Below are 57671 nucleotides of genomic sequence, written 5' to 3' on the forward strand. Positions count from 1 at the left end.
AAATGGCCACGCGAACATTGGAGATGCACATCGCAAGCATGCACCACGCATTGGGCCGAACAAGAAACAGGAGGATTGAAAGAAAGGATGAACAGAGTCAGCCGAATTCGTTGTTTGCATCGGAACGCTGGCTAAGCTCCGGCATGCCGACGTTCCACAGGGAGCACATCATGCAGATCATGAATAATATTTTGAGGAAAGAACATTAAAATGTTCATCGATACACGACGGGTGGAAGAGGGAGCTGTTGTCGACACAACGGTGTGCATCATAGGCGGCGGCGTGGCAGGTATCACGCTGGCGCTGGAGCTGGACCGGCAGGGAATCGATGCCTGCCTGCTTGAAAGCGGCGGATTTTCGCCGGATGACGATACACGCGACCTGTATCGCGGCGAAGATGTCGGCGCCTGGAAATACAATTTTGCGGATGGCAGCCGCAGCCGCTTCCTCGGGGGAAGCAGCAACTGCTGGGGCGGTTGGTGCCGTCCGCTCGATCCCTGGGATTTCGAAAAACGTGACTGGGTGCCGCACAGCGGCTGGCCTTTCGGCCTCGACGAACTGATGCCGTATTACGAGCGCACTCATTCGCTGCTCAAACTGGGCCCGACCAATTTCGAACCTGCATTCTGGGAAGGCGCGATCGGCCGCCAGGATGTGCGCCGTATTCCCCTGGTGACGAACAAGATCCGGGACACGATTTCCCAGTTCAGCCCGCCCGCGCGTTTCGGCAAGCTGTATCGCGACGATCTCAAGCGTTCGCAGCATGTGCGGGTCTTCCTGTATGCGAATGTCATCAACATCGATACCGACAAGGCTGCACGCACGGTGTCGCAAGTGCAGGTTGCCACGCTCACCGGCCGCAGCATGCAGGTACGGGCGAAAACCTTCGTGCTGGCCACCGGCGGCATTGAAAATGCGCGCCTGCTGCTCGCCTCCAACAAGGTGCAGGCGAGCGGCCTGGGCAATGGCAATGATCTGGTCGGCCGCTTCTTCATGGACCATCCACGCCTGTTGACGGGCAATATCCGGTTCAGGAAGGAATGGGCACGCAACAAGCTGTTCGATGTGAAGTACCACTACATGAATTCCGCGGTCGCCGCGCATGGCACCTGCATCGCGGCCCAGTTCGCCCTGACGCCGGAAGTACTGGAACAGGAACGGCTGCTGAATGCCCGCGTGTGGTTTTCCTCGGTCTTCCCGGGTGAAGGCAGCGCCGGCGCGCAAGCACTGTTCCGCTGCAAGCAGGCGCTGCTGCAGAAGGAGCAGGCCGACTGGAAGCTCAGCAAGGATCTGCTGACGATGGTGGCGCATCCGATCGATACGCTTGGCTATGGCTATACCCGCCTGTTCCAGCCGCGCTGGCTGATCCAGGGGGTGAAGTTCCAGCTGATCGTCGAGCCGGATCCCGATCCGAACAGCCGTGTCACCCTTTCCCCGACGCAGAAGGACAGGCTCGGCATGAACCGCGTGCGGGTCGACTGGCGGCTGGGCGAGCAGGTCAAGCGCACCTTCGACCGTACCCTGGCTTTGCTTGCGGACGACATGCAACGCAGCGGCGTGGCGGATGTCACGCTCGATCCTCCGGTCGAAGGGCGCAACTGGCCGTCCGACCTCGAGGGTACCTGGCACCATATGGGAACGACGCGCATGCATGATTCGCCCAAGCATGGCGTGGTCGACCGCAACTGCCTGGTGCATGGCATGACCAACCTGTATGTGGCAGGCAGTTCAGTGTTCCCGACCGCCGGCGCGAATTTCCCGACGATCACGCTCGCGGCGCTCACCTTCAGGCTGTCCGAGCATATCGTCAAGGAATTGAGGAGTGCATCCGCAAATTTTTCGGTAAAGGTCGCGTAAGGGATTGAGGCGCGTTCATGCACGGCTGCTTCTCACATGTCGGGCCTGCGTGGGCGCGTCCCGTCTCGGGTTCATTCGTGAGACAGGCATCACGTGATACTCTGATGCTTCACATGAGCGGCCAATTTCCCACTCAGGGCAGGTAAAATCGCGAATCTGGACCGACTCCCGGCCTTGCCTGCCGCCCGAAATTCCCCATAGAAACATTGACATGAGTACACTCAAAACCATACTTGTCACCGGCGCGTCCGGCTATATCGGTTCGCACACCTGCGTCGAACTGCTGGATGCAGGATACGCGGTTGTCGCGCTGGACAATCTATGCAACAGCTCGCCCGAGGCTCTGAAGCGGGTGGAAAAGATCACCGGCAAGGTCATTCCGTTTTATGAAGCGGATGTGCGCGACAGCATTGCGCTGGATGCCTTGCTGCGCACCCATCGCATCGATGCATGCATCCATTTTGCGGGCCTGAAGGCGGTGGGTGAGTCGGTCGAGAAGCCGCTGGCCTATTTCGAAAACAATGTATCCGGCACCATCAACCTTTTGCAGGCCCTGGGCAATGCCGGCGTGAAGCGCTTCCTGTTCAGTTCGTCGGCGACTGTGTACGGGGACCCGGAATCGGTGCCGATCCGCGAGACGGCGCGGCTATCGGTCACCAACCCCTATGGGCGTTCCAAGCTGATGGTGGAGCAGATCCTGCAGGACCTGGCCAAGTCGGATCCGTCCTGGGCGATCGCCTCGCTGCGCTATTTCAATCCGGTCGGCGCGCATGCGAGCGGCCTGATCGGAGAAGACCCGCGCGGCATTCCGAACAATCTGATGCCTTTCGTGAGTCAGGTGGCGGTGGGACGCCGCGAACGTCTGTCGGTATTCGGCAATGATTATCCGACGCCGGACGGCACCGGTGTGCGCGACTATATCCATGTGGTCGATCTTGCGCAGGGCCATTTGGCGGCGCTCGATGAACTCTTCCGCTCGGGTCGCAGCTTTACGGTCAATCTCGGTACGGGCAAGGGCTACAGCGTGCTCGAGATCGTGCGTGCATTCGAAGCGGCCAGCGGCCGTTCCGTGCCATACAAGATCGTCGCACGCCGGCCCGGCGACATCGCCGTGTGCTATGCCGATCCTTCCGAGGCGAAGCGACTGCTCGACTGGCATGCGAAAAAGGGCCTGGCTGAAATGTGCGCCGACCACTGGCGCTGGCAGAGCATGAATCCGCATGGGTTTGAAACGCCGGCGGAGGCGGTACCTGCCTGAGCGTTGCCGCATCGGATAGAGAGGCATTCAAGAAAAAGAGGCCGGCATGTTTCCATGCCGGCCTCTTTTTTCATGCTTGCGACATTGCCGGGCACACGCCGGGCAATGTCGCATCATGCACTGGTGCGCTGCTTACTTGAACTGCCAGACGCGCACGTACTTGACGTCGAAGGAGTTGCTCTTGCCTTGCGGAGTGCTGTCATCCGGCTGACCGCTGGCGCTGCCGAACAGGACGTCGAGCATCACGTACATGCGACCCGGCATGGTGACGTTGGCCGAATACACTTCCTTGCCGTCGAAGTAGAAGGTCTGCTTGTTCGGCTCCCACTTCAGCGCGTACTTGTGATAGGTGGCCGAGAGGTCGCCCAGACCCGTCACCATCTTCGTGCCGCCCAGGTCTCCCGGATTGCCGATCCAGATGGTTGGCGCATACGCGGTCGGATGGAAGTTGGCATCGGACCAGTAGCTGGCGGGGCCGCCGCCGGAGTAGGCTTCCATGATGTCGATCTCGGGGCGGAAGTTGCCTGCAGCATCGTGGTTGTACAGCCAGAATGCGGGCCAGGCGCCTTTACCAACCGGCAGCTTGGCTTCGATCTCATAGTAGCCGTAGGTCTGGTAGAACTTGCCGTCGGTATCGATCACGCGGTTGAAGAATTTGCCGCTGGCATCTTTCTGCGGCCAGATCTTGAGCGAGCCGTTTTCGACGGCGTAGTTCTTGGTCGGATTGCTCGGCTGATCCCAGGTGGTGTCGTTCCACTTCTTGGTATCGAAGCCGTTTTCGAATTCATCCGAGAAAGTCAGCACATAATCATTCGCGTTCTGACCGTAGGGGCCGGTTGCGGTCGTGCCTGTGGCCGGAGACGAGCCGGTGTTGGAAGACGGCGCAGAACCAGAAGGCGCAGGGGAAGTCGGCGAAGAAGTCGAATCCGGTGTCGAGCCAGACGATGAACCGGCGTTCGAGGACGAATCAGACGTCGAAGGAGAAGCCGAATCGCTGGCAGGAGTCGAGGATCCCGACGAGGTATCCGGATTCGACATGACCGATTGTGAAGCAGTTTGGGAAGCCCCATCCGTTGCCGTTGAAGTTGTGCCGCTGCCGCCGCCACCGCCACAGGCGGTCATGATGAACGCGGCGCAAGCGCACGCGATTGCCGATTGGTAAAGACGTTTATTGCTCAAGATGACGCTCCCTAAATTGATTCAAATTGCAATAGTTCTTGCAAGCAAGAGACACGTCAGAGCTTGCGCACAGGAAATTGGTTCCTGCGTGAAACATTTACTTACTTATTCCGTGTTTAACCAATGGCGACTTTCTGATAGCCACAAGGCAAGAAATAAGGGGTTTTCGATGGCAATCGATCAACCAGGGAGGGCAAAGGAGGACGCCGGAGCGTTTGGAAATGGCAGATGCGACAACAGGCGCGCGATGCATCAGCCGCGCATGTTTATAAAGAGGAGTGCGGAGCGGCCTCGTCCTTCAGGCCATGAATGCAAGGGCAGGGGAGAGCTGCGGGTGCCATGCACAGCGGACCGTAAGTTCCGCTATGCGTGGAATTCCGCGTTGTGAATCAGGAAAGAAAGTATCTGGCAAATGCCGCGACGCCAATCCCCACGAGGATACCGGCGGCAATCTCGATGCGGGTATGGCCCATGCGCTCGCGCAGCACGGTATGCGATACATCCTTTGCCGCGAGACGATTGATGGCGGATGCGTGGTTTCCTACTGCGCGGCGCAGGCTGTTGGCATCGAGCATGACGATGAAGGCAAGCGTGACAGCAATGCCGAAGGCAGGCTGCGCAATGCCGTTCTTCATCGCGATCAGCGCTGCAGTGCTGCTCACGATCGCGCTGTGATTGCTCGGCAGTCCGCCATAGCCGATCTGGCCAAAAGCGAGCTGACCTGCACGAATGCTGTTGATGAAGAACTTCAGCGTGCCGGCGACGAGCCATGCGAGGAAAGGGGTAAGCGCGTACGACCAATCCACGTGTTATCCCCCGACTGGCCACAGCGCCCAGATGCATGCGCCGATCCACAGTGCGACGGTGACGAGCAGCTGCCAGTCGGCCAGCAATGCATCTGTCGGCGACTCTCCGCCATCCAGCTCATCGACCACATACCAATAGCGAAACAGGCCGAAGAGAACGAGAGGGATGGTCACGACCATCTGCGGTTTCGCCGACATGACGTACAGGCTGTAGAAGAACAATGCGCCAGTCGCTGACATGTGGGCATAGCGGTCGATGAGCGTCACCGAATATTTTCCCAGCACTTCGCGGCCCTGCGTGCCGTTTCCCGCCAATTCCTGGCGGCGCTTGACGGCAGCGAGGTAAAGCGCAAGGCACAGTGTCGTGACTGCCATCCAGCCGGACAGCGGAACCGACAATGCCACCGCGCCCGCATACACCCGCAGCACGAAGCCGATGGCGATGGTGAAGATGTCGACCACCGGAACGTTTTTCAGCGCAAAGGTATAGACCAGGTTCAGTACGAGGTAGCCGACGATGACCGTGACGACTTTCGGAGCCGCGACCCAGCCCCAGGCAATGATCCCGTAGAGGACGGCAAGCAGTGTCATCGCCATCGGAATGGTGACGGCACCCGATGCAAGCGGGCGGGTCTTCGACTTCTTCGGATGACGCCGGTCGCGTTCGATATCGCGCATGTCGTTGACGATGTAGGTCGCGGATGAGGCGACACAGAAAAGCAGCGTGGCGAACAGTGCGGCGCTGATCCAGGAGGGCTCCAGGAATTCTCCGGTAAAAACAAGAGGCGCCAGGACGAAGCCGTTTTTCACCCATTGTTTGGGACGCATCAAGGTGACCAGACCTCGTAACTGACCCAGGAGCGTATGCTGGACTAAGGTGTTGTGCATATAATTCGTTACTCCGCCGTAACTGAAGAACTTCATGAAACTTGCAATCACTTATGCCTTGCTCGCCGCGATCGCAACGATCACCAATCTCGGAAGTCAGGACCTCACACTGCATCTCTATGCGGGCGTCTATTCGGTGCAGCTTTCCGTTCTTGTCGGCACAGGCGTAGGACTTGTCGTCAAGTACATGCTCGACAAGGTTTATATCTTCCGCTTCCAGGCACGTAATGCCATTGAGGACGGCCAAACATTCGTGCTTTACACATTGACCGGAGTAATCACCACAGCAATTTTCTGGGGCTTCGAATTCTGGTTCGATGCGCTCTTTCAATCAAAGGAATGGCGCTATGTCGGCGGTGCAATCGGTCTTGCGATTGGCTATGTCGCCAAGTATCAGCTGGATAAAAAGTTCGTCTTCGGCAATCGCGTAGCAAGATGCTGATCCATGGATGGGGGCGTCACCCTGTAGTTGACGCGGAAATACGGGCGCCGCTTACACCTACGTCGGCCACGTCGGTATTGAGTGAATGCAAGGACGTGCCGCTTATTGCGCGCGGCATGGGGAGAAGCTATGGCGACAGTTCGCTTGCATCGCATGTCATCAGCACTGCCTACCTGAATCTGCTGCTGGACTTCGACAGGGAAAGCGGCATCGTCAGATGCGGCGCAGGCGTGACGCTGGCGGAACTGCTCGATGCCTTCGTGCCTCAGGGATGGTTCCTTCCAGTGACGCCGGGCACGAAGTTCGTCTCAGTCGGTGGTGCGATCGCCAGCGATGTGCATGGAAAGAATCATCATTTGGACGGCTGCTTCAGCGAGTTTGTGGAGCGTTTCAGCCTGCTCCTGGCAAGCGGCGAAATCGTCACCTGTTCCCGCAGCGAACACAGCGACCTGTTCCATGCGACTTGCGGCGGAATGGGACTGACCGGCATCATCCTGGAAGCGAGCCTACGGCTGAAGCCGATCAGGAGCGCAATGATCGATCAGACGACTTTCAAGGCGCAAAACCTCGCAGAAGCGATCGAATTGTTCGAGAAACATCACGACGCCGAATATTCGGTGGCGTGGATCGATTGCCTGGCGACAGGGAATGCGCTCGGCCGTTCCCTCGTCATGCTGGGCAGGCACTCCGGGAGTGGCAACTTGTCTGCGCGCAGCAAGCGCCCCATGTCGGTGCCGGTCGACATGCCCGCGCCCTTGCTGAACCGCTTTTCCATCGGTGCCTTCAACGCGCTGTATTTCCATCGCATCAGGCGCTCGCCGCTCGCGCAGCAGGTGCATTACGAGCCATATTTCTACCCGCTGGATGGCATCCATCACTGGAACCGCATGTACGGCAAGCGCGGATTCACGCAATACCAGTTTGCATTGCCAAAGGCTGCCGGCATGGAGGGCATGGCGACCATTTTGAAAAGAATTGCGGCTTCCGGACGCGGATCGTTCTTGGCCGTGCTCAAGGCCTTCGGAAAGGAAAATGCTAACCTGCTCTCCTTTCCCATCGAAGGGTATACGCTCGCGCTCGATTTCAAGCTGGAAGAGGCATTGTTTCCGCTGCTTGAAGAACTCGATGCGATAGTGCTTGACCACGGCGGACGGCTGTATCTGACCAAGGATGTTCGCATGAGCGAGGCGACTTTCAAGCGCAGTTATCCGCGCTGGGAGGCATTCCAGGAAACGCGGATACGCTATGGCGCGCAGGGGAGATTCGCTTCGCGCCAGTCACAACGATTGGGGATGGATTAGATGGAAAGAATATTGATCGTCGGCGCCACGTCGGCCATCGCCGAGGCGACCGCACGGCGCTTTGCGCAGCAGGGAGCGAAACTCTACCTGCTCGCGCGCAACCGCGAGCGGATGGAAGGCCTCGCGCGTGACCTCAGGATACGCGGCGCTTCCCAGGTGTCATTCGCCGTCTTCGACGCGAACGACTTCGATTCGCACCAAGCGCTGCTGCAGCGTGCCATCGACGACATGGGCGGGCTCGACCTGGTATTGATTGCGCACGGCACTCTGGGAGACCAGAAGGCATGCGAGAAAAGCTTCCCGCTGACGCTGCGGGAACTCAATACCAATGCCATCAGCGTGATCTCGCTGCTTACCCACCTGGCGAATGATCTCGAGGCGCAAAGGCACGGGACGATTGCAGTGATCAGCTCGGTCGCGGGTGACCGGGGACGGCAATCGAATTACGTCTACGGTACGGCCAAGGGCGCAGTTTCGATTTTCCTGCAGGGCTTGCGCAACCGCTTGCACAAGAAGGGCGTGCACGTGCTCACGATCAAGCCCGGTTTCGTCGATACGCCAATGACTGCGGCATTCCGCAAGGGCCCGCTGTGGGCCAGTGCCGACAGGATCGCGGAAGGCATTGTGCGCTCGGTGCAGAGAAAGAGGGACGAGGTTTACCTGCCGGGCTGGTGGGCAGCGATCATGATGGTCATCAGGAACATACCGGAACGGATTTTCAGGACGCTGTCGCTGTAGGCTGGCGGGCAGGGCAAGGCTGCAGGCCGCGTCAGAAGTCGTCGTTAAAACTATTCAAAGGGATGGAACCGTAATGCTGCGTGGCTTGAAATACATTGCGATCACCTACTTCCTGGCGGCCTTCGCATTCACGATCTACGCGGTCGGCCATTATCCGACGGTACATCTGGCGGACCTGGTGTTCGACGATGCCTACTATTACCTTGGCGTCGCCTGGAATATCGCCCAGGGCCATGGCTCCACCTTCGGCAACCTGGTGCAGACCAATGGCTATCAGCCGCTCTGGCTGCTGATCCTCGCCGCGGTGCTCGCCGTTTTCTCGCTGTCCAAGGTCTGGGCGCTCGCCGTCGTTCCGCTGCTGACGCTTCTGATCAAGATCGTCGCAGTGGCGCGCATCGATGTGCGGAAGAGCGCGGAAGGTGCGGCGTTCTTCATCGCCCTGGTCGCCATCCTGCTGCTTTGCCAGAACACCTTCATGCACGGCCTGGAGACGATCCTGCTGCTGCTGTTCCTGCCCTTGATCAGCCAGCTCAAGCCGTATCCCGAGCAATTTTCCCCCGCAACCTGCGTCAAGTACGCCGCCATCTTCCTGGTCCTGTTTCTTGCGCGGCTCGATGCGCTGGCACTGGCGGGCGCATTCGCCCTGCTCGTTGTCATCAGCAGACGCAAGCATGTGGTTTCCAATCTTGCATTGACGCTTGGATTGACCCTGGCGGGTGTGCTGGTCTATTTCGCGGTCAACTACACGCTGTTAGGAACGATCGTGCCGGTAAGCGGGCAGGCGAAAGCAATCGGAAACAGGGTAGGGGAGAACCTGCCGGTTTTACTGAACTATCTGCTTGCGGGCCGGATCGCGATTGCCGCCATCATTCTTGTTTTCATCCTGAAAGCCGGCGTCAGGAAAAATGCAATTGGTCCGCTTCCGTTTTCCGGTGAATTGAAACTCATTGCTTTGGGAACGGTGGCGATTGCCAGCTACTACGCCTTGTTTTCCGGCTGGCCGGTCTGGGGCTGGTATTACTGGCCGGTGGCGCTGGTGACGCTCTATGCGCTGACCCAGGTCGGCTATCTGAGCATGGTGCTGTACAAGCAATCCATGAGCAGCTGGACGTCGAAGCTGCTGTCAGTGGTGGGCTGGGGCTTCATCGGCTATGTTCTCCTGCTTGGCGTCAGGACGGAAATGGCGCATGACGCCAATCCGTTCTACAGCATGTTGAAGAAAACAAGCGATCAGAGTTTCAACGCGATGAATGTCAGGCTGATTGACGACTTCTTTTCGAAGATGCCTGATGGTGTGGTCGCGATGGGAGACCGAGCCGGCGGGCTGGGGTACTGGCTGCCGGAGCGTTTCAAATTCTTCCATACCGAAGGCCTGGTTGCGAACAAGGAATACATCGATGCGCGTAAGGCGGGAACCGGCCTGCAATTCCTGAAAGGGATGGGAATCAAATACTTTGTGGTCGAGCGCGAGAGATTGCTCGAGGCAAGGGATAAAGACGGCACCGTGGTGCACGGGATTGTCGAGCCGGTGCAGGGATTGTCGGTGCATTCCGGGCAGCTCCTGATCTGCCTCCCGGAGAGTTCGATCCTGTACAGCCAGGATTACGGACAGCAGATCCGCCGCGTGTACGACTTCACCAAGCTTGTGGAATGTCCGAACGAGATTCGCAACGAAGCCGACCGCCTGTCGCAGGCTTACGGCGAGCTCAGGAAATACAGCCTTCCCTCGGAATACGGCGAAAACTGGACGCTGATGAAATACATCAAGTCGAATCCTTTCTGACTCGCTGCGTCCATCAGCCTCGGCTGAATAGCAAAGAGCCCGTCATGATGAATGACGGGCTCTTTGCTTTCAGGCTGCGCTGAAGGCGCAAGCCTGTGCTTCAGGCATGAGGATTACTTGAACTGCCAGACGCGCACGTACTTGACGTCATAGGAGTTGTCCTTGCCTTGCGGAGTGCTGTCATCCGGCTGGCCGCTGGCGCTGCCGAACAGGATGTCGAGCATCACGTACATGCGTCGCGGCATGGAAACGTTGGCCGAATACACTTCCTGGCCGTCGAAGTAGAAGGTCTGCTTGTTCGGCTCCCACTTCACTGCATACTTGTGATAGCCGGCCGAGAGGTCGCCCAGGCCCGTCACCATCTTCGTGCCGCCCGACTCGCCCGGATTGCCGATCCAGATGGTCGGGGCATAAGCGGTCGGATGGAAGTTCGCATCGGACCAGCCGCTGTCGGGGCCGCCACCGGAATAGGCTTCCATGATGTCGATCTCGGGGCGGTAGTTACCTGCCTCATCGTGGTTGTACAGCCAGAACGCGGGCCACGCGCCTTTGCCCACCGGCAGCTTGGCTTCGACCTCGAAGTAGCCATAGGTCTGGTAGAACTTGCCGTCGGTATCGATCACGCGGTTGAAGAATTTGCCGCTGGCATCTTTCTGCGGCCAGATCTTAAGCGAACCGTTTTCGACAGCGTAGTTCTTGGTCGGATTGCTCGCCTGGTCCCAGGTAGCGTCGTTCCACTTGTTGGTATCGAAGCCGTTTTCGAATTCGTCCGAGAAGGTGAGGACATAGTCATTCGCATTCTGACCATAGGGGCCTACGGCTTCTGTTTCTGCTGCCGATCCAGTACCAGCAGCAGGAGTAGAAGTCGGAGAGGTGGCGTTTGAACCTGCTCCAACGATTTCAGATTGCGAAGTACCAGGATAGTTGGTCTCAGCAGCTACTGCATTAGTACCGCCGCCGCCGCCGCCGCACGCAGCGAGGATCATTGCGGTACAGGCACCAGCCAGCGAGGTTGTTAAAAACTTTTTTCGGATAGTGGAAGTAACCAAAACAATTTCCTTTCAAATCAATTTTCGGTAATGCTGCAAAGCAAGCGTTACGTAGAGCTTGCTGTCGAGAAATTGGTTCCAGGAAATCGCTGAATTTTTCCGAAAAGAAAAATTTATGACAAGAAAATGATGGGATTCATTGTTCCGCTGACAAAGAATCCGAAAAAAAGCCGGGAAAACGTTTAAAAATAAATGCTGTCAGGAAATAAAAGAGGCTGGAGAAAAGGACAGGAGGTTTGCTGAATCAAATCCGCTTTTGCCCTTTCCCGCGTCGGGATGGCATGGATTTGCAATGCAGGAATGGCAGGCGCGGCAAGGTGGGGGTGGTACTGCAAGGAAAACCGCGCCAGGAAAAGGGATTGGCGCGGCAGCCGGACTATTTCAATTTTTGTCCGTTGTGGTCTTCGTACCGCTCGGGGAATCTGTGGGCTTGCTTGAATTTCCACGCCCGAACGTACTTGATTTCAAATGCATTGTTCTTGCCTGTCGGGGTAGTGTGGTCCGGCTCTCCGCTGGCACTGCCAAACAGGAGGTCAAGGAGGATGTACATACGATGTGACATCCTGACATTGACGGAATACACTTCCTTTCCATCGAAATAAAACGTCTGCCGATGTGGCTCCCATTTCAGCGCGTACTTGTGAAAACCCGCTGAAAGATCACCCAGATCCTGCAGCATCTTTTCCCCGCCTTTCACTTCCGGCATGCCGGTCCAGATCGTGACCGCATACGCGGTCGGCCGCAGCCGCGCATCGGACCAGCCGCTGGCAGGCCCTCCCCCGGAATAGGCTTCCATGATGTCGATTTCCGGCCTGAAGGAGCCCTTTTCATCATCATGGTTGTACAGCCAGAAAGCGGGCCAGCAGCCTTTGCCATAGGGGAGCCTGGCTTCGATTTCGAAGTAGCCGTAGGTCTGGTAGAACTTGCCATCGGTATCGATGACGCGGTCGAAGAACCTGCCATTGGCATCGCGCTGCGGCCAGATCTTGAGCGAACCATGTTCCACTGCATAGTTCTTCGTCGGGCTGCTTGGCTTGTCCCAGGTAGTGTCATTCCATACCCTGGTATTAAAGCCATGCTCGAATTCGTCGGAGAATGTCAATTCATACTCTTCCGGATTCTGCCCATATGGCGCCACGCTTGCCTGCTTGCGGCTGCGGGATGCAGGCTTCTTGCCGGAATCCGCTTCCTTGTCAGATGAGTGCCGGCCCGAGGACCTTGCCTTGTCGCCGGCGCTCTTCCGGTATGCCGGGAGGTCGGCGCGGATGGCCTCGTCCTTCGTGACTGCGAAACAGGAAACGACGGGCAGGAGAAGCGCTGCGGCATACAGCATCCGCAGCAGCGCGGGTCCCGGGTTGCGGCAAGCGCTACGTCTGTTCAAATCGGCATTCCTTTCAGGCGATCGATGGATGTCACCGCAGAATATAGAGCTTTGTCCAGGTGCCGGATTGATGTCTGATAACGAGAATGCATCGATCGCCTGCAGGATCGTCTGTCAGCGTTCCGGGGCACGAACCGCACGGTGCCACCAGCCACGGATCAGAAGCTCGGGTTTTTTCCTCCCGTAAGCCAGCCCGTCAGGGCATATCGAAGATTGCGCAGATCATCGAGGAGTTTCAGGATGCGCGCCGATATCCGACTGTCGCTGTGGTGCAGCCAGACCTTTGTCGCTCGCACATAACCATTCAGCGCCGTCTTCAATGCGAAGTCGCCGTTCAACAGGAACTGCAGGCGCGAGCGGTACACCGCGACGCAGTCGAGATGACGCAGGGACGCCCCGAGCGCGAACTTGTATTCGTAGCGCCCCCAGAGGAAATGGAATTCCTTGCCGCCGCGCGCGATGCATTCGCGGATCGTCATGTAGCAGCATAGGATGCCGACCCAGTAATCGTTGTAGGCAAGGTCATGGGCAAGCACATCGAGAAAGTAATTCTCGCCCGTGCAATAGCTGATCGCACCCGCGCAGATCTTGTCATTGATGCTCATGATCCCGACCAGGCCGCAGGACCGCGCACGCTTGACGATGCGCCGGGTTTCCTCTTCGTTGAGCGCCGACACCTTGTTCTTGGATGCCATTCTTTCCCGATTGAGGCCGACAATTTCCCGGACCTGGCTCTCGCTGACTGCCTCTCTCTCGTACACTTCATAGCGCAGCGAGGGAAAGCTGCGCATGAGCTTGTCCGAGTAACGCTTGATATTGCGGCGCGTATTCTTTCCCAGGCGGGCAAGATACTCATCCGCCGTCGGGGGTAATTTCATGGCGATATCTTCGGAATAATTGAAGCGCTGGTGGGGGTAGACAATGCGGTCGATATCCGTTTCGATCGCCTTGAAGGTAATCACATTGACATCCCTGAACCGGGTGAAGACGTGGTCGGCAAAGGCGCGGATCCGCGCACTGTCGATCCTGATCACTTCATTCAGGACGTTGATTTTTCCCTGCCTGCGCAGGAACAGGAAGATGGCATCGTATTCCCCGTCCTTGCGGGCGACATAGGTACAAACCTGCTTCAGTTCATCGTCGGGTAATTCGAGGTTGCGGTAGGAAGAAAAGAAGTTCCCGTAAAGACGTTCCATTTCCGAGGTGGCAAAGGAGGGAACTTCGTTTTCATAGAATGTCGCATCAATACGAGTTTTCTGATCCATTGATCTGTATAAGTCCGGCGGTGCTGTTCAAGATGGTTTCGATAGTTCCCTCCCTGAAGTGCAGGCATCGGACGCCTTGTGTTTTTATGTCCAATTTGCCCGCCTGTTTCAATGCAATATGTTTTGTGCGGCGGGTCTTGCTAATGAAACCATGTTGCCTTGACTCGTCTGTTGAGAAAACTCAGCGCCGATATTTCTAGTACAGGGATTGTCGAGATAAGCGCTTGCATTGGCCCTTGATGGCGAGGCACCAATGAAGGGAAGCAGATGGTCCTTGTACCTGCCGCTTCCTGCCGAAGTCAACAAGGACGGCATTGTGTATTCGCAAAACAGCCCCACACCGGTTTAACTACACTGTCAGCCCGGGTTGCCCGGTTTTCGATTTGCATGCAGTCAATAGTAGTTGTGCGCCTGTTTGCCAGGCTACTCGCTTGACTGCTGGAATTCGATAGATGGATCCGATGCCTTCCGTACCACCGACTGTCATTTGCCGCATCGCGCACCGCTTCAATCAGTAAGTGAGACCAGCTAATGCTCAGAATCGCTCTCGTCACGAACGAACCGCCGCCGTATCGAATACCCGTTTTCCAGAGATTAGGGCGCATGCCCGGGGTTGTTTTTCAAGTGATCTTCTGCGCCAGGCGGGAGCCGAACAGGAAGTGGGATCTTCCGCCCATGGAGTTCAATCACACGTTCCTGAAGGAGCGGATCACCACCGTAAAGGATGGGCATTACATTCACAACAATCCGGATGTGGTACCCGCCCTGATGCGTTTTGCCCCGGACGTGGTGGTCACCGATGGCTTCAATCCCACGCATCTGTATGCCTTCGCCCATGCTTGGCTGAAGGGCTTGCCGCATGTGCCGATGACGGACGGGACCGATCTGTCGGAGCGTGCCCTGAGTCGCGTGCACAAGACGATCCGCCGCTTCGTATACGCGCGCTCCAGTGCTTTCGTTTCCGCCAGCGTCGGCGGCGAACGTCTGTTCAGGAGCTATGGCATCGACGCGGAGCGATGCTTCAAGTCCTATCTCTGCATCGACAACGACACCTACTTCCGTACACCGGAGCCGGTGGAGAAGAAGTACGACCTGATCTTCTGCAGCAGGATCGTGCCGGAGAAAAGTCCGGTCTTTGCGCTGCATGTGGCGCAGAAGCTCGCGAAGAAACTGGGCAGGCAAGTCAGGATGCTGTTTGTCGGTTCAGGCAGCGCGGAAGCGACGGTCAGATCAGAAGCCTTGCTTCAGCCGGAGCTCGTGAGGGCGGATTTTCACGGCTTCGCCACGCAGAAGGAATTGCCCGGGCTATACCGCTCGGCGCGCTTGTTTCTTTTCCCCACACTGGCCGACGTCTGGGGAATTGTCGCCAATGAAGCCTGCGCCGCGGGTTTGCCGGTGATTGTTTCCCCGCATGCCGGTGTGGCGGGGGAACTGATCCTCGACGGCCAGAACGGTTTCATATGCGAACTCGATGAAGAGCTGTGGGCGGAACGTGCCGCGGCGCTGCTGACAAAACAGGATATGTGGCGGGAATTCTCCCGGCGCAGTCAGGCACTGGTGCAGGAATATACCTTCGACAATGCGGCGTCCGGCCTGCTTTCCGCATGCCGCTTTGCACTGACGGCCGGCGAGCCCGGCAAGGTAAAGATGCCCGTATGAGGGCAGGATAATGAGGGCGAAGATCACTGCAACCGGCTTGCGGAAATGGTGTCCGAAACCAAAAGAGTCGCTGGTGGGAAAGGCGGCGCAGTTGACGCTGCGTTGAGGCGAGACAAGGACAATGAAATCATCCAGGGCATCTAATAGATGCATGGAAAATCGAACGGAGTTTAGGATGGGCGTTGTATTTACGTGTTCCTTCGACGATGGCCACCCGTCGGACATGAAAACGGCTGATCTGCTGCAGAAGCACGGCCTGAAAGGAACCTTCTTTTTGCCGGTGACAAATTGGGAAGATGGCGAAGTCATGGCCCGGCCGCAAATCCTGGAGCTCGCACGTCATTTCGAGATCGGGTCCCATACCTACGGGCATTGCTATCTGAGCGGCGCCAGTGCCGCCGAGGCCCGCTATCAGATCAGCGAGGGCAAGAAGCATCTTGAGGATGTTCTGGGAAAGCGGATCGCCGGATTCTGCTATCCGGGCGGAAAATACCGGCAACGGGATATCGAACTGGTAAAGACTGCCGGCTTCACCTATGCGCGCACCACGATGAACCTGCGCTTCGACGCAGGCGACAAGCCATTCGAAATGCCGACCACCATCCAGTTCTATCCGCATCACAGGAGTGTCTATTTCCGCAACTTCGCACGCCTGGGAGAGTGGGCAAAGCGGCAGGATGGCCTTTTGCTTGCCCTGAAGTATCCGCACTGGATGGACCGGTTATACGCGCTTTTCGATTACGCCTGCGAGCATCGGGTGGCATTCCACTTGTGGGGACACTCCAAGCAATTCGAACAACTCAATGCCTGGCGCCAGCTGGACGATTTCCTTGCCTATGTGGCGTCGAACGTGGCGGTGCAGGACCGCCTGAGCAATGAACAAATGGCTGCCCGCTATTTCAAGGCGAAGGAGGCGGGCGAGGTAGCTGTTGGTGAAAAGCTGCTGGCCAAGAGCCTGGAGAACTGATTCGAGCTCGTACGCTCGAGTTTGGATCTTTCGAACTGGATATCTAAAGCGGTCGACAGCAGCGGGATTGACAATCTTCGACCGGAATGGCCTTGCCGCGGGCAATGTAACTTTGCCCGCGGCTTCACACTTTCTATTCCCGCTTATTTCGAAAGAGTCTTGTAGACCTGAGCAGCGTACTGGCCTTTCTCCACATACACTGCTTGTGACGGATGAGTGCCGTCCGGGCACATGTCCCGGATGTTGCGCGAGCCGTCAAGCAGGAACTGGTTCAGCCGGGAGAATTGATCGATCACCGAAAGTGCGGGGCTCGACTCCGCGGCAACTTCCTTCATGGCAGCGACATAATTCTGAAGCCCATCGCGGTCGACCGGGTTGGGAGTTTCGAAGATGACGCGCTTGCCCTTGGTTTTTGCAATGCTGGCCAGGGTGCGCAGGCAGTTCTTGTATGTCGGTATGTCTTCGCCCACCTCTGATCCAAAGTCATTGATGCCGTGGTTGAGAATGACCACGGTGGCTTGGGATGCGCTCATTTTCGCATCCCAGCCGCCATCGGCATTCAGGAGCTGGCACGCTGTCTGGCCGCTCACGCCGAGATTCCTGACTTGCTGATTCGAAGGCAATGCCTGGGCAAAGGCATCTGGCGCAGGCGTGGCGACGCGGTTGCCAGTGAAGCTTTCATATCCCCATATGGTGGAGTCGCCATAGTATTCGATGACTTGCGGTGCATCGACGAGTTTGGTCGGCTGGGGATTCGACGTGGTGCCGCCGGATGAGTTGGTCGACGTATTGGAATCCGATGATCCGCCTCCACCTCCGCATGCCGCAAGGATGACGGTCAATGCGAGAAGTGAGGGAAAAGTAAATTGCTTCAATCATGCCTCCGAGGGGAAAATAGTAATCATGTTCCTCCTCCCTGATTCCGCAGCACACTGATGAGAGGCCGTCTTGTGCGGCCCTGGATGTCGATCTTTGAGGGAATGCGCTTGCGGGATGCCTGCAATGATGCCGTGGTTCGGTCTCATGCAAATTGTCCTAAATTAAGGGAGAGATCGGTCCGCATCCGGCATTTGCAACAATCCGTTACGGGGAAATTCGGACACGGCCAATCGTGTCATTTCGACTGGACCATCGCCTTGAAAACGGCGGCGGCATACCTGCCTTTCATCACGTAGATCGCATCGGTGGGATGAAGCCCGTCCGGACAGATGGTGTAGGGACTCTGGCCACGGAGATAATTGCTCAGATAACGGTACTGGTCGATGACCGGAATTTTTTCCGCGCGCGCGACATCCGTCATCGCGCTGACATAGCTGGCAAGGTCGCCATCGGCGCCGATCGGGTTGGGGGTTTCGAAGATGACCTTCTTGCCGCTGGCTTTCGCAATCCGCGCCAGCTTGCGCAGGCAGGACTGGTAACCGTCCAGGCTCTCCTTCCACAAGTCGTTGATGCCGTGGTTGATGATGACGAAGCTGGCATCGGAGGATGCCATCTGTTGTTCCCACGCTGGATGCTTTCCGTCGGTCCCTTCGAGCAGCTGGCATGCCGTGGTCCCGCTGACGCCCTGGTTCCTCACTTCGTATTTCGACGCCAGCGCGTCAGCAAATGCCGTGGGCGCAGGCACCGCAACCTGCGTGCCCAGCCCCGAGGCATAGCCCCATACCGTGGAATCGCCGTAGTACTCGATGACAGGCGAAGCGGTCTTGCGCAGCGGAGTGGCTGCAGGCTTGTCGGCAGGGAAGGCGGGTGCCGTCACCGCGCTGGCCAGAATCACGGGCAGAAGCAGTCGTCGCAGCATGTTCTCGGCTTCTTTGGGTGAATCAGTCGGCCGTCTTGTTTGCACCGGAAAGCAATCCTCTCCGCGAGGAAAACCGGGTGCCGGAGGCCAGCCGATTGAATCTGGCTCGCAGCGGATCTTCGATGAACTTGAAGGTCCAGCCGGAGATCACCACGAGGACTGCCACATACGCGACGAGAACAGCTGCGCTTGGGAGAAAGTCATGCACGCGCTTGGCGATGTTTTCGAAGAACAGTACCAGCGGCATGTGCAGCAGGTAGATCGAGTAGGAGCGTTCGCCGAGGATCTGGAAGGGCTTGCGCTTGAGAATGGCGGCAAGCCAGCCCTGATCGGTACAGACCGAAAGGATCAGCAGGGCGAAGCAGAGCGGGAAGACAAATGCAAGCCATGGGAACGGATCCACCAGGGACAAGAGCGCGAACAGGGCAAGGCATCCGGCGATCTGCAGCATGCTGGAATTGAAACGGTTGCGCTGCGCGATCTGGTAGACGATGGCGCCCAGGAAGAATGAATAGATGCAGCGCAGAAAGCCAAAATCGGAGGTGAGGGACAGGCATCCCTTCTGCTGAAGGCATGCGTGGATGGTAGTGGAAGCCCATACGCTAATCCCGAAACCGATGAGGCTGAACACCGCAAAGGCCACAATCCGTGCTTTTCCATTCAGCATCAGGCAAAGCCCGGCAAACAGGAAATAGGTATAGAACTCGGTGCTGATGCTCCAGCTTGGCGTGTTCAGGATCAGCCTGTCGAACACACCCATGCCATGGACCAGCGTGATGGTGCCAAGAATCTCGGTCGCGGTCGGAATGGCAAACTCCCGTGCGGCCGGGTTGTTGAGGACGCTGGCGTAGCCGTGCGCATAGGCCAGTTGCTTCAGCAGCACGATCACGTTTTCCGCGAGTACGAATACCAGCGTCGAAAAGATCAGCAGCGGATAGAGCCGGCCGATGCGGCGGATCAGGAAGACCCGGAAGTCATGCGTGGACTTCATCGTCGAGCCGTAGGCAGCACACATCACGAAGCCGCTCAGCACAAAGAACAGGTCGACGAAGAGATAGCCGTTGCGGATCAGCGAAATGTGCTCCGCGCCGACAGCCAGGTGGAATAGAGCAACAATCAGTGCAGCAATGCCGCGGCCGCCTTCCAGGGACTTGATCATGTTTTCCAGAGAATTTTGTTATCCAAGCTTCCAAAGCCATACGTTTGCAGTATGCCTGCCTGACCTTCGGCGCCGTTGACACAAGTCAGCGTGGCCTCATCTCCGCTTCAGCCACGCGCTTTCAGGCCTCGCTCGCCGAAGATCTGTTCAGCATGGCCATGATGAACTGACGCATGATGCCGACGACGAACAGGCTGTTGGTCACTAGGTAGCGCTTGAACAGGCGGCGCGGCTCCGAGCCGAGGCGGTACAACCACTCGAGGCCATTGCGCTGCCACCAGAGGGGCGCGCGCTTGATCACGCCCGAGTGATAGTCGAAGGCGGCACCTACGCCTATCATGACTGCCTGGATTCTTCCGCGATGCTCAGCCATCCATTTCTCCTGCTTGGGGCAGCCGAGGCCGACGAACACCACGTTGGCGCCGGAGCGGTTGATCATGTCGACGACTTCCTCGTCTTCCTGAATGGTGAGCGGCCGGAAGGGGGGCGAGTATCTGCCGCCGATACGCAGTTTCGGGAACTGCCGCATGAGATTGGCGCGCAGCAGTTCCAGCGTCGACTCGGTGCTGCCGTAGAAGAAGACGGTCTGGCCGAGTTGCTCGGCCTGCGCCAGGTATTTCAGCATCAGGTCGGGGCCGTTGATGCGTTCCTGGGCAGGATGCCCGAGGCGGCGTAGCGCCCAGGCGATGGGCGCGCCATCCGGCGTCGCCAGGTCGGCATTGTTGACCACGATCTTGAATTCAAGGTCGCGCGTGGTGGTGACCACCGAATGAACATTGCAGATGCAGATGTAGCGCGACTCGCGGGCGGCGCCCCAGTTCACAATCCGAGTGAGTACGTCATCCCAGGTCAGCGCGTCGATGAATGCTTCGAGTATCGGCTTGCCCGTGCGCTGTACGCTGGCAGGTTCGTATGGCTGCAATTGCGTCATCATAGATATCCATCAATATTTCATAGTTGCGCTCCGGCGTGTAGCGCGCCTCGTATTCGGCGCGCGCCGCCTGACCCATTCTTGCCATTGCCTCCGGATGCGACGCTGCCCACGCGATTTTTGCCGCGAGGTCGCTTGCGTCGCCCGGGTGAAACAGCAAGCCTGTCACCCCGTCCTGCACGATATCGGCCAGCGCGCCGAGACGGCTGGCAATCACGGGCAGGCCCGCGGAAAATGCTTCGACGATGGTTCGGGGCGAGTTTTCGTAACAAATGCTGGGCAACACCAGAAATTGCGCGGAACTCATCCGCCGCATGATGTCGTCAAGCGGTCTGAACCCGAGATAGCGTGAGCCGAATGCTTCCCGCGCAAGCAGTTCCAGCGGGCCACTGCCGATGACTTCGATCGGGACATCATTCGCGAGCTGCACGGCGCGCGCCAGCACATCCAGTCCCTTTTCCACGGAAAGGCGTCCGACATACATCCCGCCGCGCCGGCTGTTCCATGTAGGAACGATAGCGGAGGCCACGAAATTCGGTTTGATGCGAAACAGATGCGCGGGCAATCCGCCTTCGATGTATTTGTCGCGGGCAAAAGTGTTGAGCGCAATGTAGCGCGTCACCTTTTCACGGTAGGTGCCGATCAGGCGGTGTGTGGCGAGCATGCCGGTAAGCACCGCTGATTGCGCTGCGGAGTCCCGATAGCATTTGCGCGTCACGGCACGCCACGGCAGCTTGCCGACGCAGTCTTCGCAGATTTTTCCTTCGCGCAGAAAGATCGCCTGCGGGCAGAGAAGGCGGAAATTGTGCAGCGTTTGCACGACCGGCAATTCCATCCTCGACGCCGTCCAGTACAGGGATGGCGATATGAGCGGAAAGGTGTTGTGCACATGAATGACGTCGGGCTGAAACCGTTCGCATGCCTCGCCAACCTCGCGGGCGCTGTGCACCGACCAGATCGCCGAGGCGGCCGCTGCCGCCTTCGGCATATTGTTCAGGGCATCATTGTGCTGCCGATAGATTTCGACCTGGTGGCCATGGCTGCGCAACAAATCTGCCTCGGCATCGACCACGGTGTCTTCGCCGCCGCGATGCTGGTAAGCGTTGTGGGCAATCAGAATCTTCATAATAGGTATAGGCCGGATTGGTTTTCAGGGCTGGGCGGCGGGCTTATCCGGCCTTCCTTTGATCCCGGGGCGCGAGTTTTCCCGGATGCGTTGCTTCGACAGCGTAACGGCAGGCGTCCACGATTCCGGCGGCCGCGTGCTGAAAGGTATATCTGCTCGCGAGCTCCCGGCTGCGCTCGGCGAAGCGCCGGTAGACGGCAGGCTGGGTCAGCAGCAGTTCCACCCGCTCGGCCCACATGGGCACATCCAGTTGGCACACAAAACCGTTCTGGTTGTCGATTACCAGTTCCCCTGCGACACCCGCGTGGGGAGACACAATGACGGGCAGCCCTGCGGCGCATGCTTCGTTAGCCACCACGCCCCATACGTCGCGCAGGGTCGGAAACAGGAAAATGCGTGCCGATGCGTATAGGGCCGGCAATTCATGCTGCGCGGCGTGGCCGCTGAAGCTCACATCGACCAGATCAGGCAGCAGTGCAGCTTCAGTTTGCACGTCGGCTTCCTGCCTGCCGCTGCCCACATACAGGATGCTGATTTTGCGTCCCAGCCTTCGGGCGACTTCCTGGGCAACCTTCAATGCAAAAATCGGATTCTTGTCCGGAACGATGCGACCGCAGAACACCAGGTCGAATTTCTTTTCTCCGGACTCGGTGATACGGGCATACAACTCGTTGTCGATGCAGAGACAGGACTGGAAGCAGCGCTCCGGTGAGATGCCGTAACTTTCATACAACCTTTGCCCGCCCATGCTTGCCGCGATGAATGCGGGCGAGCGGGAATACACCATCCTGCGTACCATCCTGTGCCAGCGGCTCAAACCTTGTTCCGATACATCGGTGCCATCCGTCATCGGCACATGGGGTATGCCTTTGCCGAGCCCATAGAAAAAGGCATACAGATAAGTCGGATTGAATCCGGTGGTGACCACCACGTCCGGGGCAAACCGGTTCAATGCCGGAATCACATCGACGTTGTTGTGGATGAAATTGTCTCCGCGTGCGACGAAACGCTCGCGCAGAAACACATGGTCGAACTGCAGCGGCGGCAATTCCCATTCCCGGTTCGGCTCGCGCGGGCTGCAGAAAATCACCTGCAACGCCATATCCGGCATCCTGGCTATGCATTCATAGACCGGGATGCGGAACGGAGGCGGATGGTTGGTGATAAGGGCGATCTTCAGCATGTTGGAGGGCCGGCCTGCATTCCGGGGAGTCTGTCTTGCGGACGCCAGATGGATTGGATTGTTCTTGTCATGCATGGATTGCTTGGCAGAGTATCCAGGAAGGTTTTTTAGCCGGCATTTGCTTCATGGTTGCCTGCGGCGCCACCCGAGCATGCCGTCAAGCCGTCCCAGCATGATGGCGCAACCCGTCATGAGGTCTGCGCCCAGCGCCCCTTTCAATAGCGGGCGCAGCACCGGCGCCACGAGCCCGCGCATGATCACCCATGCCGGCAGGCGATGTTTCGCATAGATCGCGCCGGTGCCGCGTGCGCGGTGGCGCAGGGCTTTGCGTGCCTGCGGGCTGGCCGGCAGTCTGGCGGGTGCGACCGCATGATGCACTTCCGCCAGAGGCTCGTAGGTGAAGAAGGCGCCTGAATGCAGGGCGCGCAATACCAGGTCGGTCTCCTCTCCTGCGCCGAACCACTGGCCGACGCCGAATCGCGCGTCGAAGCCGCCAATTCTGGTGAACAGCTTGCGCTGGCAGAACAGCGTGATGGAGCTGACGGGAATGTCGCGGAAGGCGCTCGATCTCTCCCATGACAGGTTGGAGGCGAGCAGCGGCTGCTCCTTCTGCTCGACCCAGCGCACGATGACACCTTCGGGATTGTCGTTGCGGCTGAAACGCGCGACGACACGCTCCAGCAATTCCGGGTGGTACCAGCAGTCGTCATCCGGAAAACCGATCCATTCACCTTTCGCGATATCGATGCCCGCATTGCGCGCGGCAGCCAGGTTGGGTGGATGGTGCTTGATATGCCGGATGGCGATGCCGAGATACTTTGCCCGCTCGATATGGCCCGCGAGGCAATCATCCATGTTCTGGTCGACCACGATGACTTCAAAGTTGCTGAAGGTCTGGGTGGCCAGCGAGTCGAACAGGCGGTCCAGCTGATCGGTACGTCCTACCGTAGCCAGCACGAGGGAAATGTCAGGCATTCTCATGCGCAGCCTCCGGTATGGATGAACGATTTGGCGTGTGATGCGCCGGCATAATGTTCTCTGAAACGGATCGATGCGATGGAGATATATGGCATGAACTAGTGTTTTTCCAAAAGGCGAAGACGGATAGGTTTTGGCAAAAAACTCAACAGGAAGATTTTCAGCCAGAACCTGGGCGTCTGGATACTGAATCGGTCAAACAATAGTGAAACAGTGTGCCGGCTTCCGTTCCTGCGCAGGAAGGCCGAGGCAAGGTTGAGCTGATGGGTGCCAAGCACTTGCGATACACCCCTGCGGTGTTGCAGTGGAATACGGTTGTCGTCAAAGCGCTTTTTCAGTCTGCTGACAAACGGCGGCAGCTCATTTCCGCTGTCGCTCTTGCTCAGGCTGGGGAAGCTGCCTGTCCGATAGGCCGCCAGCGGCTGCATGCTGTACGCGACCGGGTATAGCTCCGCAATGCGGAACCAGACATCCTGGTCTTCTCCCAGGTTTTCCTTCTCGGGGAAGAAGATGCCGTGGTCAAAGAAAATACTTCGTGGCACAACCACCGAAGAGGTGAAAAAGAAATTTCCCTTGGCCCAGGCTTCAAAGAAGCGCGTAATGCGCTGCTGCGGCTGGCTGGATTTGAGTGCGCGCACCGGCGCCAGCTCGGTGTGCCCCTCTTCATCGAACAGGACATAGCGGGTGGCGAACATGCCGCAGTCCGGATAGGCCCGGATCAGGGCGGCGATCTCCTGTATATATCCGGGCATCCAGTAGTCGTCTGCATCGAGGAAGGCAATGTAATCGCCGGTAGCTTCCCGGATGCCGTGGTTCCTGGCTGCCGACACGCCCTGGTTTCTTTGCCTGATGAGCCTGATACGCGGATCATCGACAGCCGCAACCAGTTGCGGCCCTTCATCGGTGGAGCCGTCATCCACGACGATGAGTTCATGCACCAACGCATTGCCGGACAATACCGAAGCGATTGCCTGTTCCACATAGCGCGCCTTGTTATACAAGGGCATGACGACGGAGATGGCCGGAGATGAGCGCATGTTCATCATTTACCCCATCTGGAACTGGTGCTGGCTTTGCGGATAGGGCGCGAGCTTCGGCTTTGGACTGGCAATCAGTGCCAGCCGGAAGAGAAGGAGATGCGCCACGAATTCGCCCGTGAAGATGGTGGTCATGTCGAAAGGCGTTTCGGTAAATGAACGGACAAGGAGAATCGAAAACATCGCCAGCGACAGTCCGCCAGTTGCGCGGTTGGCGGCCGCGGCATGGCGCCATAGCATCACGAGATAGACCACCAGGCCGACAAACCCGACCGTGCCGGCTTCCGACAATGCCTGCAGGTACTGGCTGTGGGCGCTGACCGCCGCATCGTTGCCGATGGCACGCCTGAATTCCGTTCCCCAGACCGAGGAGCCATATCCGAACAGTGGGTTGTTCTTCCAGACTTCGAGAGCGATTTCCCAGATCTCGGTGCGCCCGGTCAGGGTCGTAAGCTGGCGTTCCTGGTCGATCTGCGCGAAATGCTGGTCGTAGCCGCTGAAGATGGCGATGGCGGCGACCACGGACAGTCCGGCAAGGCAAACAAACATCGGTGCGGCGAAGTCGCGCAGGGAATAGTAGGCACGCCTGCGACTTCGTCCACCGGTGGGTGCCTGGATGTACCTGTACCACCATAGCAGTCCGAATGCCACCAGGGCCGCTACCCATGCGGTCTTGGATTGCGCCAGCAGCAAGGTACCGATCCCCATTGCGTACGATGCAAGCTGCAGCCAGCGCCGACGGAAAGGGTTGCAGATGATGAGCAGCAGAAACACAATCGCGAGCGGACCCGTGCTGTTGGGGTGCACGCCCAGACCCCAGAACCTGATGTCCAGTCCCGGGAAATAGCCCGCATAATCCCGCTGTACCGAAACGCTGGGAAGGACTACCGCTGTCAGGCAACTTGCCGCAATGAAGAAGAGCAGGCCGCGCTTGGTTGCTTCCACTGAAAAATACGCGTACTGGTTGCGGCTGAAGTAGACAGCGGCAAACAGGAACATGGACGGCAGGAACCGTTCGTAAAACTCGGGATGGGTGCCGAAGATATTGTTGAGGATGACATTGCTGATGTAATACGCCAGGAACGCGAGGAACAGGCCGCGACCGTGCCTCGGCCGGTGCTCGTACCTTTGGGATACCGAAATGAAGCGCGCGAGGCAGATGCCGAAAATGAAGCCGGTAGTGAGCCGAAAGAACCAGGTAAGGAGCTGGGTATCGAACTGTGTTGCCACTGACTCGAAGTCGGCATTGCTGACGTTCCTGTTGGATAGAATCGGCCCGAGGCTGATCGCAAAGATGATGATCGGATAGACGAGAGCAAGCAGCCATTTGCGGGAATGGCGCTGCAGGCTGATGAACCATCCGATTCCCACCATGCAGCCCAGTCCGAGGACGGCAGCTCCGCCAAGGGATGCCAGCATCTGAAAAATTTCACCGCTGTTCATTCGAGATCCTTCTCAGCTGACTCGGTAAAGAAATTTTTGCAGCCACACGTCGGTAGGAGAAGGCAGGCGCATGGCGATCTTTTCGAAAAGCTCGGCGACATGCCGGTTGACGAGGCTCGGGAACATCCAGAGCGACAAGGCCATGCCGACCACGCCGGCTAGGACGTCGGCCAGCAGCCAGATGCCGGGAATGCCGGATAGTTCACGCGCCATGAAATCGACCAGCATGATGCCGCAGGAAGTGATCAGCGTCGTGATGATGCCGCCGGACATAGCCCGGTACAGCCTGCGCAGGCTGATGTCGAGCGCCCTGGAAGTGGCGGTCAATACTGCGATCGCGCGGGCCAGGTACATGGCAAACACCATCCACGCAACGGCTTCGAGCGAGAAGAAGGATGCGAAGGCCCCGGCAATGACAAAGCCGATGGCGACCGGAATCTGGATCCTGAATTCCTTGCTGGTCTGGCCGGAAACCCACAAAAGCGGCGTTGCCATTCCAAACAGGATGTAGACCGGCATGGCCAGGGAAACCGGGCGCAACAGTGCGGTAGCGCCGAGCCAGGCTTCGCCGTAAAGGGTTTGAAGTATGGTTTCCGCAGCGACGGCAATACCGGCAAAGACCGGGAACAGCAGCAGCGTCACCACGCCCATCATGGTCAGAAACGCCCGGCGCAGACGTTCGCGGTCATCCTGAACCCGTGCGCTTGCAGAAAACAGGGCGGACTGGATGACGGTGATGACGGTCCCGGCCGGACTCGACACCAGGTTGTAGGACAGGGAATACAAGCCCACCTCGGCGGCGGGGAAGGCGCGGCCGATGATGATCCGGTCGGCATTGCCGAGGAACCAGTTGACGGCGTTGGTCAGGAAGACGCGCGAGCCGTACACGATGAGATGGTTGTCGCCGCGCTGCCAAAGTACGAAGCCGATCGGATGCCGGGACTTCCAGTACAGGAGCGCCAGGGTGGTCAATTCGCTGCCGATGAATGCTGCGATCAGGGCCCATACCTGCTGGCCGGCCACGGCCAGCGGAATGCCGACGAATATGTAGCCGACGATATAACCCAGGACCGACGCCGCCTGTATCGACTTGAAGTCGAGCTCGCGCTTGAGCAGGTTGTGCGATGGCGAGGCGATGGCATTGATGAAGCAGATGGCGGAGGCAACCTGGATCACCGGCATGACCCGGGGCTGATTGAAGAAATTCGACAGGGGGCCGGCAAGCAGATAGACGACGGTGCCCACCGTCAGCCCCAGGAGGACCTGCCAGGTGAATACGAACTTGATGTCGTTGTCGCTGATCGTCTTCTTCTGGATCAGGCCGTAGGAAATGCCGATGTCCGAAAAGAACTTGCTGAAAGTCAGCACGATCATTGCGATGGCGAAAATGCCATACTCTTCCGGCCCGAGCAGCCGGGCAAGAACGATTTGTGTTGCGATCTGAAGCAGGGCTCGCAGAATCGAGCCGAAGCCGCCCCAGAATACGGCGGAAATTCCCTTGCTTGATATGTTCGCTTTGTTGTCCATGCGGAGACAGCTCTAAGAGGACGGCATCACGGCAGGCATTGCCATCCGGGTGAATCATTGGCCGGATGAAGCGCCGTCACAGTTTGCCGATGGGGCACCGGCCTTGGGTTCATGCAGTCGGGCGCTTCATGCCTTTCAGGTTGGCGCCTGCTCGTGGAGGAATTGCTTGTATGTTTCTGCGATTCCTTCTTCGAGAGCAACGCCAGGTTTCCAGCCCAGGGACAGCAGCTTGGAAGTATCCATCAGCTTGCGTGGCGTCCCATCTGGCTTGGTGGTATCGAACTCGATTTGCCCCTGGTAACCGACGACATTGCAAATGATTTCTGCAACCTCTCGTATTGTGATGTCTTCGCCAGTACCTACATTGATATGAGATAACATCGGCGTGGTGCAGGCAGCATATGCATCATGTTCCAGCTCCATGACATGCACGCACGCTTCCGCCATGTCATCGACGTACAGGAATTCCCGGCGCGGTGTGCCGGTTCCCCAGATCACCACCTTGTCCTTGCCCTGCATCTTTGCTTCATGGAAGCGACGGATCAGCGCGGGAATCACATGACTGTTTTCCGGGTGATAGTTGTCGCCCGGCCCATACAGGTTGGTCGGCATGACGCTGCGGTAATCGGTGCCGTACTGGCGGTTGTAGCTCTCGCACATCTTGATGCCTGCAATCTTGGCAATCGCGTACGGTTCATTGGTCGGCTCGAGCAGGCCGGTCAGCAGGCTTTCCTCTTTCATTGGCTGGGTCGCCAGCCTGGGATAGATGCAGGATGAGCCGAGGAACAGCAGGCGCTTGACGCCGGCACGCCAGGCTTCATGGATCACATTGCTCTGGACCATCAGGTTGTCGTAGATGAATTCTGCCGGATAGGTATTGTTGGCGTGGATGCCGCCTACACGCGCTGCGGCAAGATAGACTTCATCGACCTGCTCGGATTCGAAGAAGGCGCGCACCTGCGCCTGGTCGGTCAGATCCATCTCCGCATGGGTACGGGTGACGATGTTGCCGTAGTCCCGCCTGCGCAAGGCACGCACGATGGCGGAACCGACCAGGCCCCGATGGCCCGCAACATAGATGCGCTTGTTCAAATCGTTTTTCATATGCTGCCTCTATTTCTTGAATTTGGTTCGCGGCTGTCGTGCCTCCGAGTGTAGCCTTGACGCCGCGTCTGGTTTGACTTGCCGGAAGAACCAGGCATTCCTTTCCATCCTTGCGCTGCAAGGAATGTGCAACATCCTTTCATATGCTCATGTGCCGGGCTTGCTGCTGCCGGGTTTGCGCGATGCTCGCATACGCAAGGAATACCAGGAGGAAAGCAAGCCCACGCTGGCAATGGCGCCAAGCATGTTGAATTTCCAGTCATGGAAATTCGCATGGCGATAGGGAAGCATGCTTTGGATTCCTTCGTCGAGCGCACCCAGAGCCGCAATCGCACCGATGCTGCACAATGCCCGCATGCGCTGGCTGCCGCTAATGCCGAAAAAAAGCAGGACGCTCAGCAATCCGTAGGCGACGGTGTGTAGTACCTTGTCATACACCATGGCCGAGAGGGCATCTGCGTTGCCCGGAATCGATCCGATGGCCACCATCGAAATGAACATGACCAGTACAGCCAGCAGGCAACGTTTCGGAGTCGCCCATGCCGCGTCCGTCCGCTTGCGGCCTCGCAGTTCAGTAGGCATTCGTACCGGTCCATCCCTTGAAGGCGGTCCAGAGGATGATTCTCACATCCATCCATAAGGACCAGTGCTGGATGTAATGCAGATCGAACTGCACCCGCTTGGCCATCTTGTCCACCGTGTCGGTTTCGCCGCGGTAGCCATGGATCTGTGCCCAGCCGGTGATGCCCGGCTTCACGCGGTGCCGCACCATGTACATTTCCAGCAAATCCTTGTACATCTCGTTGTGTTGCAAGGCATGCGGCCGCGGCCCAACCACGGACATGTCGCCGAGCAGCACGTTGATGAATTGCGGCAGTTCGTCCAGACTGGTGCGGCGCAGGAAGGCGCCGATCGGCGTGACCCTCGGGTCATCCTTGGTGGCCTGCGTAACCACGCCGTGTTCCTGGTGCATCTTCATCGACCGGAACTTGTAGACATTGAATTTCCTTCCGTTCAGGCCAAGTCTCGGCTGCTTGAAGAACACCGGGCCCGGGGAGGATTGCTTGATCAGGATCGCGATCACGATGAACAGCGGCAGCAGCAGCACCAGCGCGACGCTTGCGAACACCTTGTCGAAGATATCCTTGACGATGCCGTTCACGCCACCCGACATCGGCTGGTTCAGGTCCACCGCGGGCAAGCCGAGGAAATCGCCTACCTTGTTGCTCAGCATCTGCAAGCCGAGGATGTCGGGTATCCAGCGGATGTCGACCAGGGCATTGCGCAGCAGGTACTGCAGCTCCTGCATCTTCGGCGATGCCACCAGCGGCAGGGTAATCCAGATTTCATGGATATGATTCTCGACCACGTAGTCATGGATCTTTTCCAGCGTGTCGATCCGGTCAATCGCGGGATTGGTGATCTTTGCCGCGTCCGCCGGATCGGCATGCACGGCCCGCACGTCGTAGCCGGCCCAGTCCATCTGCAATGCACGGCGATGCATTTCCTGGCCGGTGTTGCCGTAGCCGACGATGACCACGCGCTTGTGGTTGAAGCCCTTCTTGCGCAGAAAGCGCAGCACGAAATAGACCGCTGCCCTGAGCAACATCAGGAATGCCACGCCGCTTGCATACCAGTAGAACAGCCACAGGCGGGAAAGCGTTCCGACATGGTGGATCAGGAAGCTGAACAGCAGGCCGACCATCAGGACCACACCCCAGGAAGCGCACAGGCGCAGGAACATCTCCGGGATCGGCTTGGCCCGCCATGAGGTATAGACCTCGAGCGGGGGAAACAGGAAAAATGCAAGTGCACTGCAGAAATGAAGAAGGATGGTGTGGACGGGAGGCGCTTCGCTCAGGGGGACATGGAAATGCACCAGGCAAGCAAGGGCGCCGGATATTTCAAGTGCGAGCACGTCCATGAGGCGCATGGACAGTTCGAGCCGGGATGCGTTGTTGTTGATCAGATCTCGCATGGCTTTTTGTTCGTTTCGACGGTTGTTGCTGTTGCTGTCATTGCTGTGCGAATCGGTGTCCCTATCGGAAACCTTTCCGGGCTCCTGCCGCGGATGACGGCGGCTCTCTTCAGGAAATTTTCTATGCCGAATGAAGCCGTCCGAATGCCGCGCCCAGCAAGCGGTCTCTTTCCTCCCTGTTTATTATTCTGGTAACAGTATTCATCATTTCAAATTCAGGTTGAACGCTATGTGTGTGTTGATTGCGGGTGCTCAAAAGAAGCGATGGCCTGGTCCTGCCTCATTACGGATGCTGTTGTTTTTCACACGTAAGCGCGTTACGCGAAATTCCTGTGCATGAAAGGAGATGTGGTCGTCGCTTCATCCGAAAATGAAAATATATGCGCCTCCACCTATATGGATGCGGACAAATATCAAGCTTCGCTCATCTTCGCGGGCGCGCTGTAGCGACGGCATGCCCCGAGAGCCGGAAGCGGGCGCGATGACAAGATGGCGTACGGCATTTCACCGGGGGCCTTGATGCGCTATCATTCGCTCCATGAATGCAGAAGAATCCTCGCAACCCTCCCTTTTCGAACTCATCGGCGGCGCCACCAAATTACGCGAACTGGTTGACCGTTTTTATGACCTGATGGACCTCGAACCGGAATTTGCCGGCATCCGGGCCATGCATCCAACCACTCTGGATGGTTCACGCGACAAGCTTTACTGGTTCCTGACCGGCTGGACCGGCGGGCCGGACCTGTATATCGAGCGCTTCGGTCACCCCCGCCTGCGCGCCCGGCACCTGCCCTATGCAATCGCCACCAGCGAGCGCGACCAGTGGATGCGCTGCATGGCGCTCGCGATGGAAGACGTCGGCCTGCCGGAACCCTTGCAGGAGCGGCTGCTGTATGCCTTGTTCCAGACGGCGGACTGGATGCGCAATACCGCCGGATAACCCTGCCAGTTTGCTAACATATCGGCAAACCTTCGCTGAACCTCCATGGCCACAATCGAACTCGTCATCCTGGTGCTGCTCGCTGCCGTCATCGTGCTGCAGGCCGTTGCGCTTTTGCGCGTCCGCAATGCCGATTCAGGCATGCAAATGATGCAGCTGCAGCATGAATTGCAGCGCAGCCAGCAACAGGCGGGCGAACGCATCGAACGCGAACTGCGCGGCGAAATGCAGAACGGTGCCCAGGCCGCCCGCCAGGAACTCGGCAACAACTTCGCCCGCTTCCAGCAAACCCTGGCCACGCAGCTGGGCACGATGGTGTCCATGCAGAACAGCCAGATCGACTCTTTTGCGCAGCAACTTGCTAAGCTCAATGAAGCGAACGCGCAACAGCTGGAAGCGATGCGACAGGCCATCAGCGCGCAGGGGCGGGCCGGCCGGGAAGAGCAGTCGCTGGCGCTGAAGCGCTTCGCGGACACCTTGCAGCAGACCCTGTCTGCACTGACCGAGTCGAACGCGCAGCGCATGGCGGAAGTGCGCGCCACCCTGGAAGCGAAAATCCGCGACCTCCAGGCCGACAATGGCGCGCGGCTGGAAGAGATGCGCAGGACGGTCGACGAGAAGCTGCATGCGACGCTGGAACAGAGGCTGGGCGAATCCTTCAAGCTGGTATCCGACCGTCTGGAAAAGGTGCATCAGGGCCTGGGCGAGATGCAGCAGCTGGCGATCGGCGTGGGCGACCTCAAGCGGGTGCTGACCAATGTGAAGACACGCGGAACCTGGGGCGAAGTGCAACTGGCAATGCTGCTCGAGCAGATGCTGACGCCGGACCAGTACGGCAGGAATGTGGAAACCATCCCCGGCAGCGGAGAGCGTGTGGAATTCGCGATCAGGCTGCCGGGGCAGGAAGAGGGCCGGCCGCCGGTATGGATGCCGATCGATGCCAAGTTTCCGAAGGAGCAGTACGAACGCCTGGTGGATGCGGCCGAGCATGCGGATGCGGATGGCGTGGCTGTGGCCGGGCGCGAGCTCGAGCGCGCCGTGCGACAGGAAGCGCGGACCATCGCGGAAAAATATTTGTCGCCGCCCCTGACCACCGACTTCGCGATCTTGTTCCTGCCGACCGAAGGCCTGTATGCGGAAGTGGTGCGTCGGCCGGGGCTGGCAGATGAATTGCAGCGCCAGTGCCGTGTCACCATTGCCGGACCGTCCACGCTGTCGGCACTGCTCAACAGCCTGCAGATGGGCTTTCGCACGCTTGCGCTGGAAAAGCGCTCGTCGGAAGTGTGGCAGGTGCTCGGCGCGGTCAAGACCGAATTCGCCAAGTTCGGCGACGTGCTGGCGGCGACCCGGAACACGCTGGAACGTGCAGCGAAAAACATCGAGCAGGCGGAGACCCGCACGCGCCAGATGACGAGAAAGCTGAAATCGGTCGAGGCGCTTCCGGCCGAAGCCGCGAATCTGCTGCTTGGCGCGGAGCCCGCCGGGACCACGGATGAATGATGGGCAAGCAAATTGGCGGGCCCGACTTCCTGCCGCTTGCTGCAGGAAGTTTGTGGTAGCTTGGCTGCTTCGGCCTGGTAATCCCGGGTTTTGCCGAACCGATTTTTTCAAACAACCGCGCAGGCGGAATACTGACACGCTATGGAAATCGCGATACTGATTGGTCTCATCCTTCTGAATGGCGTGTTCGCCATGTCGGAAATTGCGCTGGTCACTGCGCGCAGAGTCCGCCTGCAAAAGCTGGTGGAAGAGGGACATGCCTCGGCACAGGCGGCGATCGAACTGGGCGAGAATCCGACGCAATTCCTTTCCACCGTACAAATCGGCATCACGTCCATCGGCATCCTGAACGGCATCGTCGGGGAGGCAACGCTTGCCAGTCCGCTCGCGGTCTGGCTGCAGCAGTCGGGCGTGCCGGAGCCGTATTCCGGTTACTTGGCGACCGGGTTGGTGGTGTTAAGCATCACCTACTTTTCCATCGTGCTTGGCGAACTGGTGCCCAAGCGGATCGGGCAAATCATCCCGGAACCCATCGCCCAACGGGTAGCGCGGCCGATGCTCTGGCTTGCGACCATTTCCAAGCCTTTCGTCAAGCTTCTGTCGGGCTCGACCTTGCTGGTGCTTAAGATTGCCGGGATCAAGGAGAAAAACCAGCCCAGCATTACCCAGGAAGAAATCAACATGATGCTGGCCGAGGGATCGAGCGTCGGCGTGATCGAGCAGCACGAGCACGAAATGGTGCGCAACGTGTTCCGGCTCGACGACCGCCAGATCGGTTCGCTCATGGTGCCGCGCGGCGAGATCGTCTATTTCGACGTCGAGGAACCGCTTGAGGAAAACCTGAAGCGTCTCGAGGCCAGTGAACATTCGCGTTTTCCCGTGGTACGTGGCGGCTGGGATCAGGTACTCGGCGTGGCGACGGCGCGCCAGCTGCTCACGCAGGCCCTGCGCGGCGAACGGCCGGCCTTGACCAATCATTTGCAGCCCGCCGTTTTCGTGCCCGAATCGCTGACCGGCATGGAGCTGCTGGAAAACTTCAAGGGCTCCGGCGTGCAGCTTGCCTTCATCGTGGACGAATATGGCGAAGTACAGGGGATCGTTACCTTGCAGGACGTGATGGAAGCGATTACCGGCGAGTTCAAGCCGCACCGGGCGGAAGATGCCTGGGCGGTGCAGCGCGAGGATGGCTCATGGCTGCTCGACGGGCTGATCCCGATTCCGGAACTGAAGGACAGGTTGGGTTTGAAGGATGTGCCGGAAGAGGAAAGAGGCCGCTACAACACCCTGAGCGGCATGCTGATGCTGCTGCTCGGTCGCCTGCCGCAGATCGCGGACCGGTGCGACTGGGAAAACTGGACATTCGAGATCGTCGACATGGACGGCAAGCGCATCGACAAGGTGTTGGCGACCGTCAATCCGACACCGGCAGATGGCCAGCCTCAGGCGATCGTCTGATTCCGGATTTTTTCAGGAGGAAGGCGGCTCTGAAGCCCAGCGCGGGCCGTACTTCTTCCTACACCAGCCCTTCGAACAGCAATACGTCGACCGGGTCGCCTGCGCTCACGCTGCCCTGCTCGTGGTGCAGCACTACCATGCAATTGGCTTCCGACATCGAGCGCAGAATGCCTGAACCCTGCGAGCCGGTGATGCGCACTTGCTGGTTGCCCTCGGCATCGCGCGACAGGATGCCTCGCTGGTATTCGGTGCGCCCCGGTTTCTTGCGGATTGCCGACTGCGACTTGACACGCATGAGCGGCAGCGGCTCGGCGTTCGCGCCCATCATGTGCATAAGGGCATCGCGCGCGAAGAAATAAAAGGTCACCATGACCGCGACCGGGTTGCCGGGCAAGCCGAAGAGATAGGCGCTCCTCGCGCCGGAAGAAATCCTGCCGAATGCCATCGGCCGCCCCGGCCGCATGCCGATCCGCCAGAATGCAACGTCGCCCAGCCTGGCCATCATTTGCCTCGTGTAATCCGCTTCGCCGACTGAGACACCGCCCGAGGTAATGACGGCGTCCGCGTTTTCGCAGGCTGAACGGAATGCCGCCTCCAGCGACGCCGGGTCGTCCTTGACCACGCCCATGTCGATGAGTTCGCAGCCGAGCCGGGTCAGCATGCCGTATATCGTGTAGCGGTTGCTGTCGTACACGCAGCCTTCGTCGAGCGGTTCGCCGATGGAGCGCAGTTCGTCACCGGTGGAAAAGAAGGCCACGCGCAGACGTCGTTGCACGGGAACTTCGGCAATGCCAAGCGAAGCCAGCAATCCGATGTCCGCCGGCCGCAAAATTTTCCCCTTGCCAAGTGCGGGGTGGCCGGCGCGCAGGTCTTCGCCTTTCAGGCGCCTATTGTCACCGGTCTTCACGACATCCGCCGGAATCGTCACCGAAGTGTCGGAAGCCTGCTGGGTGAATTCCTGAGGCACGACGGTATCGCAGCCGGCCGGCATCACGGCGCCAGTCATGATGCGTACGCATTCGCCGTTGCCAACTTCGCCGCGGTAAGCCTGGCCGGCCAGCGCGGTTCCAACGATGCGCAGCGCCGTTTGCCCGCCAGCAAGTTCGGAGCCGCGCAAGGCATAGCCATCCATCGCGGAATTGTCATGTGCCGGGACATTGATCGGAGAGATCACATCGGCTGCCAGTACCCGGCCAAGGGCGGCGCGCACCGCAACCTTCTCGACCGCGTTGATGGGGGCGATGTATTCCCGGATGATGTGCTGGGCTTGCGCAACCGGGACGGCGTCGGGGTCGTAGTCCGACAGGCAGCTGACGACGTCGGAAAGCGTGGTGTAATTCATTGCGCTTCAAATTTCTGCAAGTCTTCAAGCGTATTGATGTTGCGGAAGGCATCCGCGTCCGCGAACTGCACTTCGGCCACGCGCAGCGAGGCGTACCAGGCATCGACCTTGCGACCGCCGCGTTGCAGGAAATCGGCGAGATGCGGAAGCAGCGCGGTTTTCAGCAGGCAGAACACCGGATGCGGCTGGCGCTCCTGTCCTTCGCCGGTCATTGCAACGGCGAGGTCGGCCTGCTGCACCTGCAAGGCAGTGTTCAGGCTGGCGACGAGGTCGGCCGGAAGAAAGGGCGAATCGCATGGTGCAGTCACGAGGAGAGGTGTATCGCAATGGACCAGGCCGGCATGCAGGCCGGCGAGCGGCCCGGCAAACCCGGTGATTTCATCCGGCCATACCGGTACACCGAACTGGCGATACGCTTCGAGGTTCTGGTTCGCATTGATCATCACCCGATCGACTTGGGGCGCCAGCCGCGCGAGCACATGTGCCGCCATCGGTTTGCCGCGAAAAGGCTGGAGGCCTTTGTCCACATGTCCCATGCGGGAGCCGCGGCCGCCGGCAAGAATCAGTCCCGTGATTGACATTCCGTCAGCCTCCGATATAGGACATCTCGATTTTCTGCAACTTCCGCAGTTCCGCGGTTTGGGCGGTTCTGGTCTCCGAATAGCGGTCGCTGCGCGCGCGCCAGAGATGGGCGACTGCAGTGGCAAGCTCTTCGTCGGAGCGACCGCTGCGCAGCAGTGCCCTCAGGTCGTGGCCACTCGTGGCAAACAGGCAGGTGTACAGTTTGCCTTCGGTGGACAGTCGAGCTCGGGTGCATTCGTGGCAAAAGGCCTGAGTTACGCTGGAAATGACGCCGATCTCGCCGCTGCCGTCGAGATAGCGCCAGCGCTCGGCGGTTTCACCGCTGTAGTTGGGCTCGGCCTCGGCCAGCGGCATCTCGGTGCTGATGCGGCGCACCACTTCGGCAGAAGGCACCACTTCATCCATTTTCCAGCCGTTGCTGGCGCCGACATCCATGTATTCGATGAAGCGCAGGATGAAGGGCGATCCCTTGAAATGGCGTGCCATTGGCACGATTTCGCGGTCATTCAAGCCGGCCTTGACCACCATGTTGATCTTGATTGGCCCCAGCCCGACCTTGTGCGCGACTTCTATGCCGTGCAACACCTGCGATACCGGGAAATCCACATCATTCATGCGGCGGAAGATGGCATCGTCGAGGGAATCGAGGGACACCGTCACGCGCTTCAGACCTGCGTCCTTGAGTGCCTGAGCCTTGCGGGCAAGGAGCGATCCGTTGGTGGTCAGGGTCAAATCCAGTTCCCTTCCATCCGGTGTCCTAAGCTCGCTCAGCATGGCGATCAGTTTCTCGATGTGCTTGCGCAGCAGGGGCTCGCCGCCGGTAAGCCGGATCTTCTGTACGCCGTGAGCAACGAAGATCTTTGCGATGCGGGTAATCTCTTCAAACGAGAGCAATGCCTCATGTGGCAGGAATGCATAATTCTTGTCGAAGACTTCCTTTGGCATGCAGTACACGCAACGGAAGTTGCAGCGGTCGGTCACCGAGATCCGCAAATCATGCAGCGGGCGCGCGAGCGCATCGGCAAGCAGGCCTGTCGGCTGTTCCAGCATGGAAGGAATCGCCGGCACGCTGTCGCGATGACGAAGATCGATAACGGGAATGAATTTCTCTGTCATTGCGGAATTTCGAAGCGATATGCTGCGGCAGAGAGGCGGTTGCAGTTAAGACAAATAAGATACCACGAGCCCCGTGAGTGCGCACAGGAAGTTCGGGTCAGTCGCCCCAAGTTTGAGGCGGGGCAGGGGGAGCAGGAAGCGACGGCAATTCGGGCTGCTGCCCAGCCACAGTCCCTGGGCGGAATGTGGTGATGAACGACATGCCATGCAAAGAATACCGCGAGGCTGACGACGAGCCCTTTTACCGGCGCGGAAATCGGAGTCAGCAGCGACGTCGGTCTGATTTTGCCGTGGATCGATTCCACTCGCGCGAATGGAATATCCATGGCGGCAAGCGCCAGGAAGGCGATTATGGCAACCCGGATCACCCATCCGCTTTCAGGCTCCGGGCCCGCTCCAATAAGCTTTCGGTAAGCGCGATCGCTGCCTTGATGCTACATAGAATGTCATTGACTGTCGGCAGATCGCAAGAGGCACCATAAACGCCCCTGGTTTAAACTGGACTGGAAGGATTTCGCCGGACTGATCGAAGCAGCATGTCTTTTCGCGACCGTGGCAGTCATATTCCTCCGATCATCTGCGCGCCTGGTGAATTGCGTTGCGTTCACATGGGTCCCAAGTGCAGACAACAAAAAAGGGGCACTAGCCCCTTTTTTGTATTCGCTGCGCTTTATCCCTTGGAGGGAAAAGCCTATGCCATCAGCGCCTTGTTTCCACCTGAATCAAAGGCTCGGTGGAAAGCGGCGGAAGCGGCTTGCGCTCCCGAGGCACACGCGGAGGCGGGACGATTTTCGCAGCCGCTTCCTGTGCCGCCCGCAGTTTCTCCGGGTCGGTTACCGCGAGCGTCAAGCCAGCGGCTTCCAGCACTTCGCGCAAGGAATCGATAGGCATCGGCGCCGGGACGACGTTGGTGTTCGCCGAGACCGCTGGAGTCGATAAAGCCGTATCTTTTGCGGACTCGACCGGGACGGCGGCCGTTTCCTGCTTTTCGGGCACAGCGGCATGAACAGGAGCGGGTTCAGCCTCAGTCTCGGTCTGAGAGACCGCTGCCAACTCGGCTTCAGCGCTGGCCGGTACGCTGGCTGCTTCTGCTGCGACCTCGGGCACGACCGAGATGACTTCCTTTACCGTTACCGTTTCGGTTTCCACGACTGAGGCGGCAGCCGCAGCAATCTCGGGAATTGCGGATTCCTGAGCTTCGGCTTCGTTCGTCACTGCTTCAGAGGCTGCGCCGTCGTTTTCGCCGATGGATTCGATGCCTTCGGCGGTGTCGCGGTCACGGCGGTTGCGGTTGCGGCCACCGCGGCGCCGGCGCCGGCGGCGCTCTTCACCTTCGCCGGTATCGCTTTCCGGTCCATTGCCAGGCGGAACAGCATTGACTGCCGTATCAGCCACAGCCATGGTACCCGGGGCCGGGACCGGTGCTGCTGCGGCGGCAAGCGGTGCGGCAGCATTTTCCGGGACTGGCACGGCCGCCGGCGCTTCCTTGCGTTCTTCACGCTGGCGCTGCTGACGATCCCCATTATTGCCGTTACCGCTGTTGCGCTCGCGGCGACCTTCTTCGCGTGACTGGCGTGGTTCGCGTGCTTCACGCGGTTCACGCGGCTGGCGCGCTGCTGGCTGGGCTTCGGCTGCACCGCCAGGCATCGGCTTGGTATTTGCCTCGCGCGCATCAATGCGGCTGCCTTCGCGCTCTTCATTGCGATCCCTACCACCGCGCCCGCGGTTGCGGCCACGCTGGTTGCGGTTGTTGCGTTCACGTGCAGGCTGGGCTTTTTCTTCCACCGCAGGAGCAGGCGCGGGCGCAGGCGGCACGGCCTTCTTGCGGAAAAATCCGAACATCCTGCTGAAGAAGCCTTCTTCAGCAGGCGCCATCACGGCAGGAGTGGGCTCGACTGGCTTGCGCTCGACGATGGGCGCCGGCTGGTCCGGCGTAATTCCCTTGACCACCGCTTCCTGGCGAGGCCTGACTTCTTCCTTCTGCCGTTTGTTGTAACTGATGTCGGTCTCAGCCTGCTCCGCCATGGCATAGCTGGCCTGGGTCTCTTCCAGACGCGGATCGTCGGTCTTGATGCGCTCGAGCTTGTAGTGAGGCGTTTCCAGATGCTTGTTCGGGATCAGGATGATGGTGACACGGTGGCGGGTTTCGATCTTCAGGATCTCGCCGCGCTTTTCATTCAGCAGGAATGCTGCGACGTCTACCGGTGCCTGAACATGGATGGCAGCCGAATTTTCCTTCATCGCTTCTTCCTGGATGATACGCAGGACTTGCAATGCCGAGGATTCTGTATCGCGGATATGGCCGGTGCCGTTGCAGCGCGGGCAGGTCACGTGGCTGCCTTCGGACAGGGAGGGACGCAGGCGCTGGCGCGACAATTCCATCAGGCCGAAGCGGGAAATCTTGCCCATCTGGACACGGGCGCGGTCGTAGCGCAGCGCATCCTTGAGGCGTGTCTCGACTTCACGCTGGTTTTTCGCGTTTTCCATGTCGATGAAGTCGATCACGATCAAGCCACCCAGGTCGCGCAGGCGCAACTGGCGCGCCACTTCATCGGCTGCCTCGAGGTTCGTATGAAGGGCCGTGGTTTCGATATCGGTTCCGCGGGTGGCACGTGCCGAGTTGACGTCGATCGATACCAGCGCTTCGGTATGGTCGATCACGATGGCGCCGCCCGAGGGCAGCGGAACGGTGCGGGAATACGCGGTCTCGATCTGGTGCTCGATCTGGAAGCGCGAGAACAGCGGCACGTCGTCCCGGTAACGCTTGACCCGGTTCACCATGTCCGGCATCACGTGGCTCATGAACTGTTGCGCCTGTTCATGAATATCGTCGGTATCGATCAGGATTTCACCGATGTCAGGCTGGAAGTAATCGCGGATCGCACGGATCACCAGCGAGGATTCCTGGTAAATCAGGAAGGCGCCGGAGGCGGACTGGCCGGCGCTTTCGATTGCGCGCCACAGTTGCATCAGGTAATTCAAATCCCACTGCAGTTCCTCGACGCTGCGCCCAATGCCGGCAGTCCGAGCAATGACGGACATGCCCGACGGCAGGTCAAGCTTGTCCATGGTCTCGCGCAGTTCCTGACGATCTTCGCCTTCGACGCGGCGTGACACGCCGCCACCGCGCGGATTGTTGGGCATCAATACGAGGTAGCGGCCGGCAAGGGAAATAAAGGAGGTCAGGGCGGCGCCCTTGTTGCCACGCTCTTCCTTCTCGACCTGAACCACGATTTCCTGGCCTTCGCGCAGCGCTTCCTTGATGGTGGCATTGCGCACATCCACGCCATCACGGAAATAGCTGCGAGCCACTTCCTTGAAAGGCAGGAAGCCGTGGCGCTCTTCGCCATAATTGACAAAGCAGGCTTCCAGGGAAGGTTCGATGCGGGTAATGACGCCTTTATAAATATTGGATTTGCGCTGTTCGCGCCCGGTCGTCTCGATGTCGATGTCGATCAGCTTTTGTCCGTCGACAATAGCTACGCGCAACTCTTCCTGCTGCGTAGCGTTGAACAACATGCGTTTCATTTTATTGTGCTCCGTGGCCTTGAGGCCTTTCTAATACTGCCGGCGATAGCTTCTAACGCGCGCTGCAGTCAGGTACAGGGATGTACGCGAGGACGGAGTGTCTGGGAGATGGAATTGCCTTGGTGAGCGGCAGCACGGATTGAACTGGCTGGTGCCGCAATCGGGCGCGGATGGAGCTGAGCGGGTTGCCGGCCGCATGTCCTTGCCAAGCGGCAGCGCTCCTCATGGGAGCGCGTCGTGCGAGGCAGCAAGCGACTTGATTGAACTAAACGAAACATGGTTCAGCGGCATCGGCAAACGAATTTCAACTACATCAACCGGCGAGCAATGCTGGTGCGCATGGTGCTAGCCGGACTTATCCTTGTAATCCAAACATTCTTGTCCAGCATCCTTACGCTCTATCCGATTACAACAGCGGTGCAACCCTGATGCGCGTATGGATGATGCATACACATCTTTTCCGTCGAATTTGCAATCAGCGAGGCTGACGGAAGAGCCCCTGTGTAGAATGTGCTTTTTATTCTTACACGCGCAGCCGTTCTGTAACTGCTGCAAAACAATTATATATTCAAAATGAAGGACTTAGCGAATTTTTCTGGGAATCTGGCGCAAAGTTCCGCGCCCAACCAGTTGTCACAAGTCCCTCCGCAGGCCCGGCTGGTGACGATTTCCGAGGAAGAAGCCGAGCAGCGTATCGACAATTTTCTGCTGCGCATCTGCAAGGGCGTACCGAAAAGCCATATCTACCGAGTGTTGCGTTCTGGCGAAGTGCGCGTCAATAAAGGCCGCGTCGACCAGACTTATCGTCTGAAGGGCGGAGACGTGGTGCGCATTCCGCCGATACGGATTGCAGAAAAGGCAGCCCAAATTGTGCCGGGATCCGAGTTCTCGGTATTGTTTGAAGACAATTATTTGTTGATCATCGACAAACCCGCCGGCGTGGCGGTACACGGCGGCTCCGGCGTCAGTTACGGCGTCATCGAGCAGCTGCGCGCAGCGCGTCCGCAGGCAAAATTTCTTGAACTGATCCATCGCCTGGACCGCGAGACATCCGGCATCCTGATGCTGGCGAAGAAGCGCTCTGCTTTGACTAATCTGCACGAACAAATCCGGGCAGGGCGGCTGGATAAGCGCTATTTGACCTTGGTGCATGGAGATTGGCAAAATCCGCGTCAGCACATCAAGTTGCCGTTATTTAAATACCTCACGGCCGATGGCGAGCGCAGGGTCAGGGTGCAGGCAGACGGCTTGCCATCCCACACGGTTTTCAACCTGATCAGGAGATATGGTTCTTTCGTCCTGCTGGAGGCAGAGCTGAAAACCGGTCGTACCCATCAGATCCGGGTGCATCTTGCCTCAAGCGGGTTCCCGATCGTGGGGGATGAGAAGTATGGCGACTTCGGGCTGAATCGGGCCTTGCAAAAACCGGATGGAACCAGGATTGCATTGAAGCGCATGTTTCTGCATGCGCACAGTATCACCTTTCTTCATCCGGAAACCGAACAACCGGTCAATATCAAAGCCCCGCTGCCGCGAGAATGCGAGCAGTTTTTGAACAGTCTGGCAAGGCCGCCGTCGCAGGTGCAGTGAAGGCAGTAGCCGAGCAGGAATCGAACGAGAGCGAGGCAGCGCAGGCTGCCGGAATAGAAATATGGCGAGAAAGCGATTTGACCTGATCGTATTCGATTGGGACGGCACTCTGATGGATAGCACGGCGACTATCGTAAAATGCATTCAGGCTGCCGCAAAGGATCTGGGCCTGCCCATACCGGACCGGAAGTCCGCTTCCTATGTCATCGGCCTGAGCTTGCAGGACGCGATGCAAACGGTTCTCCCGGACCTCGATCCAAAGCATTATCCGCGCATGGTCGAAAGATATCGCTATCACTATCTGACTAAGGACAAGGGATTGTCGTTGTTCGATGGCGTACGCGAAATGCTTGCCGAATTGTCCCAACAGGGCTATTTCCTGGCAGTGGCGACCGGCAAGAGCCGTGTCGGATTGAACCGGGCGCTCGATGCAGCGCAATTGCTGTCGGTTTTCGATGCCACGCGCTGTGCCGATGAAACCTTTTCCAAGCCGCATCCGGCAATGCTGCAGGAATTGACTCGCGAGCTCGGTCAGGACATAGGGCGCACGGTCATGATCGGCGACACCACGCACGATCTGCAAATGGCTCTCAACGCTGGTGCAGCAGGGATTGCTGTCCATTATGGTGCACATGCGGCCGATGAACTGGAGGCGCTGAATCCGGTGTTCTCTGCCGGCTCGGTGCAGGAGTTGCACGCCTGGCTGAATGAAAATGCGTAAGTGCGCCAATGGATGATCCCGCCATTTTTATTTGTGCTTCGGAGGTGCTCAAGGACGGCGGCAAGGGAGTGCGATTTCCGCTTACAGCCGGGGGTGAGGACGGCGTCGGTTTTGTCGTACGCTACGGCAGCACGGTATACGGCTATCTGAACCGGTGTGCCCATGTGCCAATTGAGCTCGACTGGAATGAAGGCGAGTTTTTTGAATCGAGCGGCCTATATCTGATGTGTTCGACCCATGGAGCCATCTATTTCCCGGAAAACGGAAAATGCGCCGGGGGGCCATGCCGCGGCGGACGCTTGCGCTCCATCAGGGTATTTGAAAAAGACAATCAGGTATTCTGGCAACCCGATGATTACATAAGGCCCGTAAGGGCATAGAGCAAGGAAAGCAAGATGACCAATGAGAATTCCCGGGAAGGTGGCCAATCTTATGCGGGTCCGTCCGGGCAAAATGATGCGCAGGCGACCAGAAGAGGCAACTGGGAAAGAGAGTTGCTGGAAAAGCTTGCATTTGAAACATTGAGGGAGCAGCGGGCGCGTCGCCGCTGGAACATCTTCTTCCGTTTGATAACGTTGGGAATTGCTGGCTTCATCCTGTGGGCGGTCTTGGACCTGGGTGGAGGCAGCGGGGACGCTGTGGGCCGGCATACCGCATTGATCGAAATCGATGGAACCATCGAAGGCGGCAGTGGGACTGGTTCCGCTGATTCGGTGATTCCTGCTCTCAACCAGGCATTTTCCGACGAGGGTTCTGTAGGCGTCGTACTACGTATCAATAGTCCCGGCGGCAGCCCGGTGCAGGCGGGGATGATCAATGATGAAATCACACGCTTGCGCAAGGCTTACCCGCGCAAGCCCTTGTATGTTGTAGTAGATGAAATATGTGCCTCTGGTGGATATTATATTGCTGTGGCTGCCGACAAAATTTTTGTCAATAAGGCCAGCATTGTCGGCTCGATCGGCGTCCTGATGGATGGTTTTGGTTTCACCGGCTTGATGGACAAGGTCGGCGTGGAGCGTCGGCTGATGACTGCAGGTGAAAACAAGGGCTTCATGGATCCATTCAGCCCGCAAACGCAGAGCCAGAAGACCTATGCGCAGGAACTGCTCAACGAAGTGCATCAGCAATTCATTGATGTCGTGCGCAAAGGCCGCGGCAAGCGTCTCAAGGAAACGCCGCAGACTTTTTCCGGCTTGTTCTGGATAGGTTCGAAAGCGGTCGAGATGGGCCTGGCCGATGGATTCGGTACCGTGGATACGGTGGCACGCGACGAATTGAAGGCCGAAGACATAGTGGATTACACACAGCGCGAGGGGCTTTCGGATCGTTTGCTGAAAAAGTTCGGCGGAGCAGTGGGCAGCGCGGCTGTAGCCTCAATCTGGAGCCACGCCAGACCAGCGGGCATCAGATGAAAGCTCGATGCATTGGCTGATGCTAAGGGATAGGGGAAAGCAGGCGGAAACTATTGAAAAGGTGAGGAGGCGTTTTCAGCGCCGAACTGATCTTGAAACTTCGGCCTTTCATCTTATACTGCAGTTGTCTGGCTTCAGCTTCGATCCTTTTACGCATAAATAAATATGCACAAGGAAAAATTCATGGGCCGGATATCTACCGTATCGACGATACGGCACTGAGGAGTCTCGGACTTCTCCAGAAGCCCTGCGGGGCAGGCAAAACGGCGGCGCAATACCGCCGTTTTGCGCTTGATTCAACCGGCGAGAAGCAGGAATACGGTCGGTTTCTTGTGTAGAGCAGGCATCCTTCCCGAACTTAGTTCCTCTTTCCAGTTTGCGACCATGCGGGTCTGAATGGATTCACCAGGCAGGGTCAAATCCGTGGCGACGCACACCAGTGTATTTCCCTTGCATGTCTTGATGAGGGCTTCAAGAAGCGCGCTGTTGCGGTAGGGGGTTTCGATGAAAAGCTGGGTTTGCCGTTCCTGACGCGAGCGCTCCTCGAGAGCCTTGATGCGTTTTGCTCTTTCAGCCGGATCGACCGGAAGGTAGCCGTTGAAGGCGAAACTCTGGCCATTGAGGCCGCTTGCCATCACGGCCAGCAGGATGGACGAGGGACCGACCAAAGGCTTGACCTCGATACCCTTCTGATGTGCAAGGCGGACGAGGTTTGCGCCCGGGTCTGCTACCGCCGGCACGCCTGCTTCCGAGATCAGCCCTGCATCCTGCCCGGCCTGTAATGGCGCAAGCAGTGATGGCAGCATGGATGCCTCGGTATTAACATTCAATTCCGAAATGCGTATTTCCTGCAGCGGTTTGGCGAGCGGACGGATGGCCGCCACCAGCTTCAGGAAGGCCCGTGTCGTTTTCGCATTCTCGGCGATGAAATAATCGAGTCGGGCGGTAAGCGACTGCACCTCGGTGGGGATCACAAGCCCCAGCAGGTCAACAGAATCGGCATCAATTGGTCCCAGAGTATTCGGAATCAGGTAAAGGGTACCGGGCATGATTGGTGGCAGTTGCAGAAATTAGGGCCTGTCAAGATGCGAAAAAGCGTACGCCTGCACGCCGCAGCATGGTGGTCAAGGCAATCAGGGGCAATCCAGTCAAGGCAGTCGGGTCGGTACTTTCGATTTTTTCAATGAGCGCAATTCCCAGCCCTTCATTCTTTGCGCTCCCTGCGCAGTCGTACGGCTGCTCGATGCGCAAATAAGCGTCGAGTTCTTCGTCCGAAAGATTACGGAAAGTGACTGCAGTTTGGACATTTTCAAGTTGCGCGGCTCGATCCGGATCGCCTTCTCGTCCATCCCACAGGCAGAGTGCGGTATGAAAGATGACTCGCCGGCCGCGCATTTTCTGCAGCTGTTTCAAAGCGTTCTCGTGGGAGCCGGGTTTGCCGATCTGCTCGCCATCGAGCGTCGCGACCTGGTCGGATCCAATAACCAGCGCTTGCGGGATTTGTGCGGCCACCGCAGCAGCCTTTGCCTTCGCGAGTCGGCATGCAGTCATGTCCGGTGCTTCCCCTGAGCGCGGCGTTTCATCAATGTTGGGAACGTTTATGCTGAAGGGAAGTTGTATCCGAGACAATAGTTCCCGACGATAGGCGGAGCCCGACGCGAGCACTAGATGCGGAGAGGGGGTATAAGAAGACATGCTGCTTGAGTTGGCTTGGACGTTTGTGCAGTTTGGAAATGCTAACGCTTTGACGAATAAGGGAAAACCCTGTTATTATCGCAGGTTTTCCGGGAACGGCTTTTGCGATGAATGCCCTTGTAATTGATGCGTTCGAGTTTTGTCGTCTCAAGGAGCGCCTGGAAGGCGAGACTTTGGTTGCGGATTTGCCTCGATTGGCCAAGGAATCAGTGGACCGATCCGGCAGGATCATGTGGTCATTGCAAGGCGGAACTAACTCCGAAGGGCATGCCCAGCTTATCCTGGATGTGTCGGGCACGGTTCGATTGCTTTGCCAGCGCTGCCTGACGCCGCTTGATTTCAATATTGCATCGAAATCAATGTTGCTGCTGGCAAAAGACGAGGCGAGTGCGGATGAGCTCGATGCTTCGCTGGATGATGACGATGCAAGCGAAGTAATCGTGGGAAGCAAGGCCTTCAATGTTGCCGATCTGATCGAGGACGAAGCATTGCTGGCATTACCTCAGGCGCCGAAGCATGAGGCCTGTTCGGGGCAGCCTATCCAGAATGCGCCGGAGGAAATGGAAAAGGTTTCGCCCTTCGCAGTTTTGAAGAAGCTGAGGCAATAAGTAATATCGGCAGATACTGATACTGTCAGGCAAGTAATTCCCGGCATGCAAGCCGGATATGTTAAAATTTTCGGATCCCAAGATTTAGGAGTCATCATGGCTGTTCAACAAAACAAGAAATCCCCATCCAAGCGTGGCATGCACCGTGCGCATGATCATCTGTCCGCGCCGCCTCTCGCAGTCGAGCCGACTACCGGTGAAACTCACCTGCGTCACCACATCAGCCCGAGCGGTTACTATCGCGGCCGCAAGGTGCTGAAAACCAAAAACGACGAGTAATCATCGTCTTCCGTTTTTCCAAGCTTGAAAGCGGCGCGGAAAGTTTGACTTGGCGCCGTTTTTTCATATGCTGAATCTGCGCACTGCGTCATTTTGAATCATGCCAAGCCGGCCACTCAGGTAGCAGGCAGGGCTACTGAATCAAAACAATGACAATCAAAATATCTATCGACTGCATGGGCGGGGACCACGGCCCGTCAGTCACCATTCCCGCAGCCATCTCTTTCGTTAATCACGAGCCGGGTGCAGAACTGATTTTGGTCGGTATTGAGCACGCGATCCGGGAGGAGTTGGTCAAGCACAAAGCCGCAGATCATCCGCGCCTCTCCATCGTCAATGCATCGGAAGTCGTTACGATGCACGATCCGCTTGAAGTTGCCTTGCGGCGCAAGAAGGATTCGTCGATGCGTGTCGCGATCACCTTGGTCAAGGATGGTCAGGCTCAGGCTTGCGTTTCCGCCGGCAATACCGGTGCGCTGATGGCGGTCTCACGATATGTGCTGAAGACCCTGCCTGGTGTTGATCGTCCTGCGATCTGTACGCTCATACCCAATCAAAAGAATTCGGCGACCTACATGCTCGACCTCGGCGCCAACGTCGACTGCGAGCCACAGCATTTGAACCAGTTTGCCCTGATGGGGTCGGCGTTGGTGTCAGCGCTGGAAGGCAAGGCGAAGCCGACGGTCGGATTGCTGAATATCGGTGAAGAGGACATCAAGGGTAATGAAGTGGTCAAGCAGACTGCGGCATTGCTGCGCGCCGATCACGAAAGAGGTCTGCTCAACTTCTACGGGAATGTGGAAGGGAACGACATATTCGAAGGCACGACTGATATCGTAGTCTGCGACGGGTTTGTCGGTAACGTGGTACTTAAGGCGTCGGAAGGGCTCGGGCGCTTCGTCAAGCGTGTTCTGACTACAGAATTCAAGAGCAGTCCTCTGAATTTGCTGGGCGCGCTGCTTGCGCGCGGCGCATTGAACGCAATTTCTCAACGGATGAATCCGTCCCGCTACAACGGCGCCAGCCTTCTCGGCTTGCGCGGATTGGTTTTCAAGAGTCATGGCGGGGAAGATGCTTATGGCTACGAATGGGCCATCAGGCGGGCGTTCGAAGCGGCGAAGCATGATCTGTTATCGCGTATCGCCAAATCCGTTGCGGAATTGATGGTGCAGCCGGAAGCGGTTCCCACAAGCGAAGACACCGATCAATCCGTCGATCTAACTCGACAAAAAACTGCATGACTCTCTATAGCAAAATTATCGGCACCGGCAGCTATCTGCCGCCCGGGCGAGTGACTAATCATGAGCTCGCCATGCAATTGGCGGAGAAGGGGGTTGAGACCTCGGACGAATGGATAGTGACGCGCAGCGGCATTTCGGCACGGCATTTTGCTGAGCCAGGCGCAAAATCCAGCGATCTGGCGGTTGAGGCGGCCAGGCGCGCCATCGAGCGCTCGGGGTTGAGCGCAAACGACATCGACCTGATTATTCTGGCGACATCGACGCCCGATCATCTTGGCGGTTTTCCGAGCACGGCATGTGTCGTACAGCACAAGCTTGGCATTACCAATGGCTGCCCAGCCATGGATGTGCAGGCTGTTTGTAGCGGCTTCGTTTACGCAGTATCGATTGCCGACAAGTTCATCAAGTCCGGCGTGCACAAAAATGTTCTGATAATCGGGGCGGAAGTGTTCTCCCGCATTCTGAATTTTGAAGACCGTACTACCTGCGTATTGTTTGGTGATGGCGCCGGGGCGGTCGTGATGACTGCATCGAGCGAGCCCGGAATTCTTGCTACCAAGCTGCATGCCGATGGTAGTCACGGCAATATCTTGTGTGTACCCGGCAGTGTAAATGCTGGTGTCCTAGAGGGCAGTGCCTTCATGCACATGGATGGGCAGGCGGTCTTCAAAATGGCGGTGTCCGTTCTCGACAAGGTCGCGCACGAGGCACTTGAAATTGCTGGCATGAGTGCCTCTCAGCTGGATTGGCTGATTCCTCATCAAGCTAATATCCGCATCATGCAAGGTACTGCGAAAAAGCTCGGCCTGCCGATGGAAAGGATGGTCGTGACCGTCGATCAGCAGGGCAATACTTCGGCGGCGTCGATACCGCTGGCTCTGGACAAGGCGGTACGCGATGGCCGTATCAAGCAGGGGCACCACGTTATGATGGAAGGCGTGGGCGGCGGATTCACTTGGGGCGCCGTGCTCGCGCGGATGTAATTTTCTTTTCACCTAAACATGACCAAATTCGCATTTGTGTTTCCGGGGCAGGGCTCGCAGGCCGTTGGCATGCTGAATGGCTTTGCCGATAACCCGAGCGTAAGACAGACGGTTGCAGAGGCGTCCGATGCGCTGCAGTTCGACCTTGGAAAGTTGATGGCCGAAGGGCCGAAGGAAGGGCTCGATCTCACCACCAATACCCAGCCGGTCATGTTGACCGCTGCCGTCGCCTTTTACCGGGCGTGGGTGGCGGCTGGCGGCAAGGCGCCGCAGATCATGGCGGGCCACAGCTTGGGTGAATATTCGGCGCTCGTCGCCGCCGGGGTCATTTCCTTCAAGGACGCAGTGCCGCTGGTGCGTTTCCGTGCCCAGGCCATGCAAGAAGCGGTGCCGGTTGGGCAAGGGGGCATGGCTGCGATCCTCGGGCTTTCGGATGCCGACGTACGTGCCGCGTGCGCAGAGGCTGCCCAAGGCGAGGTGGTCGAAGCAGTCAATTTTAATGCGCCAGCTCAGGTCGTCATCGCTGGTCACAAGGGGGCAGTTGAGCGCGCCTGCGAAGCGGCAAAGGCGAAAGGGGCGAAACGTGCCTTGCCTTTGCCGGTATCTGCACCATTTCACTCGTCCTTGCTCAAGCCGGCCTCGGACCGCTTGCGCGAATACATGGCGAAGCTCGATTTCGCCGCGCCTGCGATCCCCGTCATCAACAACGTCGATGTCGCCATCGTAAATGATGCGGTCGCCATCAAGGAGGCGCTGGTGCGCCAGGCTGCAAGTCCGGTGCGCTGGGTCGAAACAATTCAGAAAATTGCTGCGGACGGAGTCACGCACGTTATCGAATGCGGCCCCGGCAAAGTGCTGAGCGGCCTTACCAAGCGAATCAATGGCGACCTCGTCGGCGAAGCCATCGTCGATCAGGCATCCCTAGACAAAGTCATGGAGCTGCTCAAGTGAATCCTTCCAATGCAATTCTTGTCAATGAAGTGGCTCTGGTAACGGGCGCATCGCGTGGCATCGGCAAAGCTATCGCGCAGGAGCTGGCAAGGCAAGGCGCGAGAGTGATTGGTACGGCAACATCGGAATCCGGCGCTGCATCGATATCGGAATATCTCGCAGCGATCCGCCCTGAAGCCGGCAAGGGCGTCGTCCTGAACGTGAATGATGCGCAGCGCTGCATCGAGGTGGTGGAACAGGCGCAGAAGGAATTCGGCGCATTGTCGATCCTCGTCAATAACGCCGGCATCACCCAGGACCAACTGGCCATGCGGATGAAAGACGAGGAGTGGGACGCCGTCATTGCCACCAACCTGTCCGCAGTGGCCCGCCTTTCCCGTGCAGTATTGCGCGGCATGATGAAAGCCAAGCACGGGCGTATCATAAATATCACTTCTGTCGTTGGCTCCGCAGGCAATCCAGGGCAAATGAACTACGCTGCTGCAAAGGCAGGGGTAGCCGGCATGAGCCGAGCACTCGCACGTGAAATCGGCAGCCGCAATATCACCGTCAATTGCATTGCTCCTGGTTTTATCGATACGGATATGACCAAGGAATTGAACGATCAGCAGACCGAGGCTTTGATGCAGCAGATTCCCCTAGGTCGCTTCGGCATGCCGGAAGACATTGCCGCGGCTGCTGCGTTTCTTGCTTCACCACAAGCCGGCTACATCACTGGTGCGACGCTCCATGTAAATGGCGGCATGTACATGAGCTGAGATGAGTTGTTAAGTCCGTCTTTTACTACGGCCAGCAGTTAAAACAAGAGCCGAAAATGAATTTTCAACGCGCAAACCTGATAAAATGCGCGCACTTTCGTAACCCCACTGGAGGTATATATGTCCGATATCGAACAACGCGTTAAGAAGATCGTCGCTGAACAACTCGGCGTCGCCGAGGCAGACATCAAGAACGAATCGTCATTCGTAGATGACCTTGGCGCAGATTCGCTGGACACGGTTGAACTTGTTATGGCGCTCGAAGATGAATTCGAAATGGAAATTCCGGACGAGCAAGCCGAAAAATTACGACTGTGCAACAGGCGATTGATTACGCCAAGGCACACGTCAAGGCTTAATTTGTTTTGATGATTCCAGGAGAACCGCTTGATCCGCTCACGTGAACGTCGCGTCGTAGTGACTGGTCTCGGTTGCATCTCGCCAGTTGGTAATACCGTTGCTGATGCATGGTCGTCACTAACTGCAGGCAAATCAGGGATTGCGACCATCACCAGGTTTGACGCTACGCCGCTTTCCACCCGTTTCGCGGGTGAAGTGAAGGGCTTTAATGTCGAGGAATACATTCCCGGTAAAGAAGCGCGCCACATGGATACCTTTATCCACTATGGCATGGCGGCAGGCATTCAGGCGATGCAGGACAGCGGCCTGGCTGTTACAGAAGAAAATGCCGAACGGATCGGCGTGATCGTCGGATCCGGAATCGGTGGCTTGCCGATGATCGAAGAAACGCATGCTGAACTTATGAACCGCGGCCCGCGTCGCATCAGCCCGTTTTTTGTTCCATCATCGATCATCAACATGATTTCCGGACACCTGTCCATCAAGTACGGGTTGAAGGGGCCAAATCTGTCGATCGTTACAGCGTGTACTACCGGATTGCACTGCATCGGTGCGGCAGCACGTTTGATCGAGTATGGCGACGCCGACGTCATGGTTGCCGGCGGAGCTGAGTCGACAGTATCTCCTTTGGGGATCGGCGGCTTCGCCGCTGCGCGCGCACTTTCTTCCCGCAATGATGATCCGGCCACCGCATCCCGTCCATGGGACAAGGATCGCGACGGTTTCGTGCTGGGCGAAGGCGCCGGCGTGATGGTGCTCGAAGAGTATGAGCACGCAAAGGCGCGCGGCGCAAAGATCTATGCCGAAGTCCTCGGATTCGGCATGAGTGGTGATGCATACCATATGACCGCGCCCTTGGAAGACGGTGACGGCGCGCGGCGATGCATGATTGCTGCGTTGAAAAACGCACAGATCAACCCCGATCAGGTTGATTATGTTAATGCGCATGGTACCTCTACGCCTTTAGGGGATGTTGCCGAAACCATCGCTATCAAGCGAACCTTGGGCGATCATGCGAAGAAGGTGGTGGTCAACTCCACCAAATCGATGACTGGGCATTTGCTTGGCGGTGCCGGCGGACTGGAATCGGTATTCACCGTACTCGCGGTCCACCATCAGATTTCGCCCCCCACCATCAATATCTTTAATCAGGATCCTTCCTGCGACCTTGATTATTGCGCAAATACCGCACGTGAAATGCCGATAAGAGTTGCAGTGAAAAACTCCTTTGGGTTCGGCGGTACGAATGGCACCCTAGTTTTCGGACAAATCTAAGATTTAAGTCCTGCCTCCCTCCTTCAATGAAGGAGGGAGACTTTCTTTCCTATCCTTCCAGCCATGACTGTCGCGGTGTCCGCTGTAGTCAAGCCGTCCCGGTTGCTGTTCTTGCTCGTATGCTCAATGTCCGCTGTCACCATCTTGGTCGGCGTCTTGATCGGTGCAGGAAAAGTTGGAGAGCTCCCTGTTGCGCCGAGATATTCCATCGCCATTTTTTGCCTTTTCCTCGCATTTTTTGGTCTTTGTCATACCGCTCGACATCGAAAACACCTACATATAGATATCTCCGGTACAGGCCTGATACGCCTTGCTGAAATTGGTGACAACTATCACTCTTGTAAGCATGCGAAGTGGCCTCATTTATACCAAGATAGGGAAATCGTTATCTTGCTTGATGATTCCACCATGTGGTCATGGCTCCTGCTGTTACGTCTGAAGACCCAGGATGGAAAGATAAGGGTTTTGCCGATTTTGCCTGACAGCGTTTCGCGGGATAGCTTTCGGGCTTTAGCGGTTGCGTGTCGTTGGATTGCTGCGCGCAATAATTCCCTCGAACAGGAATGCCGTTGAGTTTGCTCGGATGAAATTGAACTTTTTGTATTTCTTTGAGTCAATGAATCTAGCCGCGTACATGTTGCAATAAGACAAGGGAATGGGGATTGACGACAGAACGCGACATTGATCAATTGCTTGTCGAGCGCGTACAGCGCGGCGATAAAAAAGCGTTCGAGCTGTTGGTGACCAAATACCAACGGAAACTGATGCGGCTCGTGTCAAGGCTCGTGCGCGACCAGGCTGAAGCCGAGGATGTGGTGCAGGAGGCCTTTATCAAGGCCTACCGGGCGTTGCCGCAGTTCCGTGGCGACTCGGCGTTTTATACATGGCTGTATCGCATCGGCATCAACACCGCAAAAAATTATCTCGTCACTCAAGGCCGCCGCGCACCGACGTCGACCGAAGCGGACGCCGAAGAGGCGGAAACCTTCGACGACGGCGATCATTTGCGGGATATCAATACGCCCGAATCGATGCTGGCAACCAAGCAGATTGCCGAGACCGTCAATGTGGCAATGGATGCACTGCCGGATGAATTGCGCGTTGCAATTACGTTGCGTGAAATCGAAGGGTTGAGCTACGATGAAATAGCGGAAGCAATGGGGTGTCCGATAGGAACAGTGCGCAGCCGGATATTCAGAGCACGTGAAGCCATTGCAGAGAAATTGAGACCCTTGCTGGGCACCGCAATCGACAAACGCTGGTAAAGCGTATAGCAAGCGAGAATAAGGTTTTGGGGAAAATTGAAGGCTTGGTCGCCTTGAATGGGAATGTGATGGATACAAAAGAAATAACACAGGAAAAGATTTCCGCTTTCGCCGACGGGGAGGCGAATGAACGGGAAGTGGAAATCGCCTTGGCCGCGTTGCGCGATTCGAAGAATCAAGCCGATTGGGAGGTGTATCACCAAATCGGAGACGTGTTGCGTTCGGATGATATGGACATCCCGCTAAGTTCAGGGTTCGCCGCCACGATGGCTGCCCGTCTTGCGGCGGAGCCGATCATTGTTGCGCCGGCGTTCACCAGCGCCCGGAACGGAACCGGCACCAAGCTTGAGGATGTCAGCACAAGTGCTGGATCGGCGGTCGCGGCAAAGCATCGGTTCAAGCGTTTAATGTTGCCTGGCATGGCTGCTGCTGCGGCCATGGCTGCCGTAGCATTTGTCACGGCGCCTCAGTTGATGGTCGCATCCCGAGAACATTCTGTGGACAGGCTTGCGCCGGAAACGATGTTGGCATCCGAATCTGTGCAACCTGCAAGCAATACTGTGCCGGCTGCTTCTGTTGTTGCGGAAAAAGGCTTTATGGCAGCATCGGTATCGGAGGACGCGGTTTTGCGCGACCCTCGGATCGATGACTACCTGCTGGCGCACCAGCGCTTTTCGCCCTCGGTTTACAGTACCGCCCAATATGCGCGGTCCGCCACGTTTGCAACTGATTCTGACAAATAATTTATATGCGGCAAACACACGTCTTGCTTAAGTTTGTCGTAGCTCTGTCTACTTTAGTCGCGCTTTCGGCTTTCGCCGGAAGCGGAGACACATCAGCCGAGCAGCGTGAAGCTCAGGCATGGCTGAACAAGATCCAGACTGCAGCGCAAAGACTCAATTACTCCGGCACATTCGTCTATCAGCAGGGAAACCAAGTACGTACGTCACGTATCACGCACCTGATCGACGGCAAGAACGAGACAGAAAAACTTGAGATTCTTGATGGCAAACCTCGGGAATACATCCGCAACAATGAAGAAATCATCTGTTACGTACCTGAGGCAAAGACACTGGTCGTTGAGAAGCGGGTAACTCATGACATCTTCCCCGCAATACTTGCTGCAAGTCCTTCGGATTTGGCGCAGACATATCAGATAAGGAATGGGGAAGCGGGGCGCGTGGCAGGTCATGACTGCCAATCTATCGTGCTCGAACCAAAAGACAATCTACGGTACGGTTACAAGCTTTGGGCAGAGAAATCGAGCGGACTGCTGTTGCGAGCGCAAACGCTGAATGAAAAGCACGAGATCGTCGAGCAGATTTCCTTTACGCACATAGCGATCGGCAATGTTGATCGCAGCCGAGTCAAGTCTAGTTTTGTGAACACGAATGGCTGGCGAGTTGAAAATGCTTTAACGAGTCAGGCGAGTTTATCCGGTTGGACAGTCAAGTCGTTGCCTCCTGGATTTAAAAAAATACGCGAAGTGAATCGACTGGTATCGGACCAACCTGCAGCCGCGTCATCGGGTGCAGCTGGCGCCCAAGGAAATCATGCCCCGGCAACGCAACGCGAGGTTTCGCAAATTGTTTTTTCTGACGGACTTGCCGCGATTTCAGTGTTTATCGAGCCCGGCACACAGAGCCGCACTGAAGGATTCATGCAGCAGGGTGCGATGAATATTATGGGCAAGCGTCAGGGTGATTTTTGGCTTACCATTGTTGGAGAGGTGCCAAGCGCAGCAATCAAGCAGGTTGCCAATTCGATTGAATTCAGTCCTAAGTAGATAGAAGAAAAAAGGGATGTTATGAAAGTCCGCAGTATGCGAACCACGCTATTCGCCTTGTTGCTCAGCACGGCAGGAGCTTTGCTGATGCCCTTGCCGTCCGCTGTCGCCGCAACAGCTGTTGCCGCTCAAGTGCTTCCGGATTTTGCCGATCTCGCCGAAAAGACTGGGCCCGCCGTCGTCAACATCAGGACCACGGAGCGCGTCAAGCCAGGACAGGGGGGGCTGAACGGCGAAGATGAGGAAATGCAGGAATTCTTTCGCCGCTTTTTTGGGATCCCGATCCCTAGACAGCAGCAGCCCGATCGTGCTCCGCGCGGCCGGAAGCCGGCCCCGCAGCAGGAAGAGGAAGTCCCGCGCGGTGTCGGGTCGGGATTCATCATCTCCGGCGACGGCTACGTGTTGACCAATGCACACGTGGTGGAGGGAGCAGATGAAGTCTATGTCACGCTAACGGACAAACGCGAATTCAAGGCAAAGATCATTGGCGTGGACAAGCGCACCGACGTGGCGGTCGTGAAAATCGATGGGAATAATTTGCCGCGTCTGACAATTGGTGACCCCAGCAAGTTGAGGGTCGGCGAATGGGTCATCGCCATCGGCTCACCGTTTGGCCTCGAGAATACTGTCACTGCGGGAATCATTTCGGCCAAGGCTCGGGATACGGGAGAATATCTCCCGCTCATCCAGACTGATGTCGCGGTGAATCCAGGAAATTCGGGCGGCCCGCTCATCAACATGCGTGGCGAAGTAATCGGCATCAATTCCCAAATTTACAGCCGTTCTGGCGGCTACATGGGCATTTCCTTTGCAGTGCCCATCGATGAAGCCGTACGGGTCGCGGATCAGCTGCGCACTACCGGCAAGGTTACCCGCGGGCGTATTGGTGTGCAGATCGGAGAGGTCACTCGTGAGGTTGCTGAAACGCTTGGCATGCCTAGGGCGCAGGGGGCGCTGGTGCAGCGGGTGGAGCCAGGCGGACCTGCTGAAAAGGCGGGCGTTGAAGCGGGAGACATTATCCTGAAGTTCAACGGCGCAAATATCGAAAAGTCAACGGATTTGCCGCGCCTGGTAGGTGCTACCAAACCGGGTACGCGCGTCGGCGTAACCGTGTGGCGCAAAGGTGCAAACCGCGAAATTCCATTGACCGTTACCGAACTCGAGCCGGAAAAAGTCGCGAAACAGGATGAAAAGAAACCCAAGGAGCAAGCAGCTAATGCGCTCGGCTTAGTGGTCAGCGATTTATCCGAGGCCCAGAAGCGGGAACTGCGACTGGAAGGCGGCGTAATCGTCGAGGCGGCAGAAGGGCCTGCTGCGAGGGTAGGGTTGCGTGCGGGTGATGTGATTCTTCGCCTGAATAACACGGACATCACCAATGCGAAGCAATTCAACGCGCTGGTTTCCAAGCTTGAGCCCAAGAAATCAGCTGTTATTCTGGTGCGCC

54 protein-coding genes and 1 pseudogene (1 of these 55 only partly in view) are annotated in these 57671 nt (G+C 57.7%); 30 read left to right on the forward strand and 25 right to left on the reverse strand.

What is annotated here, in order from left to right:
• The 3 genes from HGHM_RS23595 to galE form a co-directional block, all read left to right on the forward strand.
• The coding region (locus HGHM_RS23595; protein ID WP_218918035.1) for a hypothetical protein at positions 1–209 on the forward strand (209 nt) is incomplete at its 5' end.
• 1 nt (position 210) lies between these two features.
• On the forward strand, positions 211–1857 hold the full coding sequence (locus tag HGHM_RS07075) for an FAD-dependent oxidoreductase (RefSeq protein ID WP_019140822.1): 1647 nt from the start codon (positions 211–213) through the stop codon (positions 1855–1857).
• A 211-nt stretch (positions 1858–2068) separates the two neighbouring features.
• Positions 2069–3115: a UDP-glucose 4-epimerase GalE gene (gene galE, locus HGHM_RS07080; protein ID WP_019140823.1), complete on the forward strand. Its 1047-nt coding sequence runs from the start codon at positions 2069–2071 to the stop codon at positions 3113–3115.
• A gap of 132 nt (positions 3116–3247) precedes the next feature.
• Here the strand turns inward: galE and HGHM_RS07085 are convergent, their stop codons facing one another.
• A complete protein-coding gene (locus tag HGHM_RS07085) occupies positions 3248–3919 on the reverse strand; it encodes a glycoside hydrolase family 16 protein (protein ID WP_019140824.1) in 672 nt (223 codons plus the stop codon).
• A 67-nt stretch (positions 3920–3986) separates the two neighbouring features.
• Here HGHM_RS07085 and HGHM_RS23690 point away from each other — a divergent pair, with 67 nt between their 5' ends.
• Complete coding sequence (locus HGHM_RS23690) at positions 3987–4277, forward strand: hypothetical protein (protein ID WP_245549169.1); 291 nt, start codon at positions 3987–3989, stop codon at positions 4275–4277.
• A 406-nt stretch (positions 4278–4683) separates the two neighbouring features.
• Here the strand turns inward: HGHM_RS23690 and HGHM_RS07095 are convergent, their stop codons facing one another.
• Together HGHM_RS07095 and HGHM_RS07100 are read right to left on the reverse strand one after the other, a co-directional pair.
• Positions 4684–5100 (reverse strand): divergent PAP2 family protein, encoded by a 417-nt coding sequence (locus tag HGHM_RS07095; protein WP_019140826.1) that lies wholly within the window; start codon positions 5098–5100, stop codon positions 4684–4686.
• A gap of 3 nt (positions 5101–5103) precedes the next feature.
• Positions 5104–5928 carry a decaprenyl-phosphate phosphoribosyltransferase gene (locus HGHM_RS07100; RefSeq protein ID WP_148415425.1) on the reverse strand — a complete coding sequence of 275 codons (825 nt, stop codon included), beginning with the start codon at positions 5926–5928 and terminating at the stop codon, positions 5104–5106.
• Between the two features lie 94 nt (positions 5929–6022).
• On the opposite strand from HGHM_RS07100, the gene HGHM_RS07105 reads away from it, so the two are divergent.
• From HGHM_RS07105 to HGHM_RS07120, 4 genes are all read left to right on the forward strand, one after another.
• A complete protein-coding gene (locus tag HGHM_RS07105) occupies positions 6023–6430 on the forward strand; it encodes a GtrA family protein (RefSeq protein ID WP_019140828.1) in 408 nt (135 codons plus the stop codon).
• Positions 6424–7731, forward strand: coding sequence for an FAD-binding oxidoreductase (locus tag HGHM_RS07110; RefSeq protein WP_026075782.1), 1308 nt, complete (start codon positions 6424–6426; stop codon positions 7729–7731). The genes HGHM_RS07105 and HGHM_RS07110 overlap by 7 nt, the downstream gene beginning before the upstream one ends.
• The gene (locus tag HGHM_RS07115) at positions 7732–8469 is read left to right on the forward strand and encodes an SDR family oxidoreductase (RefSeq protein ID WP_026075783.1); all 738 of its coding nucleotides are present in this window, start codon (positions 7732–7734) and stop codon (positions 8467–8469) included.
• Between the two features lie 73 nt (positions 8470–8542).
• A complete protein-coding gene (locus HGHM_RS07120) occupies positions 8543–10252 on the forward strand; it encodes a hypothetical protein (RefSeq protein ID WP_019140831.1) in 1710 nt (569 codons plus the stop codon).
• A gap of 113 nt (positions 10253–10365) precedes the next feature.
• On the opposite strand, the gene HGHM_RS07125 is transcribed toward HGHM_RS07120, so the two are convergent.
• The 3 genes from HGHM_RS07125 to HGHM_RS07135 form a co-directional block, all read right to left on the reverse strand.
• A complete protein-coding gene (locus HGHM_RS07125) occupies positions 10366–11301 on the reverse strand; it encodes a glycoside hydrolase family 16 protein (protein WP_245549170.1) in 936 nt (311 codons plus the stop codon).
• Between the two features lie 376 nt (positions 11302–11677).
• The gene (locus HGHM_RS07130; protein WP_245549171.1) at positions 11678–12682 is read right to left on the reverse strand and encodes a glycoside hydrolase family 16 protein; all 1005 of its coding nucleotides are present in this window, start codon (positions 12680–12682) and stop codon (positions 11678–11680) included.
• A gap of 158 nt (positions 12683–12840) precedes the next feature.
• Complete coding sequence (locus HGHM_RS07135; RefSeq protein ID WP_161603775.1) at positions 12841–13878, reverse strand: GNAT family N-acetyltransferase; 1038 nt, start codon at positions 13876–13878, stop codon at positions 12841–12843.
• Positions 13879–14622: 744 nt separating this feature from the next.
• On the opposite strand from HGHM_RS07135, the gene HGHM_RS07145 reads away from it, so the two are divergent.
• Positions 14623–15606, forward strand: coding sequence for a glycosyltransferase family 4 protein (locus HGHM_RS07145; protein ID WP_019140836.1), 984 nt, complete (start codon positions 14623–14625; stop codon positions 15604–15606).
• Between the two features lie 175 nt (positions 15607–15781).
• Positions 15782–16573: a polysaccharide deacetylase family protein gene (locus tag HGHM_RS07155; RefSeq protein WP_019140838.1), complete on the forward strand. Its 792-nt coding sequence runs from the start codon at positions 15782–15784 to the stop codon at positions 16571–16573.
• A gap of 143 nt (positions 16574–16716) precedes the next feature.
• On the opposite strand, the gene HGHM_RS07160 is transcribed toward HGHM_RS07155, so the two are convergent.
• The 13 genes from HGHM_RS07160 to HGHM_RS07220 form a co-directional block, all read right to left on the reverse strand.
• A complete protein-coding gene (locus HGHM_RS07160) occupies positions 16717–17448 on the reverse strand; it encodes an SGNH/GDSL hydrolase family protein (protein WP_245549173.1) in 732 nt (243 codons plus the stop codon).
• Positions 17449–17687: 239 nt separating this feature from the next.
• The gene (locus HGHM_RS07165) at positions 17688–18371 is read right to left on the reverse strand and encodes an SGNH/GDSL hydrolase family protein (RefSeq protein ID WP_019140840.1); all 684 of its coding nucleotides are present in this window, start codon (positions 18369–18371) and stop codon (positions 17688–17690) included.
• Positions 18372–18393: 22 nt separating this feature from the next.
• Entirely contained in the window at positions 18394–19530 is a 1137-nt protein-coding gene (locus HGHM_RS07170) for an acyltransferase family protein (protein WP_019140841.1), read from the reverse strand.
• 121 nt (positions 19531–19651) lie between these two features.
• Positions 19652–20464, reverse strand: a complete 813-nt coding sequence (locus HGHM_RS07175) for a WecB/TagA/CpsF family glycosyltransferase (RefSeq protein ID WP_245549174.1) — start codon at positions 20462–20464, stop codon at positions 19652–19654.
• A complete protein-coding gene (locus HGHM_RS07180) occupies positions 20370–21587 on the reverse strand; it encodes a glycosyltransferase family 4 protein (RefSeq protein WP_019140843.1) in 1218 nt (405 codons plus the stop codon). Before HGHM_RS07180 ends, HGHM_RS07175 begins: the two co-directional genes overlap by 95 nt.
• 43 nt (positions 21588–21630) lie before the next feature.
• A complete protein-coding gene (locus tag HGHM_RS07185) occupies positions 21631–22770 on the reverse strand; it encodes a glycosyltransferase family 4 protein (protein WP_245549175.1) in 1140 nt (379 codons plus the stop codon).
• Positions 22771–22893: 123 nt separating this feature from the next.
• Entirely contained in the window at positions 22894–23751 is an 858-nt protein-coding gene (locus HGHM_RS20920) for a glycosyltransferase family 2 protein (RefSeq protein WP_081583549.1), read from the reverse strand.
• A 95-nt stretch (positions 23752–23846) separates the two neighbouring features.
• Positions 23847–24794 (reverse strand): glycosyltransferase family 2 protein, encoded by a 948-nt coding sequence (locus HGHM_RS20925; RefSeq protein WP_019140846.1) that lies wholly within the window; start codon positions 24792–24794, stop codon positions 23847–23849.
• On the reverse strand, positions 24795–26228 hold the full coding sequence (locus HGHM_RS07200) for an O-antigen ligase family protein (RefSeq protein ID WP_019140847.1): 1434 nt from the start codon (positions 26226–26228) through the stop codon (positions 24795–24797).
• Positions 26229–26240: 12 nt separating this feature from the next.
• The gene (locus tag HGHM_RS20930) at positions 26241–27755 is read right to left on the reverse strand and encodes a lipopolysaccharide biosynthesis protein (RefSeq protein WP_019140848.1); all 1515 of its coding nucleotides are present in this window, start codon (positions 27753–27755) and stop codon (positions 26241–26243) included.
• A 135-nt stretch (positions 27756–27890) separates the two neighbouring features.
• Positions 27891–28859 (reverse strand): GDP-L-fucose synthase, encoded by a 969-nt coding sequence (gene fcl, locus HGHM_RS07210; RefSeq protein ID WP_019140849.1) that lies wholly within the window; start codon positions 28857–28859, stop codon positions 27891–27893.
• A 147-nt stretch (positions 28860–29006) separates the two neighbouring features.
• A complete protein-coding gene (locus HGHM_RS20935) occupies positions 29007–29441 on the reverse strand; it encodes a VanZ family protein (RefSeq protein ID WP_019140850.1) in 435 nt (144 codons plus the stop codon).
• Positions 29431–30837: an undecaprenyl-phosphate glucose phosphotransferase gene (locus HGHM_RS07220; RefSeq protein ID WP_019140851.1), complete on the reverse strand. Its 1407-nt coding sequence runs from the start codon at positions 30835–30837 to the stop codon at positions 29431–29433. Before HGHM_RS07220 ends, HGHM_RS20935 begins: the two co-directional genes overlap by 11 nt.
• A gap of 538 nt (positions 30838–31375) precedes the next feature.
• Between HGHM_RS07220 and HGHM_RS07230 the strand changes: the two genes are divergently transcribed.
• The 3 genes from HGHM_RS07230 (at position 31376) to HGHM_RS07240 (ending at position 34732) form a co-directional block, all read left to right on the forward strand.
• Positions 31376–31777 (forward strand): group II truncated hemoglobin, encoded by a 402-nt coding sequence (locus HGHM_RS07230; protein WP_019140853.1) that lies wholly within the window; start codon positions 31376–31378, stop codon positions 31775–31777.
• Between the two features lie 45 nt (positions 31778–31822).
• Positions 31823–33277 carry a DNA recombination protein RmuC gene (gene rmuC / locus HGHM_RS07235; protein WP_019140854.1) on the forward strand — a complete coding sequence of 485 codons (1455 nt, stop codon included), beginning with the start codon at positions 31823–31825 and terminating at the stop codon, positions 33275–33277.
• Between the two features lie 141 nt (positions 33278–33418).
• On the forward strand, positions 33419–34732 hold the full coding sequence (locus HGHM_RS07240; RefSeq protein ID WP_019140855.1) for a hemolysin family protein: 1314 nt from the start codon (positions 33419–33421) through the stop codon (positions 34730–34732).
• Between the two features lie 58 nt (positions 34733–34790).
• Here the strand turns inward: HGHM_RS07240 and moeA are convergent, their stop codons facing one another.
• The 4 genes from moeA to HGHM_RS07260 form a co-directional block, all read right to left on the reverse strand.
• Entirely contained in the window at positions 34791–36074 is a 1284-nt protein-coding gene (gene moeA / locus HGHM_RS07245) for a molybdopterin molybdotransferase MoeA (RefSeq protein ID WP_019140856.1), read from the reverse strand.
• The gene (gene mobA / locus HGHM_RS07250) at positions 36071–36655 is read right to left on the reverse strand and encodes a molybdenum cofactor guanylyltransferase MobA (RefSeq protein WP_019140857.1); all 585 of its coding nucleotides are present in this window, start codon (positions 36653–36655) and stop codon (positions 36071–36073) included. Before mobA ends, moeA begins: the two co-directional genes overlap by 4 nt.
• A 4-nt stretch (positions 36656–36659) precedes the next feature.
• Entirely contained in the window at positions 36660–37772 is a 1113-nt protein-coding gene (gene moaA / locus HGHM_RS07255) for a GTP 3',8-cyclase MoaA (protein ID WP_026075785.1), read from the reverse strand.
• 699 nt (positions 37773–38471) lie between these two features.
• Complete coding sequence (locus tag HGHM_RS07260; protein ID WP_026075786.1) at positions 38472–41300, reverse strand: ribonuclease E/G; 2829 nt, start codon at positions 41298–41300, stop codon at positions 38472–38474.
• 573 nt (positions 41301–41873) lie between these two features.
• Between HGHM_RS07260 and HGHM_RS07265 the strand changes: the two genes are divergently transcribed.
• The 4 genes from HGHM_RS07265 (at position 41874) to HGHM_RS07280 (ending at position 45026) form a co-directional block, all read left to right on the forward strand.
• Positions 41874–42890, forward strand: a complete 1017-nt coding sequence (locus tag HGHM_RS07265) for an RluA family pseudouridine synthase (RefSeq protein ID WP_019140862.1) — start codon at positions 41874–41876, stop codon at positions 42888–42890.
• Positions 42891–42951: 61 nt separating this feature from the next.
• A complete protein-coding gene (locus tag HGHM_RS07270; protein ID WP_019140863.1) occupies positions 42952–43611 on the forward strand; it encodes an HAD-IIIA family hydrolase in 660 nt (219 codons plus the stop codon).
• Between the two features lie 8 nt (positions 43612–43619).
• Positions 43620–43991 (forward strand): Rieske (2Fe-2S) protein, encoded by a 372-nt coding sequence (locus tag HGHM_RS07275; protein WP_019140864.1) that lies wholly within the window; start codon positions 43620–43622, stop codon positions 43989–43991.
• 15 nt (positions 43992–44006) lie between these two features.
• The gene (locus HGHM_RS07280; RefSeq protein WP_019140865.1) at positions 44007–45026 is read left to right on the forward strand and encodes a S49 family peptidase; all 1020 of its coding nucleotides are present in this window, start codon (positions 44007–44009) and stop codon (positions 45024–45026) included.
• 296 nt (positions 45027–45322) lie between these two features.
• Here the strand turns inward: HGHM_RS07280 and HGHM_RS07290 are convergent, their stop codons facing one another.
• The gene (locus HGHM_RS07290) at positions 45323–46075 is read right to left on the reverse strand and encodes an SAM-dependent methyltransferase (protein ID WP_019140867.1); all 753 of its coding nucleotides are present in this window, start codon (positions 46073–46075) and stop codon (positions 45323–45325) included.
• 31 nt (positions 46076–46106) lie between these two features.
• Positions 46107–46721 (reverse strand): Maf family nucleotide pyrophosphatase, encoded by a 615-nt coding sequence (locus HGHM_RS07295; protein ID WP_026075787.1) that lies wholly within the window; start codon positions 46719–46721, stop codon positions 46107–46109.
• 107 nt (positions 46722–46828) lie between these two features.
• Between HGHM_RS07295 and HGHM_RS07300 the strand changes: the two genes are divergently transcribed.
• From HGHM_RS07300 to HGHM_RS07360, 13 genes and pseudogenes are all read left to right on the forward strand, one after another.
• A complete protein-coding gene (locus HGHM_RS07300; RefSeq protein ID WP_026075788.1) occupies positions 46829–47329 on the forward strand; it encodes a YceD family protein in 501 nt (166 codons plus the stop codon).
• A 96-nt stretch (positions 47330–47425) separates the two neighbouring features.
• Positions 47426–47608 (forward strand): 50S ribosomal protein L32, encoded by a 183-nt coding sequence (rpmF, locus tag HGHM_RS07305; RefSeq protein ID WP_026075789.1) that lies wholly within the window; start codon positions 47426–47428, stop codon positions 47606–47608.
• Between the two features lie 149 nt (positions 47609–47757).
• Entirely contained in the window at positions 47758–48849 is a 1092-nt protein-coding gene (plsX, locus tag HGHM_RS07310) for a phosphate acyltransferase PlsX (RefSeq protein ID WP_026075790.1), read from the forward strand.
• The gene (locus HGHM_RS07315) at positions 48846–49832 is read left to right on the forward strand and encodes a beta-ketoacyl-ACP synthase III (RefSeq protein ID WP_019140872.1); all 987 of its coding nucleotides are present in this window, start codon (positions 48846–48848) and stop codon (positions 49830–49832) included. Before plsX ends, HGHM_RS07315 begins: the two co-directional genes overlap by 4 nt.
• 18 nt (positions 49833–49850) lie before the next feature.
• Complete coding sequence (fabD, locus tag HGHM_RS07320) at positions 49851–50783, forward strand: ACP S-malonyltransferase (RefSeq protein ID WP_019140873.1); 933 nt, start codon at positions 49851–49853, stop codon at positions 50781–50783.
• Positions 50780–51541: a 3-oxoacyl-ACP reductase FabG gene (fabG, locus tag HGHM_RS07325; protein WP_019140874.1), complete on the forward strand. Its 762-nt coding sequence runs from the start codon at positions 50780–50782 to the stop codon at positions 51539–51541. Before fabD ends, fabG begins: the two co-directional genes overlap by 4 nt.
• A 120-nt stretch (positions 51542–51661) precedes the next feature.
• Positions 51662–51900, forward strand: a pseudogene (acpP, locus tag HGHM_RS20940) (acyl carrier protein).
• Between the two features lie 31 nt (positions 51901–51931).
• The gene (fabF, locus tag HGHM_RS07335) at positions 51932–53176 is read left to right on the forward strand and encodes a beta-ketoacyl-ACP synthase II (protein ID WP_034348867.1); all 1245 of its coding nucleotides are present in this window, start codon (positions 51932–51934) and stop codon (positions 53174–53176) included.
• A 63-nt stretch (positions 53177–53239) separates the two neighbouring features.
• The gene (locus HGHM_RS23135; protein WP_075111696.1) at positions 53240–53749 is read left to right on the forward strand and encodes a protein YgfX; all 510 of its coding nucleotides are present in this window, start codon (positions 53240–53242) and stop codon (positions 53747–53749) included.
• A gap of 89 nt (positions 53750–53838) precedes the next feature.
• Complete coding sequence (gene rpoE, locus HGHM_RS07345; RefSeq protein WP_019140877.1) at positions 53839–54441, forward strand: RNA polymerase sigma factor RpoE; 603 nt, start codon at positions 53839–53841, stop codon at positions 54439–54441.
• A gap of 26 nt (positions 54442–54467) precedes the next feature.
• A complete protein-coding gene (locus tag HGHM_RS07350; RefSeq protein ID WP_245549176.1) occupies positions 54468–55184 on the forward strand; it encodes a sigma-E factor negative regulatory protein in 717 nt (238 codons plus the stop codon).
• A 5-nt stretch (positions 55185–55189) separates the two neighbouring features.
• Complete coding sequence (locus tag HGHM_RS07355; protein ID WP_019140879.1) at positions 55190–56227, forward strand: MucB/RseB C-terminal domain-containing protein; 1038 nt, start codon at positions 55190–55192, stop codon at positions 56225–56227.
• A gap of 21 nt (positions 56228–56248) precedes the next feature.
• Positions 56249–57671 carry the 5' portion of a DegQ family serine endoprotease gene (locus HGHM_RS07360; protein ID WP_026075792.1) on the forward strand. It continues 47 nt past the right edge of the window, so 1423 of the gene's 1470 nt are visible here — the first part of the coding sequence; its start codon is at positions 56249–56251; its stop codon lies beyond the right edge, outside the window.

Source organism: Noviherbaspirillum massiliense JC206 (genome assembly GCF_000312045.1).
Taxonomy (GTDB): Bacteria; Pseudomonadota; Gammaproteobacteria; order Burkholderiales; family Burkholderiaceae_D; genus Noviherbaspirillum; species Noviherbaspirillum massiliense.

What these genes read in the sequence shown, in the direction of transcription:
- HGHM_RS07075 (WP_019140822.1), top strand. Translation starts at nt 211, where the DNA reads ATGTTCATCGATACACGACGGGTGGAAGAGGGAGCTGTTGTCGACACA.
- galE (WP_019140823.1), top strand. Translation starts at nt 2,069, where the DNA reads ATGAGTACACTCAAAACCATACTTGTCACCGGCGCGTCCGGCTATATC.
- HGHM_RS07100 (WP_148415425.1), bottom strand. Translation starts at nt 5,928, where the DNA reads ATGCGTCCCAAACAATGGGTGAAAAACGGCTTCGTCCTGGCGCCTCTT.
- HGHM_RS07105 (WP_019140828.1), top strand. Translation starts at nt 6,023, where the DNA reads ATGAAACTTGCAATCACTTATGCCTTGCTCGCCGCGATCGCAACGATC.
- HGHM_RS07110 (WP_026075782.1), top strand. Translation starts at nt 6,424, where the DNA reads ATGCTGATCCATGGATGGGGGCGTCACCCTGTAGTTGACGCGGAAATA.
- HGHM_RS07115 (WP_026075783.1), top strand. Translation starts at nt 7,732, where the DNA reads ATGGAAAGAATATTGATCGTCGGCGCCACGTCGGCCATCGCCGAGGCG.
- HGHM_RS07120 (WP_019140831.1), top strand. Translation starts at nt 8,543, where the DNA reads ATGCTGCGTGGCTTGAAATACATTGCGATCACCTACTTCCTGGCGGCC.
- HGHM_RS07135 (WP_161603775.1), bottom strand. Translation starts at nt 13,878, where the DNA reads ATGGAACGTCTTTACGGGAACTTCTTTTCTTCCTACCGCAACCTCGAA.
- HGHM_RS07145 (WP_019140836.1), top strand. Translation starts at nt 14,623, where the DNA reads ATGGAGTTCAATCACACGTTCCTGAAGGAGCGGATCACCACCGTAAAG.
- HGHM_RS07155 (WP_019140838.1), top strand. Translation starts at nt 15,782, where the DNA reads ATGGGCGTTGTATTTACGTGTTCCTTCGACGATGGCCACCCGTCGGAC.
- HGHM_RS07165 (WP_019140840.1), bottom strand. Translation starts at nt 18,371, where the DNA reads ATGCTGCGACGACTGCTTCTGCCCGTGATTCTGGCCAGCGCGGTGACG.
- HGHM_RS07170 (WP_019140841.1), bottom strand. Translation starts at nt 19,530, where the DNA reads ATGATCAAGTCCCTGGAAGGCGGCCGCGGCATTGCTGCACTGATTGTT.
- HGHM_RS07175 (WP_245549174.1), bottom strand. Translation starts at nt 20,464, where the DNA reads ATGATGACGCAATTGCAGCCATACGAACCTGCCAGCGTACAGCGCACG.
- HGHM_RS07180 (WP_019140843.1), bottom strand. Translation starts at nt 21,587, where the DNA reads ATGAAGATTCTGATTGCCCACAACGCTTACCAGCATCGCGGCGGCGAA.
- HGHM_RS07185 (WP_245549175.1), bottom strand. Translation starts at nt 22,770, where the DNA reads ATGCTGAAGATCGCCCTTATCACCAACCATCCGCCTCCGTTCCGCATC.
- HGHM_RS20920 (WP_081583549.1), bottom strand. Translation starts at nt 23,751, where the DNA reads ATGAGAATGCCTGACATTTCCCTCGTGCTGGCTACGGTAGGACGTACC.
- HGHM_RS20925 (WP_019140846.1), bottom strand. Translation starts at nt 24,794, where the DNA reads ATGATGAACATGCGCTCATCTCCGGCCATCTCCGTCGTCATGCCCTTG.
- HGHM_RS07200 (WP_019140847.1), bottom strand. Translation starts at nt 26,228, where the DNA reads ATGAACAGCGGTGAAATTTTTCAGATGCTGGCATCCCTTGGCGGAGCT.
- HGHM_RS20930 (WP_019140848.1), bottom strand. Translation starts at nt 27,755, where the DNA reads ATGGACAACAAAGCGAACATATCAAGCAAGGGAATTTCCGCCGTATTC.
- fcl (WP_019140849.1), bottom strand. Translation starts at nt 28,859, where the DNA reads ATGAAAAACGATTTGAACAAGCGCATCTATGTTGCGGGCCATCGGGGC.
- HGHM_RS20935 (WP_019140850.1), bottom strand. Translation starts at nt 29,441, where the DNA reads ATGCCTACTGAACTGCGAGGCCGCAAGCGGACGGACGCGGCATGGGCG.
- HGHM_RS07220 (WP_019140851.1), bottom strand. Translation starts at nt 30,837, where the DNA reads ATGCGAGATCTGATCAACAACAACGCATCCCGGCTCGAACTGTCCATG.
- HGHM_RS07230 (WP_019140853.1), top strand. Translation starts at nt 31,376, where the DNA reads ATGAATGCAGAAGAATCCTCGCAACCCTCCCTTTTCGAACTCATCGGC.
- rmuC (WP_019140854.1), top strand. Translation starts at nt 31,823, where the DNA reads ATGGCCACAATCGAACTCGTCATCCTGGTGCTGCTCGCTGCCGTCATC.
- HGHM_RS07240 (WP_019140855.1), top strand. Translation starts at nt 33,419, where the DNA reads ATGGAAATCGCGATACTGATTGGTCTCATCCTTCTGAATGGCGTGTTC.
- moeA (WP_019140856.1), bottom strand. Translation starts at nt 36,074, where the DNA reads ATGAATTACACCACGCTTTCCGACGTCGTCAGCTGCCTGTCGGACTAC.
- mobA (WP_019140857.1), bottom strand. Translation starts at nt 36,655, where the DNA reads ATGTCAATCACGGGACTGATTCTTGCCGGCGGCCGCGGCTCCCGCATG.
- moaA (WP_026075785.1), bottom strand. Translation starts at nt 37,772, where the DNA reads ATGACAGAGAAATTCATTCCCGTTATCGATCTTCGTCATCGCGACAGC.
- HGHM_RS07260 (WP_026075786.1), bottom strand. Translation starts at nt 41,300, where the DNA reads ATGAAACGCATGTTGTTCAACGCTACGCAGCAGGAAGAGTTGCGCGTA.
- HGHM_RS07265 (WP_019140862.1), top strand. Translation starts at nt 41,874, where the DNA reads ATGAAGGACTTAGCGAATTTTTCTGGGAATCTGGCGCAAAGTTCCGCG.
- HGHM_RS07270 (WP_019140863.1), top strand. Translation starts at nt 42,952, where the DNA reads ATGGCGAGAAAGCGATTTGACCTGATCGTATTCGATTGGGACGGCACT.
- HGHM_RS07275 (WP_019140864.1), top strand. Translation starts at nt 43,620, where the DNA reads ATGGATGATCCCGCCATTTTTATTTGTGCTTCGGAGGTGCTCAAGGAC.
- HGHM_RS07280 (WP_019140865.1), top strand. Translation starts at nt 44,007, where the DNA reads ATGACCAATGAGAATTCCCGGGAAGGTGGCCAATCTTATGCGGGTCCG.
- HGHM_RS07290 (WP_019140867.1), bottom strand. Translation starts at nt 46,075, where the DNA reads ATGCCCGGTACCCTTTACCTGATTCCGAATACTCTGGGACCAATTGAT.
- HGHM_RS07295 (WP_026075787.1), bottom strand. Translation starts at nt 46,721, where the DNA reads ATGTCTTCTTATACCCCCTCTCCGCATCTAGTGCTCGCGTCGGGCTCC.
- HGHM_RS07300 (WP_026075788.1), top strand. Translation starts at nt 46,829, where the DNA reads ATGAATGCCCTTGTAATTGATGCGTTCGAGTTTTGTCGTCTCAAGGAG.
- rpmF (WP_026075789.1), top strand. Translation starts at nt 47,426, where the DNA reads ATGGCTGTTCAACAAAACAAGAAATCCCCATCCAAGCGTGGCATGCAC.
- plsX (WP_026075790.1), top strand. Translation starts at nt 47,758, where the DNA reads ATGACAATCAAAATATCTATCGACTGCATGGGCGGGGACCACGGCCCG.
- HGHM_RS07315 (WP_019140872.1), top strand. Translation starts at nt 48,846, where the DNA reads ATGACTCTCTATAGCAAAATTATCGGCACCGGCAGCTATCTGCCGCCC.
- fabD (WP_019140873.1), top strand. Translation starts at nt 49,851, where the DNA reads ATGACCAAATTCGCATTTGTGTTTCCGGGGCAGGGCTCGCAGGCCGTT.
- HGHM_RS23135 (WP_075111696.1), top strand. Translation starts at nt 53,240, where the DNA reads ATGACTGTCGCGGTGTCCGCTGTAGTCAAGCCGTCCCGGTTGCTGTTC.
- HGHM_RS07355 (WP_019140879.1), top strand. Translation starts at nt 55,190, where the DNA reads ATGCGGCAAACACACGTCTTGCTTAAGTTTGTCGTAGCTCTGTCTACT.